The sequence below is a fragment of the Candidatus Accumulibacter sp. ACC005 genome (assembly GCF_907163215.1).
Classification (GTDB): Bacteria; Pseudomonadota; Gammaproteobacteria; order Burkholderiales; family Rhodocyclaceae; genus Accumulibacter; species Accumulibacter regalis.
The window spans coordinates 57,672-107,500 of sequence record NZ_CAJQUB010000002.1; the positions used below are offsets into that span (position 1 = coordinate 57,672).

At 62.4% G+C, this 49,829-nt stretch carries 36 protein-coding genes, 1 tRNA gene, 2 rRNA genes and 1 pseudogene; 17 read left to right on the top strand and 23 right to left on the bottom strand.

Annotation, left to right across the window (positions count from 1 at the left end; all coding sequences use genetic code 11):
- Window positions 1-356: 356 nt before the first annotated feature.
- Window positions 357-1,235: a restriction endonuclease gene (locus QZ613_RS02285; protein ID WP_291868640.1), complete on the bottom strand. Its 879-nt coding sequence runs from the start codon at window positions 1,233-1,235 to the stop codon at window positions 357-359.
- A 46-nt stretch (window positions 1,236-1,281) separates the two neighbouring features.
- A complete protein-coding gene (locus tag QZ613_RS02290; protein ID WP_291868637.1) occupies window positions 1,282-1,839 on the bottom strand; it encodes a hypothetical protein in 558 nt (185 codons plus the stop codon).
- Window positions 1,840-2,383: 544 nt separating this feature from the next.
- Here QZ613_RS02290 and QZ613_RS02295 point away from each other — a divergent pair.
- From QZ613_RS02295 to QZ613_RS02305, 3 genes are all read left to right on the top strand, one after another.
- Complete coding sequence (locus QZ613_RS02295) at window positions 2,384-2,743, top strand: DUF1840 domain-containing protein (protein WP_291868634.1); 360 nt, start codon at window positions 2,384-2,386, stop codon at window positions 2,741-2,743.
- 613 nt (window positions 2,744-3,356) lie between these two features.
- Window positions 3,357-4,019: a hypothetical protein gene (locus tag QZ613_RS02300; protein WP_291981394.1), complete on the top strand. Its 663-nt coding sequence runs from the start codon at window positions 3,357-3,359 to the stop codon at window positions 4,017-4,019.
- 904 nt (window positions 4,020-4,923) lie between these two features.
- The gene (locus QZ613_RS02305; RefSeq protein WP_291981396.1) at window positions 4,924-5,508 is read left to right on the top strand and encodes a hypothetical protein; all 585 of its coding nucleotides are present in this window, start codon (window positions 4,924-4,926) and stop codon (window positions 5,506-5,508) included.
- An 841-nt stretch (window positions 5,509-6,349) separates the two neighbouring features.
- Here the strand turns inward: QZ613_RS02305 and QZ613_RS02310 are convergent.
- The 10 genes from QZ613_RS02310 to QZ613_RS02355 form a co-directional block, all read right to left on the bottom strand.
- On the bottom strand, window positions 6,350-6,841 hold the full coding sequence (locus QZ613_RS02310; protein WP_291981398.1) for a hypothetical protein: 492 nt from the start codon (window positions 6,839-6,841) through the stop codon (window positions 6,350-6,352).
- 165 nt (window positions 6,842-7,006) lie between these two features.
- Window positions 7,007-10,282, bottom strand: a complete 3,276-nt coding sequence (locus QZ613_RS02315; protein ID WP_291981399.1) for a hypothetical protein — start codon at window positions 10,280-10,282, stop codon at window positions 7,007-7,009.
- The gene (locus QZ613_RS02320; protein ID WP_291981401.1) at window positions 10,275-10,520 is read right to left on the bottom strand and encodes a hypothetical protein; all 246 of its coding nucleotides are present in this window, start codon (window positions 10,518-10,520) and stop codon (window positions 10,275-10,277) included. Before QZ613_RS02320 ends, QZ613_RS02315 begins: the two co-directional genes overlap by 8 nt.
- 17 nt (window positions 10,521-10,537) lie before the next feature.
- Entirely contained in the window at window positions 10,538-11,734 is a 1,197-nt protein-coding gene (locus QZ613_RS02325; protein WP_291981403.1) for a sialidase family protein, read from the bottom strand.
- A gap of 342 nt (window positions 11,735-12,076) precedes the next feature.
- Window positions 12,077-12,817: a c-type cytochrome gene (locus tag QZ613_RS02330; RefSeq protein WP_043569095.1), complete on the bottom strand. Its 741-nt coding sequence runs from the start codon at window positions 12,815-12,817 to the stop codon at window positions 12,077-12,079.
- 306 nt (window positions 12,818-13,123) lie between these two features.
- Window positions 13,124-13,714 carry a malonic semialdehyde reductase gene (locus QZ613_RS02335; RefSeq protein ID WP_043569094.1) on the bottom strand — a complete coding sequence of 197 codons (591 nt, stop codon included), beginning with the start codon at window positions 13,712-13,714 and terminating at the stop codon, window positions 13,124-13,126.
- Between the two features lie 94 nt (window positions 13,715-13,808).
- Window positions 13,809-14,054 (bottom strand): CDGSH iron-sulfur domain-containing protein, encoded by a 246-nt coding sequence (locus tag QZ613_RS02340; protein ID WP_043569093.1) that lies wholly within the window; start codon window positions 14,052-14,054, stop codon window positions 13,809-13,811.
- 75 nt (window positions 14,055-14,129) lie between these two features.
- Window positions 14,130-14,708, bottom strand: a complete 579-nt coding sequence (locus QZ613_RS02345) for a YceI family protein (RefSeq protein ID WP_043569092.1) — start codon at window positions 14,706-14,708, stop codon at window positions 14,130-14,132.
- 70 nt (window positions 14,709-14,778) lie between these two features.
- Entirely contained in the window at window positions 14,779-15,348 is a 570-nt protein-coding gene (locus QZ613_RS02350) for a YceI family protein (RefSeq protein ID WP_043569091.1), read from the bottom strand.
- Window positions 15,349-15,413: 65 nt separating this feature from the next.
- The gene (locus tag QZ613_RS02355; protein ID WP_043569090.1) at window positions 15,414-15,959 is read right to left on the bottom strand and encodes a cytochrome b; all 546 of its coding nucleotides are present in this window, start codon (window positions 15,957-15,959) and stop codon (window positions 15,414-15,416) included.
- A 322-nt stretch (window positions 15,960-16,281) separates the two neighbouring features.
- Here QZ613_RS02355 and QZ613_RS02360 point away from each other — a divergent pair, with 322 nt between their 5' ends.
- Window positions 16,282-17,064, top strand: coding sequence for an SGNH/GDSL hydrolase family protein (locus QZ613_RS02360; protein ID WP_291865683.1), 783 nt, complete (start codon window positions 16,282-16,284; stop codon window positions 17,062-17,064).
- Between the two features lie 82 nt (window positions 17,065-17,146).
- On the opposite strand, the gene QZ613_RS02365 is transcribed toward QZ613_RS02360, so the two are convergent.
- On the bottom strand, window positions 17,147-18,376 hold the full coding sequence (locus QZ613_RS02365; RefSeq protein WP_291865680.1) for an MFS transporter: 1,230 nt from the start codon (window positions 18,374-18,376) through the stop codon (window positions 17,147-17,149).
- A gap of 348 nt (window positions 18,377-18,724) precedes the next feature.
- On the opposite strand from QZ613_RS02365, the gene QZ613_RS02370 reads away from it, so the two are divergent.
- Together QZ613_RS02370 and QZ613_RS02375 are read left to right on the top strand one after the other, a co-directional pair.
- Window positions 18,725-21,055 (top strand): mechanosensitive ion channel domain-containing protein, encoded by a 2,331-nt coding sequence (locus QZ613_RS02370; protein WP_291981405.1) that lies wholly within the window; start codon window positions 18,725-18,727, stop codon window positions 21,053-21,055.
- A gap of 27 nt (window positions 21,056-21,082) precedes the next feature.
- Window positions 21,083-22,261: a patatin-like phospholipase family protein gene (locus tag QZ613_RS02375; protein WP_043569085.1), complete on the top strand. Its 1,179-nt coding sequence runs from the start codon at window positions 21,083-21,085 to the stop codon at window positions 22,259-22,261.
- 38 nt (window positions 22,262-22,299) lie between these two features.
- On the opposite strand, the gene QZ613_RS02380 is transcribed toward QZ613_RS02375, so the two are convergent.
- Window positions 22,300-24,042: a L,D-transpeptidase family protein gene (locus tag QZ613_RS02380; RefSeq protein WP_291901324.1), complete on the bottom strand. Its 1,743-nt coding sequence runs from the start codon at window positions 24,040-24,042 to the stop codon at window positions 22,300-22,302.
- A 370-nt stretch (window positions 24,043-24,412) separates the two neighbouring features.
- Here QZ613_RS02380 and QZ613_RS02385 point away from each other — a divergent pair, with 370 nt between their 5' ends.
- Both QZ613_RS02385 and QZ613_RS21060 read left to right on the top strand, forming a co-directional pair.
- A complete protein-coding gene (locus tag QZ613_RS02385; protein ID WP_043569111.1) occupies window positions 24,413-24,982 on the top strand; it encodes a DUF882 domain-containing protein in 570 nt (189 codons plus the stop codon).
- Window positions 24,983-25,067: 85 nt separating this feature from the next.
- Window positions 25,068-25,508, top strand: a pseudogene (locus QZ613_RS21060) (NUDIX domain-containing protein); the annotation flags it as partial.
- A 123-nt stretch (window positions 25,509-25,631) separates the two neighbouring features.
- On the opposite strand, the gene QZ613_RS02395 reads toward QZ613_RS21060, so the two are convergent.
- The 4 genes from QZ613_RS02395 to QZ613_RS02410 all read right to left on the bottom strand — a co-directional run bounded on the left by QZ613_RS02395 (window position 25,632) and on the right by QZ613_RS02410 (window position 32,021).
- A complete protein-coding gene (locus QZ613_RS02395; RefSeq protein ID WP_291865667.1) occupies window positions 25,632-26,102 on the bottom strand; it encodes a YbaK/EbsC family protein in 471 nt (156 codons plus the stop codon).
- A gap of 61 nt (window positions 26,103-26,163) precedes the next feature.
- Window positions 26,164-29,091, bottom strand: a complete 2,928-nt coding sequence (locus QZ613_RS02400; protein ID WP_291901331.1) for an EAL domain-containing protein — start codon at window positions 29,089-29,091, stop codon at window positions 26,164-26,166.
- A 41-nt stretch (window positions 29,092-29,132) separates the two neighbouring features.
- Complete coding sequence (locus tag QZ613_RS02405; protein WP_291901333.1) at window positions 29,133-30,695, bottom strand: radical SAM protein; 1,563 nt, start codon at window positions 30,693-30,695, stop codon at window positions 29,133-29,135.
- A 21-nt stretch (window positions 30,696-30,716) separates the two neighbouring features.
- Window positions 30,717-32,021, bottom strand: coding sequence for a patatin-like phospholipase family protein (locus tag QZ613_RS02410; protein WP_043569081.1), 1,305 nt, complete (start codon window positions 32,019-32,021; stop codon window positions 30,717-30,719).
- 500 nt (window positions 32,022-32,521) lie between these two features.
- Between QZ613_RS02410 and glgB the strand changes: the two genes are divergently transcribed.
- Entirely contained in the window at window positions 32,522-34,711 is a 2,190-nt protein-coding gene (gene glgB / locus QZ613_RS02415; protein WP_291865659.1) for a 1,4-alpha-glucan branching protein GlgB, read from the top strand.
- 140 nt (window positions 34,712-34,851) lie between these two features.
- Here glgB and QZ613_RS02420 read toward each other — a convergent pair whose 3' ends face one another.
- Together QZ613_RS02420 and QZ613_RS02425 are read right to left on the bottom strand one after the other, a co-directional pair.
- Window positions 34,852-36,027, bottom strand: a complete 1,176-nt coding sequence (locus tag QZ613_RS02420) for a DUF3616 domain-containing protein (protein WP_291981408.1) — start codon at window positions 36,025-36,027, stop codon at window positions 34,852-34,854.
- 22 nt (window positions 36,028-36,049) lie between these two features.
- A complete protein-coding gene (locus QZ613_RS02425; protein ID WP_043569078.1) occupies window positions 36,050-36,895 on the bottom strand; it encodes a PA4780 family RIO1-like protein kinase in 846 nt (281 codons plus the stop codon).
- 318 nt (window positions 36,896-37,213) lie between these two features.
- Between QZ613_RS02425 and QZ613_RS02430 the strand changes: the two genes are divergently transcribed.
- The 8 genes from QZ613_RS02430 (at window position 37,214) to QZ613_RS02465 (ending at window position 46,205) form a co-directional block, all read left to right on the top strand.
- Complete coding sequence (locus tag QZ613_RS02430) at window positions 37,214-38,602, top strand: L-serine ammonia-lyase (RefSeq protein WP_043569077.1); 1,389 nt, start codon at window positions 37,214-37,216, stop codon at window positions 38,600-38,602.
- Between the two features lie 388 nt (window positions 38,603-38,990).
- Window positions 38,991-40,817 (top strand): glycosyltransferase family 39 protein, encoded by a 1,827-nt coding sequence (locus tag QZ613_RS02435; RefSeq protein ID WP_291868586.1) that lies wholly within the window; start codon window positions 38,991-38,993, stop codon window positions 40,815-40,817.
- Window position 40,818: 1 nt separating this feature from the next.
- Window positions 40,819-41,190: an SMR family transporter gene (locus QZ613_RS02440; RefSeq protein ID WP_043569074.1), complete on the top strand. Its 372-nt coding sequence runs from the start codon at window positions 40,819-40,821 to the stop codon at window positions 41,188-41,190.
- An 8-nt stretch (window positions 41,191-41,198) separates the two neighbouring features.
- Window positions 41,199-42,314, top strand: a complete 1,116-nt coding sequence (locus QZ613_RS02445) for a DegT/DnrJ/EryC1/StrS aminotransferase family protein (protein ID WP_291901347.1) — start codon at window positions 41,199-41,201, stop codon at window positions 42,312-42,314.
- An 18-nt stretch (window positions 42,315-42,332) separates the two neighbouring features.
- On the top strand, window positions 42,333-43,271 hold the full coding sequence (locus QZ613_RS02450; protein WP_291868593.1) for a glycosyltransferase: 939 nt from the start codon (window positions 42,333-42,335) through the stop codon (window positions 43,269-43,271).
- Window positions 43,268-44,209 carry a formyltransferase gene (locus QZ613_RS02455; RefSeq protein ID WP_291868597.1) on the top strand — a complete coding sequence of 314 codons (942 nt, stop codon included), beginning with the start codon at window positions 43,268-43,270 and terminating at the stop codon, window positions 44,207-44,209. The genes QZ613_RS02450 and QZ613_RS02455 overlap by 4 nt, the downstream gene beginning before the upstream one ends.
- Before the next feature lie 5 nt (window positions 44,210-44,214).
- Window positions 44,215-45,258: a bifunctional UDP-4-keto-pentose/UDP-xylose synthase gene (locus QZ613_RS02460; protein WP_291868600.1), complete on the top strand. Its 1,044-nt coding sequence runs from the start codon at window positions 44,215-44,217 to the stop codon at window positions 45,256-45,258.
- Between the two features lie 23 nt (window positions 45,259-45,281).
- A complete protein-coding gene (locus QZ613_RS02465; protein ID WP_291901356.1) occupies window positions 45,282-46,205 on the top strand; it encodes a 4-deoxy-4-formamido-L-arabinose-phosphoundecaprenol deformylase in 924 nt (307 codons plus the stop codon).
- Window positions 46,206-46,348: 143 nt separating this feature from the next.
- Here the strand turns inward: QZ613_RS02465 and rrf are convergent.
- From rrf to QZ613_RS02480, 3 genes are all read right to left on the bottom strand, one after another.
- Window positions 46,349-46,462, bottom strand: a 5S ribosomal RNA gene (gene rrf, locus QZ613_RS02470).
- A 105-nt stretch (window positions 46,463-46,567) separates the two neighbouring features.
- Window positions 46,568-49,454 (bottom strand): 23S ribosomal RNA (locus tag QZ613_RS02475).
- A gap of 242 nt (window positions 49,455-49,696) precedes the next feature.
- Window positions 49,697-49,772: transfer RNA gene (locus QZ613_RS02480), tRNA-Ala, on the bottom strand.
- Between the last annotated feature and the right edge of the window lie 57 nt (window positions 49,773-49,829).

A 49,829-nucleotide genomic window follows, 5' to 3' on the forward strand; every position in this document is an offset into this window, starting at 1 on the left:
TTGCCGCCTGCACCCCGCCGGTTCTGGTGTCCGGTAAGCGTTCGAGCGTCGGCAAAGGACGTCGCCCACGCTTCCCGACCAAACCGACGCGCCGTCTCAGTGCTTGCCGGCAACGCCTAATTCTTGGTCGGCGGAGAGTTTCGCTTGGCGGAGGCCGGTCGAGGGTAGATTTCCACAGCTTGTCCACCGCTTCCGCACAGCGCTACCCACAGGTTCTGGGGACAGAAGCCAAGAGTCCCGATTTTGCGCAAAAAACTGCAGCCGACGTCCGCTGCCTGGCTGAGTCCGCTTCGGACCGGGTCGACCCTGGCACTGAAGCATCTCGGAGATGTGCATCCGCGCCCTCCCGAAACACGCTACTCGATTGCCTTGATCCCGCGGCACTTCGGAAAAGCCGTGCATCCCCAGAACGCACCTCCCGCGTTCGGTCCCTGTCGCGCAATGCGCTTCAGCATCCTGCCGCCACACCGGGGACAGCTTGGCTCTGCTGCTGACGTGGCGGTCGCTGCGGATGTCTGCACGCTGGCCGGTACTCGTTCGGTCGACACCGTCATCTCAGGTCGGGCAGCTCGGACTCGTTCGATCATCGCTTTGAGCGCCGGCCCGTCGATGAGCTCGATGTTCTTCCCTGCCACGAACGAGCGTGCATCTGCACTGAAGGTGCCCGAAGTGACAACGAATCCTCCGGTCGCGCCCTGCGATGCCATCACACCGAACAATTCACGTACGACCGTGACCGAAACCTTGTAGGCACGCCACTGCTTGCACTGCACGAGAAAGCCCTCGCTGCCTTTCCTCAATTCCAGATCGATGCCGCCATCGGGACCACCGCCGCCGGCTTCGGTCACTGAGAAACCACGCATCCGGAAGGCCTCGCCTACGAGCAACTCGAAATCGCTCCAATTCAAGGCGCGCAGGTTCTCGCCGGACTTGTCGCCGGCGACATTGCGAACGAGGCCTTCACGTTTGCGCCGTCCCAAAAACGATGCGGCAGCTCCGGCCAACAACAACAGCGGCACGATGAACTGGCCGTAAAAGGCCAGCGTCCTGGTCATCTGCCCGACGACCATCTCACCAATCTGCCCAGGCGGCACATTGGTCGGCACGTCCGCAGACGCATACCTGTGCAGGATCACGTAGGCAATCAGGGCCAAGATGGTCCCGACCCACCACGGGAGCATCGCAGCAATTCCGAAGATGTCTTCAAAGGCGCTGCTATTCCTTCTTCTTGCCATCACTGATTCCTGTCAGGATTTCTACCCGGTCAACGCCACGTACGGGCTACCTTCGCATCGTTGCTCGGATGTCAAACGATGCCGCGATTTTTCCTACACCCATTGAAAAACCAGAGAGGCTGAGCTGGGCATACTTCTTGACAGAAGAAACCGCCAACCTCCCCGACATACGGCGATTGAAACCGTTGTAAGTACATCCAGAAAATGTCACGTCGAGGTTTGCAATGGCTGCCGTCACCCCCGGCGTAGCGAGTCCCTTCAACTGGCAGCCGTTTTCCGGGCTCGACCCCATCACCTTGCCCTGCGGATCAATTTCGATGGTCATCTGAACGACGGCATGTGCCTCCGGAGAAACGACGCCAGAGACAGTCGCCTGATACTGTGTTTGGCCTCGCCAACCGCCCGTGGTTGTCGTGTAGGCCGAATTGGCAGCGTCTCCAAAGGCGTTGCTCGGTTTGCCTTGGGGCTGCCTGTCGCTTTGGCCCTCTTCAGACTTGCAAGGGCGGTCAGTGAGTAGCGTCCGCCCGTCCTCCACACATCGATATTGGGCGTGCGCGGTTGTGGCAAACACCACGAGGGCGATAATTGCAGGCAGTTTGCTCATTTCATGCTCTGGGCAAGCCAGAAGTGTTGAATAACTCCCCGGTATTCTACCCAGCCGTGGCTAGAATTTTGGCCTGTCGAAGCAGATTCCGCCTCCTACCCCGGAAATTAATCGCCCCAGAGCTGCCGCAGCTCTGATTCCCATCGCTGAGTCCGGCTTGTTGGCCTCAAAGCTCTCCATCGAAAGGGCATCGCTGATGGATGGCGTCGTTCCGTGTTGATTCGCGCCGCTATAAGGCCATTTCGGTGGCGGCGCACTGAGGCCACCTAGAAAAGCAGCGCGCGGCAGTCGGCCGACTGCCAACGCCCTGAGAGCGCAGCAGACGTCCGAGTTCGATCATCGTCGCTGCCCAGTACAAGCCCACGCAGCGAGGAGCAGTGCCGGCTGGCCAGGAGAGCGCTTGTCGGTGAAGAATTGTCTGCGCGCCCGCCGTGTAGACGACCTGCACGACCGAGGATTCCAAGCAGCCGGCGCTGGCTATTGCTCTTGCCTGCGCCAGCGACGACAATGGATCGCACCCACCCAAGCGCAAGGAAAGCCGAGCATGCTGGTCAAGTTCAACTCGAGCACCTCCGGGCAGATCATGATGCTCTCGCCCGTCGCCCGCCAACTCCTCGAAATCCTTCAAAAGGACTGTACCGCGCGTGGCGTGATTACCACCGAGCAGTTGCCCGAAGCCATCGCATGCCTGCGACGGGCTGTTGCCGATGGCCGTGCGAGTCCCGCCGAAGCGGTCGCTGCCCAGACCACCAGTCCCGCCAGGAGTGACGACAGCAACGACGATCAAAAAGTCGATGGCCCGCCGATCGGATTGGCTCCGCGTGCCTTCCCGCTGATCGAGCTCCTGGAGTGGACGCGCAAGGAGGACGGATTCGTTCTCTGGGAAGCAGCCAAGGACTTCTAGCTGCGCACGGCTCGATCACGCCCTGGGCTGTCGCCGCCCAGCAACATCGACTGCCCCCGATCCCAATATCAAAGCACGATGGGCCCAACGGCCGCCGTCGGCCAATTGCTGTCGTTCGATGATTCCGGCAAGCAGCCATCTGAACGGCTGCTGTACTTCGCAAGCTGCCAGAGGGTGAATGCACAACTCGGCCAGAGCGGTTCTTGGCGCTACCCCGCGCGGAAGGCCGGCAGGGAGCCTCCAGCTGACGCCCCTCGCTGCGCTGCGTGCCAACTCCGTTACTACAACCGGTCATCACGGACGACGTAGCTGCTGAAACGGAAGCGACGCTCGCGATTCCTTGGTCTAACTCCGGTTTCCCTCATCTGCATCTCCACTCTGCACATGACATATATTTCATGACTTTAGTCCGGAACAGTTCTCTCAAGAACGCAACATTACACCAGCAATTTTTTTGGCTTACACTGTCGTCGTACCAACATGATCGTGCGGGGGTGGGATACACGCGCAGAGACCAGCGAAAACTGGGACGGGCCCACGAAGCCGCCAAAGAAGAGAAGTCAGCGCGGGTCCAGCATCGTTTCTAACAACTAACTATCGACCTAGGGGAACCATGGCCCGCCAGGTAAGGCTGAAGCTGGAAATGGACGGCCAGTGGGATATTGAGGATCTCACTGATCTGTCGCATGCCTTGCGACTGAGCTACTCGTACTTCTATTGGATCTCCGACGATAGTGGATTGGCACCGCCACGAGTGCAGTCCATGTTCGCTAGATACTTTTGGTCTGGTGAATATATCGGCGAGCGGTTCGCGCACAACCTCTATAACGAGATACCCGACGATTCTCGATTGCAACTTGTGTCGATTCGCTATTCGTCGCCAGGCTTTATAGAACTGGCCGGCTTGTTTGGAGTCATTCTGTTACTCGCAAGATGCTGCAAAGCATGGCTAGAGGTTGCAGAAAAGGCAGGCGATCTGTATGGCAAGGTTATGAAGTTTTTCGACGAACGAAAGCTAAAGCGCATCCCGAAAAAGGTGGATGTTGACATAGTTGAGCCGAGAGACATTGATGATGCTCGCGCTCTTTGCTTTGAGTATGGTTCCTTTCTCGGCTTCACCACGAATCATATAGAATACCTAATCGACCTAACAGGCAACCCTATTTCTGCGCTGCGCCTGTTGGTCGCTCTGAGTTCGGAGGCGCGACGGATGATCTCTCTCGAACAGCAAGGTAAATTGAAATTCCCATCGTCGATTAAGGAACCGCCGATGTGAACGCATACGGCACACAGGAAGCACGGAGTCACCCAAAAAACCATGGCTTCACTACTCAGAGGATATTGTTCCTGTCGTCATGCCCGGCAAGTGAAAACTTGTCAGTATTGTTAGGCTTATGAGAAGAAATTCTAGAATCCTCCAAATTAAGGCCAGCTTTCGTCGTTTTGGCGACCGAAATTAATTCGACGACAGGATCGGGTCTGATGTGCTGCTTGCGGGAAGTTAACGGCTCCCGTCAGAGTGGTTAACCGACGCTTTTTGTCACAACCAACCAGTGAGTAGAAGCCCAAAGTAGATACCTAGAGATTTTTTCGGCCGATCAAGACCGTGCGGGCCAACGTTGGCGATTTATAATTCTTGCATGGTAACCAATTTGACTGCCCGAGTCTGGATACCGAGCAACCCAGAAACTTACCGGATGGCGATTTTAAACACGTTTTAGCTTTGTCTAGAGTCAGCAAAGGTATGGAGCGAAGTTTGTTTCGCAAGATTTTTAGGTGCGTAGCTGGACGCGACGCCAGACTTCCCATCAATCTTTTGCCGCATTCAGGAGGCCAGCTATGAATTGGAAAACAATCCTAGTTTCTCAGGCTGTTCTAGTCGCATTCTCCGCCTGCTATATAACTTCCACAAGCGCTGCTGACGAAAAATCCACACGCATCTATCCAGTGCCAGGACGGGAAGGTGGTGTAAGCAGCAAAAGCGACACCAACGCTTCCCACAACCGCTATTCGGGCCGAGATCCTTTGGAAAACCCCAACGGCCACCCTCGGAGGCGTGATTCTAATGCTGTTGGACGTGAACCCTCCCAGAAACTCTATCCACCTGATAAACCACAGGTAGAAGCGATTTCCGTCTGCATGACAAAACCGCACCTTTGCAAGAAGGAGTAGTTAAAACGATGGAAGCGTGGCTTCGCGAGAATGAGCATGGGATTAAGGTGGCTGTCGGATTGGTGGCGGCTATATTTGCTTTGGTTCAGTACTTTGGAAATGTTAGGCAGCTCCGAGTGGAAAAATCGCTTGCCTTCTTTGAGCAGTTTTCAAAAGAACCCATTTTCTCTGCACGAACAAGAGTTTTGGAAGGGTGGGAACGTCTTGGCGCTAAGTTGGCTGATCTCCCTGAGGCATCTAGCAGCGAAGAGGCCATTGCCCAACGTAGGAGCTGGAAAGAAAGCGTTGTATCTTCGATTGCTGCCAGCTCTCGCTTTACTGTAGATACAGAGATCATGTTCGAGTTCTTTAATTCACTACAGATCTGCATCGAGAACGATATCTGCGACGAGAGATCGGCGCATGAACTGATGCATGAATCTGCGCGAACTTTTTTCGGCAACAACTGCCCCTACGTCGCTTACGTTCGCTTTGAGAAGAAGATCACCAACTTTGGTACCAAGGCCGAAGCGTTCGCCCAGTTCCCGTGCCACCTTGACATTTACAGTGAGTTGATGCCAAACGTGGCGCTTCGGCGGGACGTTGCACGATAAATCCGCGCAAACATCGAGTGCGAGGTTGCCGAATGGGACTGGTGTTGATTTAGGTCGGATCGGACCATTAAAAAAATGGAAACAGGCGTTCGACGTGATTGTTGTCGCACGTCAAGACAGCATCGATAACGGCCGTTCACGCGATGTGGCGCCAACGGTTGCTCTGGCCGATAAGTTGCCAGAGAGCAGTCGGCTGGTATGGCGGCTTTACTTTGGGACCTCCCATTCAGTAGGCCGCTAGCTGAAGGTCCGCATTGGGTCGAAAGTGTGAGTAGCGTTGTTCAACAAGCGGTCGCCCAGCGTCGCCGGCCCAGACTGCTTCCGCGAACCCGGTCGAACGGCGGAAACGCGGCGTACAGCCAACGCGCAAGGCACATTCGCCCAAGGACCGCAGCGGCCCCGACGACCAGACCGCCGCCGGGTGAGCCCATCCGAACGGCCTGCGGCGACTGCCGCCGTTCGCAAACGTCGGCGACCGTCTTCTGGCGCAAAGCGTTTGATGATCGGCTCTCATTGCTCTCGGAATATTTCAGCAACCGTGGTCCGTCCGGGGTTCTTGGTTTGCGGGAATGGCCCGCCAATTGATGGGCGCGATGCTCCGCCATGTCGGGTCATGCGCGTTGACGGCCGCTACAGATGCCATCGCCTTGTTCCACGCCATTCGCACCCGTAGCGATGCGCCAAGAATAGTTCGTTCGGATTGAGTGTCGGCATGCCGTTGGCTCCGGGCCGCCCGCCATTTGCGTCTTCTGCGACCTGCAGCCCGCCTTGCCTCACCCAACCCTTGCTTCATGGCGCCGCAGCCTACCTCACAGCCTTGGCAGCCAATCGCCAAGAGCGGCTAGCCTTTTGGCGTGTAAATGATTTTCCACGAGGTTTCCCCAGCGTTTCCGTAGCTCCCCAAGCTCACTTGGTAGCGCCAAGGCGTACTGTCCCCCGGATTCCCATTTAGGTAACCTTGACTCCGGAAATTAAAGCATCCTGGCGCGGAATTGTACGTTTCGGCCATCCAGTGGGCGTTCGCAACGTCGTCGCCCATCGCGATGTAAGGCTGGGGGTTCGGGTACCAATCGAAACTTTCCATACGCGTCACCAGGTAAACACCGCTGCCGGAAATGGAATCGCTTAGTTGCCCTTCTGGCGAGGGCTGCTCGAACATCCAAATACCTGTGGGGAATCCTTCATGGATCTGAGGTCGCACGAGCCAGAATGTCCCTCGCTTCTTACTATCGTTCGACATATAGGCTGATCCGTTGCTGGCACCCCCGTCCAGGAACTTGTAACTCCCCGCTCCCTGGGAAACCATTTGGCAAAGCCCGCTCTTTAGTTCCATTGTACTTGTCTCCCCGTTCTCACCTTAAGGATGGCCATTGCAAGCTGTGCCGCAGCCGCGCAGACAGGAGGTTAGCATGCCCTCTTTGCGGTGAGAGCGCGGCGGGATCAGCGGCGGTGTGTTGCACGCGGAATGGTACCTAACAATTCCAGCGATGACACGGTTTCAAGTGGCTCTCCAGCTTGCTGAAAGTCCCGGCGGGAATGCGGCGCCACACCGGCCCGACCGATGCGCACCAGCGGCAGTAGGCGGTGGTGACGAACGATCCTGGTGGCAAAGATCGTGCAGGCGAAATCCCAGGCAGGTTTGTCGTTTTGCCCCGGGCCCAGATGCTGCGTTTCCCACGCCGCAATCTGTTGCTCGATGGCGGATGCGGCCGTGGCGTCGTCGGCGAACATCTGCTCGCCGTTCTGCCCGTCCGTCGGCAGCGCCGTGGTATCGCCAATCGTGGTCTGCATCAGGAAGACGGGCACCGAGGTGCGCAGGCCGGCACCAGTCACGGGCCATCAGCTCGAAGCTGTAGTTCACCTGGATTTCCAGCTGCAGGTCCCTGGCCGGATGCGCGCTGGCGCTTTGGCGGAACTGGTCGAACATGCCGGCAATGGCCGCCTCGCGGTTGGGATCGGCGATGTAGGCAACCGCGTCGGCAGTGATCAGCGGGACCACGGGCGCGCTGAAGCGCACCAGTTCGGATCGGTAGACGAAGGCCGAGTTGGTATTCCAGTCGTCGTGGTTGGGCTTGGCGGCGCTGTAGGCGTCTTCGGGTGCCAGCCGTTCGTTGCGCAGGATGTAGCCGCCGGTATGCGCGCTCTGGTATTGCAGCACGTAGAGCTTTTCCCACACGAACCTGTACGATTGCGCGCCTTTCGGGGCGGTGGCCGCAGCGGTGGGCGAACCGGTGGCCGTAGCGGCGACCGCATCCGGAAGAGCATTGAGGGGCGTTCTCGACCGGTAGACGCGCTGCGCTTCGGCCTTGCCGGGCAGAGGGCCGTCATAGCCGTCGAGAAGCGGCCACTGCACAGCGCCCGCTGAAAGCTGCACCAGTGTCACCGTCTGCAGCCCGTCCGCGGGCGTGGCGACGATGATCTCGAACTCCCAGATCTCGAACCCTAGGATCTCGAACCCCAGGATCTCGAACCCCAGGATCTCATGCACCGCGTCCGGCACCGCCGCGCGCGCGGCCGGGGCGTCGCTGCGCTTGATGCGTTCGGCCTGCTGAGCGGCGGCGACCGGGCCCCAGGCCTCGGCGACGCTGGCGATCAGGCCGTTCAGCTTGACGACGGTGTCGCGGTCCGCAAGCGCTGTGTCGGCGTTCAACTGCGTCAGGGCAAAGCGATAGCGCGCGAACGCGTCGAAAAGCCTGCCGTGGACATCGTCGATGCGCGTACCTTGGGTGGCGTCGCTTGCGGTCTGCGGGACACCGACCTCTTCGTTGAAGACGACCTGCAGGACCAGCCGGTCCTGTGCCGCACGCGGCGGTTCGACCTCGACATGGTAGTCCCACTTCAGCACGTCCTCGATCCTTGGCGGGGAGCCTGTGTCGAGCGGGGTCTGGGTCGCCGTCTGGCGCATCAGCTTGGCATTGGGCGGGAACGAACGCAGCGGGACCGGAATGATCGTCTCCGCGACGCTGTCGGGGTGGTCCCTGTCTTCGCCCTTCAGGCCAAGCGCGGCGGTCAGGGTATTGGGCCTCGGGTCGCCCTTGTCGCGATCGTTCGGCAGAACAAAGCTCAGCCAGGATGAGGGCACGTAGCCGTTTCTGGCATCATCGGAGTGAATGTTGTGCTCGACCGCGTTCGCCGAGAACTCCAGATGCGCCTTAAAAAACGGCTGTACGCTGGGATTCCTGGCCTGCACGGTGAAGTTCAGCCATTCCGGCTGATCGCCGCGATTGCGGATCGGCAGTTTCGAATTGCTCAAGTTGTAGGGCAGTTTCTTGATATCCGAAGCGGCATCCACGCCGGTGGTGCCAATCGGACCAAAGAGACTGGGTGCAGGCCGATCCGGCCCGTCCCAGGGCTCGATCCGGCCGTGCAGCGAAACTTCCACCGGGATCTGGCCGACAACGGCCGTGTTGTAGTCGTTTTCGAGCTTACTCAGCATCGCTTGCAGCAGGCTTTCTTCCGCCGCACCGAGAACCTCGCCAAGCTTGCGGGTCTCTTCCGGCGTCTTGTGCTGGTAGTCCCCCTGATAGATCCAGTCGAGCGTGCTCTTGATGGTCTGCGCCAGAGCGGCCTTGCTTTGGGCAAGGGTGTCATACACCGGCTGCGGGACGGGTGTCGCGGGGACGGCGGGTTTGCCGGTGCCCGTTGCCGTGTCGGTGGCGACCGGCGGACGGGTGTCTTGATCTGCGAAACCTGCGATGCCGGGCGCGCTTGCCCGCAAAGGCGGCAGGCGCGGGCAGGGTGAACCAGGCCAGGCATCCTCATCGGCCTGCGTGTGGCCCGCGGCGGCCGACCAGCTGCGCTCAAGGATCACCTCGACGATCAGCTGGCGCAGATCGCCCGCATCTTCCAGCGCCTTAGTGGCCGGGTTCAGCCATTTCCAGGCGCCGGGGTAAGTCTTGTCGAGCGTATAGGAAATGCTGGCTTTCGGCGGCATGACGCGGTTCTCGCCGGCCACCCTGACCGTGTCGGTGTCAGTGGCGCGCAGCCACTCAAGCAGGGCAGCCACATAGTCGAGCAGCTGCGCTTTCCCGGCCTCGTCGGTGCCCTCGATCTCGACCACGTCTTTCAGGCTGGCCTTCTTGCCGTCCGTGCCGATCCTGTCGACGCGGTGCAAGCCAACCGGAATGACCAGCGCGGGGCGGGCATTCGCCCAGTCGCCGCTGCTGTGATCGTGGGTGGTCTGCGAGCGAGTGTCGTCCACCTCGGTATCCTTGACGATCAGCGCCAATGTGCCGTCCCTGCCGGTTGCCAGCGTCAGGCGCAGCTCGTCGCTGAAGGGAGCCAGCACGCGGGCCTTGTCGCTCCAGGCCAGAAGGTGGCTCAGCGGCAGGCGCTTTTGCCGGCGCATGATCGGCGGCAACTGCCGGAACACCCAGCCGGGCGCCTTGTCGGAGCCGCTCAGCCGGGTTTCCCAGTGCAGCGTGTCGTTGTCGACGCGGTCATACAGCATGCCCGGCGGGACCGCTAATTCCGCCGTCGGCGCGCCATCCCTCAGCCGCAGCGTCACCGCCACGGCCGTCTTCGAGCCCACCAGCGGGAATTGCTGCCCGGTCGCCTCGTACAGCGACAGGGACGTCGCCCGGATTGTGCGGATCGTGAGGATTGCCCGGGGTCTCGACCCGGGTCCCCGACAACAGCAGTCCGGCTCAGGTTGCCGGCGATCTGGCTGGTGCGCATCGGCATAGGCCTTTTGCTCGCGCAGCGCGATCACGGCGCCCCGCTGCTGCTCGCCATTCGGGTGCGCAGCCCAGTCGGCATTGGCCTGTTCAAGCATGCCCGCGAAACTCTCGGCATGGGTTTTGCGCGGCGGCCAGGGCGGCGTTGGCAGCCAGCGTGTCGACCGCCTGTTCGTGCGCGGCCTCCAGGGTCTGCTTCTGTTCGGCCAGCGCCCGAGTCTGCGCCGCCGCAGCGACGACGCGCTGCTGTTCGACGGCCTCTTTCTGCGCCAGGGCGGCGATATTGGCGGCAATCGCCAGCGCGCTCTTCTCGTGCTCGATGGCGTTCGTCCTCACGACCTCGATGCTGGCCTTCAGGGCCGTCTGATCGGTGTCGAAGCGTTTCTGTAGCGTGTCGAAAGCGGTCTGCGCTGCCGCTCATTTCCGTGGCATCCGCCAGCGCCGTCTCGGCGCTCAGAAGCTGGGTTTTCAGCCCTCGCCTGGCCTCGGCAAGGTCGGCCCGCGCCTGCCGTTCGGCGCCGATCATCCCGTAAAGCGCGCTTTGCAGGTCCTCCGTGGACCACGCAAGGAACGGCAGCGCTTTGTGGTCCGATCAAGCAGACGCTGTCCAATTGCCCGTCGGCGCCCAGATTGATCGTGCGGATCAACTCTCCGTGCCCTGCCAGCGCGGCGATCCTGTCGTCGAACGCAACCCATTGCTTGCCGGCATCTTCAGAGTGCCAGAGAACGTTGTCGGCGGTCGCCGCATAGAGGATCGCGCCGTCCGCCGTGGCCGCCATTGCGGTGATACCGCCCAGTTCGACGCCAACCGCTTGCAGCTGCCACTCGTGGCCATAAAAACGGTCGGCGCCACCGCGCGACGCGCTTGTGGCCCCGAACATGTGCTCGCCGCCGAAGGCCAAGGCCGTTGTCACCTGACTGGCCGAGGGCTCGCTCACTGTGTTCGTCGGTGGAAACATCTCGTTCCAGCCGCCCCGCCACTTGTCGACGTTCCAGGTCCGCCCCCAATCCGGCTTTGGGTCGCCAAAGAACATCCCGTACGAGCTGTAAAGCGAAAACGGCGCGTCCTTGATGCCGGCGTTCATCCCGATGACAAGTCCGCCGCTAGGCGTCACGGCCAGAATATGCGGGGTGCCGGCGCGGTACCCCGTCGCGGACCCGATGCCGGGTACTGATCTGAAAAGCGATGTCCAGTTCGCGCCCACGTCTTGCGTGACGAAAACGCCTTGTACCCCCTGGAACCGGTCGTCGACCAGGTGCTGGCTGGCCGCCACGAGGGCATTGATCCGCGGAACCGCAAGGATGGCCTTGACACCCCCCTTGAACTTGTCATCGGTGATTTCCGCCCAGGTCCGGCCGGAATCATCCGAGCGGTAAAGCGCCCCCCAGGGCGAGGCAACAAAGAACGAACGCTGGTCAAGCATCGCGACCGAGGCGCTGAACGGTGCCGCCTTGAAACCTTCGGGCGGTGTCCCGTTCCATTCCGCCAGGAGCGACCAGTGCGCCATGGCCGGCGCAGCGTCTGCCCGGCTTTCATCGTATGGGGTCACAGGAGCACCTCTGAATAATCTTCGGTGGTTCGAAGCGATCGCCAATCGGTCTCAGGGAATTCGCATGTTTGCGCGCAAATCAGGGACGATACAACGCACGCGACAGCACCCGAACTTGCAGCGCCATGAGTACTATCGACGCAATTTGCATAGCGCACGGGGAAGACCGGCTGTTCGCGCGACGACGGCGAAAGGGCCTGTTAGGCTAAACGGCAAGACGAGACAGTTGTCGCCCGATTTCGGGTGCGTCGAGGCGAGCGCAGGGGATTCTTCGCGCGGTCCACGTGGTAGCGGCGATGAGGGGACGCCAGGAGACTCCCGCACCGACGCCGCCTCATCGTGTCAGTCAGGTTGGCACAAGCGCGGATGAAGTGTCCAGCCGCGCACCCGCGTAGCCAGGCTTGCCTGATAGGCGGCGAGCGCAACCAGTTGCACGTCGTTGAGTTTGGCAACCACCTTGACCATCCCCGGGTGGGCGTTTCCGCGCCGGCCATCGCGAATGTCGACCAGTTGCCGTAGCAGATAGGCATAGTGCTGGCCGGCGAGAACGGGGTAGAACTTCTCCTTGACGCCGTCACCACTCGGCAGGTGACAGAGGGTGCACTTCTCTGCAAAAAGCGCCTTGCCGTAGGCGATCTGCTTGGCGGCGTCAGGGGCTTCGTACTGCCCCGCACCACGCGGAATGCATAGCGTCTCGATGTACGCCGCGAGATCCGCGATCGCCTGTGCGTCGGCGAGGCTCATGGCAACCGGGTACATCGTCGGGTTTTCGCGCAGCCCGGCGCGAATATCGGCAAGCTGCTTGATCAGGACGGTGGTGTACTGGCCCGCCAAGCGCGGGGTGCTGCCGTCCGGATTCCCGCCGCCGGTCGGCAGATGGCAGGCGGCGCATCGGGCCTCGTAGATTTCCGCGCCCGCCTCGGCATGACCCATCAGCGTCAGCGCCGCCTGCTTCTCGGCGTAGGGCAGGTTCCATGTGGAGCCTCGACCGGTGGCCGCGGCGCCCGCTTGCGGCGGCGGTGCGGCAACTGCGAAGACGGGAATCAGGATCAGAGAGACCGTAACAGCCAGCGCCTTGAACATTGATGTGTCCTCCGTGTCACCAGCATTGCGCTTGCACATGGAAAGCGTGAATCTTTGTACACGATTGTTTGCGGCGTGTAAATCAACTCTCCAGACGTCAGGGAATTGCCCGGTACGCTTTTCGACCTCATGCGTGCAGCGGAACGAATACCGGGAAAGCGCATGCCGGGCGGCGCCGACACCTGCGACCCTTCGCCGCGGTCGCAGCCCCCGCGCGAGAACGCGCGCTGCTTCATTGCGCAGCTGCCCGCGCAGATGGCGCACCATGAATCGGGCAGTGACTCAGCCCGACCACCCTCCTTCCCGTCAGGCGATCTCGCAGGCTTCCTCGAAAGTCAGGCGGGGGCCACGCGGGTGCAGGGCGGCGCGATCGCCGACACCGAGGTTGCAGAGAAAATTCGCCTGGTAACGCCCGTCCGGGAAGAACTCGGCGTTGAGCTTGCCGGCGTCGAAGCCGGACATCGGGCCACAATCGAGTCCCAGGGCGCGGGCGGCAAGGATCAGGTAGGCGCCTTGCAGCGTGCCATTGCGCGCTGCGGTGCTGGCGGCCAGCTCGGCGTTGCCGGCAAACGTCGGCTTGGCGTCGTAGGCCGGGAACATCGTCGGCAGGTGCTCGTAGAAGCGCGTATCGATGGCCACTATGACTGTCACCGGGGCAGCCAGCGTCTTGTCCAGGTTGGCAGGCGACAGCGCCGGTGCCAGCCGTGCCTTGCCCTTGGCACTGGTCACGAACACCAGCCGCGCCGGCTGGCAGTTCATCGACGTCGGGCCCCATTTCATCACGCTGTACAGGTGACGGAGTGTGGCCTCGGGAACCGGCTCCCGGGCGAAGGCGTTGTGGGTCCGCGCCTCGCAGAAAAGTTGGTCGAGCGCTGCACTGCTCAGGCTTGTGGTCATTGCCTCTCCTCCAGGGGTTCGCACCGGCGTCGACCAATCTGCTGCTGATGACCGGTGCAGTATTTCGCCGCTTTCATATTTCTTGTTGCTTTCTTTACAGCTTCTTGTGGCTACCGTCACACAGCGGCTTGTTGGCGCTGCGCTTGCAGCCGCAGAAGAAAAGTTTCGCGGCTGCGTCAGCGGTGTACTCCTGCGGCAGGAACGGGCCCCCTTTGTGGCTGCCGTCGCAGAAAGGCTGCTGCTTGCTGTTGCCGCAGGCGCACCACCAGTAGGTCTTACCCGCTTCGACCTCGACCGGGTAAGGCGCCGCTTGGGCTACGTTTGGATGGTTGTCGCTCATCGCAATCTCCAGGTGGTTCCCACCCGCCGATGTGGCGGACGGGGACGGGGCCCGCTGCCCCATGCTGAAGCCAGTCTACTGCTTCAGCGCTTCGACGGCGATAGTAAGCGTCACCTCGTCGCTGACGTGCGGCGCGTTCTTGCCGGCGTTGAACTCGGAACGCTTGATCTTGGCCACCGCGTTGGCACCGATGGCGTCCTTCTTGAGCATCGGGTGCGGCATCGAGTGGAATGAGGTCACTTTCAGGGTGACCGGCCTGGTGACCCCCTTGACGGTCAGCAGACCTTCCACCGCCACCGGCTTGTCGCCGTCGAACTTGACGGCGGTGGACTTGTAGGTAATGGTCGGATACTTCGCGGTGTCGAAGTAGTCTTCGCCCTGAATATGTTCATCGAACAGCGCATAGCCGGTATCAACCGACTTGGCGTCGATGCTGATGTGCACCGAGCCGGTCCTGGCCGCGCGGTCGACAACGATGGTGCCGGAGGTCTTGTTGAAGCGCTGGATCTGGTTCGAATATCCGAAATGACTGTACTCGAAGCGCGGATAGGTATGTGTCGGGTCGACCACGTAGGTTTCGGGGGCGGCAAAACCCGGGGCCGCGAAGAGAGCGGCGAGGACGAAAGTGAAAACGGCGGCGGCTTGCTTCTTCATGGGCTAACTCCCTGAGGTGGAATGGAATGCGATCGTGCAGAGCCTTGCTTGCGTCGTGCCTGCAAACGGCCTAATTGCCGGAGGCAGTCGGCGAGGCAACGATGTGAAACCTGATCTGGACTTCGTTGGCGACCGTAGTGACGTCGGACCAGACGCCGTCACCGACGCCGAAATCGAGGCGCTTGAGGACGAAAGCGCCGTCGAAGACGCCGTTGCCGTCGTCCTGACGGAAAGTGAAGGGCGCAATGACCTCCTGCGTCTTGCCCTTGATCGTCAGCTTGCCGATGAGTTCGAATCCGTCGCCGCCGAGCGGACGAATCGCCGTCGAAACGAAGCTGGCGGTGGGAAAGCGCTCGACGTTGAACCACGGCTTGCCGACCACCTCGTCATCGGCGTCCGGCGAGCCGGCATCGACACTGGCCAGATCGACTTCGAGCCGGGCAGTCGCCGCCGCTGGCCGGGCCGGATCGAAGGCCAGCGTCGCCGAGAACTTCGTGAAGCGACCATCGACCGCTACGCCCATTTGCCTGGAGACGAAATGCAGCGTGCTCTTGGCGGACTGGAACTCGCTGAACTCGCGCGCACTCGCAGGGCCACTGGCAACGACCAGGGCGGCCAGGACAAGGCGAAGGGGGTTCATGTTTTCTCCATAGGTGCAGCGAACAGGCCGTGAACCTGGCCCTGCCTGCGGGTTGGCGGCGACGCTCAGGCGCGATCGCGAAACGGCAGCATGCGCGAAAGAACGTCGTCGCGGTCGAAGAGATGATGTTTCAGCGCCGCACCGACGTGCGCCACGACCAGCGCAGCCAGAGTGAGGTTGAGGTACTCGTGCACGGTCTGCAACAGTTCGCCGACTTCCTTGTCCCTGGCGAGCAGATCAGGCAGCGGCAGGACACCGAAGTAGACCGTCTGGAAACCCTTGGCGGAACTCATCAGCCAGCCGGAGAGCGGGATGGCGAGCATCAACACGTAGAAGAGGTGGTGCATACCGTGCGACGCTGCCTTCTGCCAGCGTGGCATCGCCGCCGGCAAAGGCGGCGGCCGGTTGCCGAGCCGCCACGCCAGGCGCAATAGCGCCAGGATGAAGGCGGTCACACCTGCCCATTTGTGCCACGAGTAGAGCTTGAGCTTGTCCGGCGACAGGGGCAGATCGTGCATGTAGAGGCCCAGGGTGAACAGGCCGATCAAAAGTACGACCATCAGCCAGTGCAGAGCGATTGCTGGAAGCGAGTACCGGGCGCTGCTTATCATCCACATCCTTCCTTGTGTGTCCTGTGATTCGCTGGTCGTGCCGAGCGGACGAGCCGATTGCCGGAACCTGCCCGGCAAAGTCACTCTCCGACTTTAACACCTGCTTTAGAGTTCCTGCGCCGTAGTGGTCAAGGAAGGTGTCCGCACGGCGGCCACCAGCGCCCTGGCCTGATTCGCCTTGGCCGGCCGCGCCCCGTGCAAGCGCCGGCGCTGGCGCTGAATCAAGGTCGTTGCAGATCGTCCATACCTTATGCGACTATCTGCTCGCGATACGCGGCCGTATGCGCAAGACAAGCTAGAACAATCGACTGGAGGGGATGAAATGATCAATAAGCCGGTATGGGACGAATTGCTGTTGACCAAGGATGGGCTGTTTCCAACTGTCCTGGCCATTGGCGATTCATGGTTCTGGTACCCGAAAAACAATCTTCTCAACCAGCTGCACAAGCGACTGAACCGCAAGAAGCGGCACATCATCCTGGTACGTGGCCACAACGGCGCCGAAGCGGTCGAGTACCAGTCGGGCCCCATTCGTGCGCAGATCGAACGCGACCTCGACCGCAAGACAGGCTATGGCCGGACGATCAAAGCGGTTTTTCTGTCCGGCGGCGGCAACGATTTCGCGGGCCGCGACGATCTGGCGCAGTTGCTCCTCGAGGACTGTTCCGACGCCACCTCGGCCGTCTCCTGCCTGCGGAGCGGCCAGCCGGAGGCCCTTTTCAAAGCGGTCATCGACGCACTGCTCAGCGTTGTCGAGCTGGTCGAGAGGAAAATTCCCGGCACGCCGGTCTTCGTACACAGCTACGACTATCCGCCGGCAAACGGCAAAGGCTTCCTCGGACTTGGGCAGTGGCTGCAGTTTCCCATGGACGGCGCCAAGGTCGACCGCGACCTGCAACAGGAGGTGGTCAAACTGCTGATCGACCAGTTCTGGCTGTGCCTTGAAGCGGCGCAGGCGAAGGCGCCGACGCTGCAACTGGTCGACGGGCGCCATACCCTGAAGGCCGACGACGATTGGGCGAACGAGCTACACCCGACCGTGCGTGGTTTCAACCGCCTGGCGAAATGCTGGCGACCGGCGCTCGAGCGCACGGGGATTGCGTGAACCGTTGGCCCGCCTGCGGCGTGACCAATAGTGACAACGGCGAAGGCGCCTGGTCGAGCACTGACCCGGTGCCGGCCGGCCCTCAGGCAGCCGCCTGCCGGGTAACGCCACCGACGCGCAACGCGGTCAGGATCGACAGCGCCCACAGCGCGGCAATGCCAATCAGCACGGCAGCGAAACGCCCGCCGTCCATCAAGCTGCCGAAGACCAGCGGCGCCAGAGCCAGGCCGCTATCGAGCCCCGAGTAAACAAAGCCGTAGACGCGCCCGTACGCCGCCTGCCCGAAACGCGAAGTCGCCGCCCGGCGCACCAGCAGGTCGCGTGAAGGACCGGCGATTCCCGTGCAGTAGCCAATACCGACCATCATCGGCAGCACGGTCCATTGCGGCAGCGGCAGAATCGCCAGCGCGACAGCGAGCAGTGCCCCGGCGCCGAGCGCAGCGGCGATCAGTCTTTCCTGCTCGGCCTTCAGTGCCAGAAAACCGCCGGTCAGGATGCCGCCGGCGCCGCCGAGCAGATACGCCGAAAGCGCGCTCGCCCCGGCGGCCAGCGACAGACCGTGCAGGTTCTGCAGGATCGGCGTCGCGAAATTCTGGATGCCGCCAAACGCGGTGGTAATCAGCAGGAAGAAAAGGAAGCACATCCACACCGCCGGCGAGCGCAGAAAAGCGAAGGCCGCGACCGCCTGCCCGCCCGCCACGCCGCTGACCAGCGCGCCCGGCGGGTCGGCCAGCGTCCGCCGACGCCAGGCAACCAGCAGCAGCGCCAGCGCGGCGATCCCCGCAGCGGCCAGCGCGGCAACCCGCCAGCCGGCAGACGCCGCAATTCCGGTCATGAACACCGGCGCCAGCGCCCAGCCAAGATTGCCCGCCAGGCCATGCATCGAGAAAGCGTGGCCGAGCCGGTGCGGTGAAACATGGCGGTTGAGCACCGTGAAGTCCGCCGGGTGGAAAACACTGTTACCCAGACCCGCCAGCGCGGCGACCAGCGTCAGCCCGAGGTAGCCGTCGACCACCGACAGCAGCAGCGCCGCCACCAGGAAGCAGGTGATGCCGCCGGCAAGCACCCTGGCCGCGCCAAAGCGATCGACCAGAAAGCCCGCCAGCGCCTGGCCAAGCGCCGAGACGACGAAAAAAATGGTCATCGTCGCGCCGATGCCTGTAAAGCTCAGGCCGAAATCGTGCATCAGCCACGGGAACAGCGGCGGCAACAGCAAATGGAAGAAGTGCGAAACGCCATGCGCAAAACCGACCAGCGAAATCACTTCCAGGTCGTGGCTGCCTGCGGGCTGGGATTCGGCGGCGGGGGTCATGGGGATGCTCCGGGAGGCGTGCGCCGAGTCTAGCTCCTTCTGGCGCCATTGGCGCAAAAAGCCGCCGAATAAGGTCGGGATTGGCGTGGCGCAGGGAAGCCGGAAACCGCCTCGACGGCGGCACGACTGAATCCCCGATCGGACATCACCAGTGGACGTCGGCGGCGTCACGTTCGATACTACGCCCCTACCTGAAGGAGACTCTGTGGCAAGTGTTGTCGTTCATTCGGCATGTTCTGGCGGACATCCCGCCGCAAGCGGTCGGCGTCTGCCACTTGCTGCGACCCGGGCCAGGCAAGCGCGCTTCGCCTCCACGCGCACCGCACGCGCCAGACGAAGGGGGGTTTGATGATTTTTCGGCGCCTGCTCGTCGGCTTGCTCATGCTGCTACTCGCCCCGCTCGCCTACGCGCAGCTTGCCCTGCCCAAGCAGTTCTCAACAACGCCAAAGGCAACGCTTCCCGGTGAATCGGCCAGCACAGCGGCACTGGCTGACCCGCGCGCCCAGGCCGAGGCGCTGCTGGCCGAGGCACGCCGTGCGCAGGAGGCCGAGCGGCTCAAGGACGCGCAAGCGTCCGGCGAAGAACGGCCAACAACGGCCCGCCAGCGCCTGCTCGACCGCCTGGTCCTGCTCTACGGTGAGCGCCTGAAACTGCTCGACGAACTGGAAGCGATGAAGAAGTCCAGCCTCGAAACAGCGAGCCAGAAGGCGCTGCTGGCGGAGTTGGCGGGCCCGCCGCCCTACTCCGCCGTGCGCACCGATGCGCTCCGCGATGAATACGATGCCCTGCGCGAGCAGCTGAAAAGCCTGGCCTCGGCGGCGCGCGCGCTGGAAGCCCAACAGGCTAGCCTGATCGATGCCCGCCAACGCGCCGCCGAGGCTGTCCGGCTGGCCGAAGACCGGCTCGCGCGTGCCGACGGCCGGAACCAGGTCGACAAGGACCGCAACAACCGTGAGCTCGCCGCGTTACGTCGGCAGCAGGCCGAGGCCGAGCTGAGCACCATCGCCCTGGGCCTCGATCTCGTCCATCTGAAACAGCAGAAGCTACAGCCGATCAGCCAGGAAATGCAGCGTCTGCTGGCGCAGGCGCTGCCCAAGCAGCGTCTCGCCAAAGAGGATTTCGAACGACAGCAGGCGCAGTTGCGCGAAATGCTGGCGAAAGTGAGCACGGAAATAGATCGCATGGTCGCCGAAAACGGCAAACGCGCGGCCGAGCACACACGACTCGCAGCACTGCCGCAGGCCAGCGACCCGCGGGGTGCGACGGCGCGGCGTTTGCAACTGATTGACAAGCAGATGGAAACCGATCGCCTGAGCCTGATGACGCTCACCTGGCTGCAGGGAATGATTCAGCTCGCCAGCGACGCGTGGGGACAGCGCTACGTAGCCTTCAGCTCGGATGACGCAGCCACCCGCCAGGCGGTCATTGTGGCTTTGAGCCAGGCCAGCCGCGATCTCGCCAGCCGCGAAGACCTGTTCCGTGAGCTTCAGGAAAGCGCGCGCATCGAGGTCAGGCAACAGGAGCAACGCCTCGATGGCGCGGTCCTCGACGCCGCCAGTGCGGCCCAGGAGTCGGCCATCCTCGACACCCTGAAAAAGCGCGTGCAGGCTTACCAGCGCGTTGAAGTTGCAGGTGCCCGCCTGGACCGGCAATTGAAACGCTGGCTGGACGATTTCGGATTCCGCGCCGAAAGCGGCGGCCTGGACAACTGGAAACTCGGTGCACTGCAGGTCGTGCAGGTGCTCAAGGGGGTGTGGGACTTCGAAATGTTTGCGGTCGAGGATTCGACCCACGTTGACGGCAGGACGGTGACTGTCGCCTACGGGGTGACCGTCGGCAAGAGCATTGGTGCGCTCGCTCTGTTCGTCGTCGGCTACTGGCTGTTCTCGCTTCTCTCGGCGCGCCTGCAGGGACTGATGGTGAGCCGCTTCCGTGTAGACGAGCAGGTGGCCAGCGTCATTCGCCGCTGGGCAATGATCGTGCTGGCCGTCGTGCTGATCATCTTCATCCTCAATCTGGCGCGCATTCCGCTGACCGTCTTCGCGTTTATGGGTGGCGCACTGGCCATTGGCGTCGGTTTCGGCACCCAGACGATCATCAAGAACGTCATCAGCGGCATCATCGTCCTGTTTGAACGCAAAATCCGGGTTGGCGACATCATCGCCCTGGACGGCGTAACCGGCTACGTCACGCAGGTCGACCTGCGGGCATCGACGGTGCGCGGCTTTGACGGCGTCGAAGCGCTGGTGCCCAACTCGAGCTTCCTGGAAAACCAGGTCGTCAACTGGACCTATTCGAATGCCCGTATCCGCCGCGAGATCAGGATCGGCGTTGCCTATGGGTCGCCGGTACATGATGCGGCCGATATCGTCCGCGGTTGCGCCGACGATCACGGACAGGTCCTGAAGGACCCGAAGCCGGAAGTCTTCTTCGAGGACTTCGGCGACAATGCCCTGCTGCTGGTGCTGGTCTACTGGGTCGAGCTGGGGCCGAGCCTGATGGGGCGGCGGGTCGACAGCGACCTGCGCTACGCGATGGAGAAGCGTCTGGGCAGCGCGGGAATCCGCATTCCGTTCCCGCAGCGCGACCTCCACGTCGACGTTTCGCAACCGCTGCCGGTACGCGTCACCCACGAGCCCGACGGGAAACCGACCCCGGCGGACCCCCGCGCCCGCTGAACGACTCACCGACGAAAGGAAAGAACCATGAACCAGAAACTCCTTGACCGCATCGACCGCCCCGGTCAGAAGAAGATCCTCGCCTGTGACGGCGGCGGCATTCTGGGCCTGATCAGCGTCGAGATCCTGGCCAGGCTCGAAGCCGAGCTACGCGCCAAGCTCGACCAGGCCGACCTGGTTCTCGCCGACTACTTCGACTTCGTCTGTGGAACGAGCACCGGGGCGATGGTGGCGGCCTGCATTTCGGCGGGCATGTCCACGGACCGGATCCGCAAGTTCTACGTCGAGAGCGGCCAACAGATGTTTGACAAGGCGTCGCTGTTGAACCGTCTGAAGTACAGCTACAACGACGAGCCGCTGGCCGCGAAGCTGCGCCATGAACTCGACGCAGAGCTCAAGCACCAGCCCACGCCCGGCGAGCCGAATGCCACCCTCGGCGATGCCAATCTGCGCAGCATGCTGATGATGGTCATGCGCAACGCGACCACCGACTCCCCCTGGCCGGTGTCCAACAACCCGCGCGCCAAGTACAACCAGCTTGACCGCAAGGATTGCAACCTGCAGCTGCCGCTCTGGCAACTGCTGCGCGCGAGCACGGCAGCGCCGACTTTCTTTCCGCCCGAGGTAGTCACCTTTGCCCGTGGTACGGACAGGGAATATCAATTCGTCTTCGTCGATGGCGGCGTCACCACCTACAACAACCCGGCGTTCCTGGCTTTCCAGATGGTTACCGCGGCGCCGTATCAGGTTGGCTGGAAAACCGGCAGCGAAGACCTGCTCATCGTCTCGGTCGGAACCGGCAACGCCGCCAACGCCCGCCCGGATCTGAAGGCTGACGACCTGTGGCTGCTCGACAACGCCAGGAACCTGCCCGGTGCACTGATGAATGCCGCTTCGGCAGGCTGGGACATGGCCTGCCGGACGCTGGGCGAATGCCGCTTCGGTCCGAACATCGATCGCGAGTTCGGGGACATGGTGATGGCCCCGGGGGCAAGCGCCAATGCCAGTACCGGCAAGCAGTTCGCCTACCTGCGCTACGACCCCGACGTCAGCCAGGCCGGCATCGATGCGCTCGGCCTGGACGGCATCGAAGCCAGGAAAGTGCAGGTCATGGACTCGGTGAAAAACATCGGCGACATCCAGAAGGTCGGTCAGACCTACGCCGCCAGGAACGTCTCAATCGACCATTTGCGGGGCTTTGCCTGAGTGAGCGAGCACACCGGCTTTGCGGCGCCCGGCAGGCCTCAGGGCCGCAGCCGGGACGGACTATCGAGCAAGGCCAGCAGCGGACCGTCCTGGTTGTAGATATCGAAGCGAAAGAAAACCGACCCCGCTTTATCCCTGGCATCGGCGACCGCCGTGCGGTAAAGCAACATGACCGGTACCGGCCGCCCGACCGGCAGCGTCTGCGTGCGCGCACTGGCAATGGCCGCGGCCAGCGCCTCCTCGTTCCAGCGCTGCGGATCGTCGAGCAGCAGCAGCGCCAGCTCGCGCGGTTTTTCGAGCCGCACGCAACCCGAACTGAGCGCCCGTGCCGGCTTGCCGAAGAGCGACCGCGACGGCGTGTCGTGGAGATAGATCGCGTAGCCGTTGGACAGCGAGAACTTGACCTGGCCGAGCGCTCCGCGTGAACCGGATTGCTGCACGATCTGATACGGGAAACCGCTGCGGCCGGCACTGCTCCAGTCGATCTGCTCGGCGGCGACCGCCTGCCCGCCGCGGTCCACGACGCGCATGTCGTGCTTTTGCAGGTAAGCGGCATTGCGCACCATCCCCGGAATGACGTCTTCGCGCAGGACCGTCGGTGGCACCACCCACTTCGGATTGAGCACCAGATGCTGGACGTGGTCGAGCAACACGGGAGTTTCGCGGGCCGGACGCCCGACCACCACTTTCGACGACCAAACCCGTGCCCCATCGAGCTGGAGTTCGGCGGTGTAGCCGGCGATGTCCACCTGCAAACGATCCCTACTCATGTCACGAGCCACCCAGCGCATCCGTTCCAGGTTGACGCGGATCTGCGCCACGCGCTCGGCCGCACTGACGTTCAGCGCAGCGAGGGTATTGCTCCCCACCGCCCCGTCAGGCGTCAGGCCGTGCCCACTCTGGAAACGCTTCACGGCGTCGGCGAGCGCCTTGTCGTAACGCGTGGCGTCGCTGCGGGCGGTCGCAGCCTTGCCACCCGTGCCCGCGTCGGCAAGCCAACCTTCGGCCTGCAAGCGAGCGCGCAGTGCGCGCACGCGCGCGTCGCTCTCGCCAGGACGAAGAGTCGGACCGGCGGGAACCGTTGGCCAATCGCCCTTTGCCGCCAGGGCGGTGAAACGTGCGAGCGCTTTCTGCAAGCCTTGATAGGCCGCGTCCTGTGGCGCCAGTGCCGCCAACGCCGTCGGCAGCGAGGCGGCGGCGAGCACCTCGGCCAGCGTCTGCGCACGCTCGCGTACGCTGGGTAGCGGGGAGAAATTCCAGGTCGAATAAAGCGTGGCGGGATCGACCTTGCCGTAGCGCAGCTGCCGTACCAGGCGCGCCAGGGCGTCGGTAAACAGCAGTTCCCGGCGCACGCTCGCCTGCGCATCATCGTCGCCGCGGGCAGCCATGTCGCGTAGCGCGGCAACGGAAAAATCGTCCGGCGCCAGGCCATGCGCCCGGCTGGCCTCGACTGCGGCGATCAGTTCGCCTCTAGTCGCGCTGTCAGTCCAGGCCGGCCTATAGCCTCGACCGTAGTAGAAGAGCCGGACCACCGCGGCCTCGCCCGAGCCGCCGGACCAGCCCTCGCCGACTTGCTCATGCAGGGCCTGCTCAATGCGCAGAGGCAGTGGCATGGCCGTCGGCTGCGCAACAGAAACGGGCGCCCGCCGGCTCTCGAATGGCGCCGAATCGTCGCCCGCCGAGGCCCCTGCGGGCGAACTACCGACGCCCAGCAGCGCCGACAAGACCAGACTCCTGACGGCCGTCCCGTCAGCCAACAAGCCATTGTTCAAAAAGCGCATTTCTTTCCATCCCCGAAAGTTCAAACACCTCGAACAGCGCGCCGCGTCGCTGGTCGGCGAACGCCCTCTGTCCTGCCCCGCATTCGCTTGAGCGACGCCGCGAATGCCAAGATCCACGAAATCTACTACACAACCGCCCACTTCGCGTGCTGCCGCCTGAATTTCTCACCGCCCGAACGCCGGGCGGGCTACGAACCCGGACGGGCGTATCTACACCTTGCCTTCGAGACGCAAGGCGGCACGAAGTTCTCCACTTCCGTCGCCTAAATGCAGCCAGGCGCGCGCGATGCGTCAACAGCGGGGCAAGATCGGGTAGGATGCGGCCTTCACGTGTTTTCCCGGACTGAAAAGACCCATGCTCGAGAACTCCATGAACACCCGTCGCAGCACGCCGCACAAGTCCGCAGCACAGCGTCGTCTGCTCCTCAAGGGATTGGCCGCTCTGCCCCTGGCCTTTCCTTTCCGCCCAGCCAGCGCCAGCAGCGACCGGTACGAACTGAAATTCCGCCACACGCAAAGCGACGAAATGCTCGACGTCGTTTTTCGCGATGGCGGCGGCTACGTCGCACCGGCAATCGAACGTATGAACTGGCTTCTGCGCGACCTCCGCTCCGGCGAGATGACGCGCATGGATCCGCAGCTGTTCGACATTCTGCATGCGCTGAAGTCACGCTGCGGCGGCGACACCTTCGAAATCGTCTCCGCCTACCGCTCGCCGGTCACCAATGCCGGCCTGCGCAAGCGCAGCCGCGGCGTGGCCAGGCACAGCCTGCACATGGACGGGCGTGCCATCGACGTGCGCCTGGTCGGCTTCGACACCGCGCGTCTGCGCGACGCGGCAGTCGACCTCGGACTCGGTGGCGTCGGCTACTACCCGAAATCGGATTTCGTCCACGTAGACACCGGCGACGTTCGCATCTGGGGTGCAGTGCCGCGCTGAACGACGCCACGCCTACGCCGGCCCCCATCGACGACGAGCACAGTTGCTACGCGCTTGAATCGATCGGCGAATGCCGGGCAAGACCATGAAAGCGAAGATTCTGCAGTCCGAAGCCGCCTACACCGGATTCTTCCAGCTTCGTCGCCTCACCGTCGAACACGAGCTTTTCGACGGTGGCGACAGTGGACCGCAGCTGCGCGAAATCCTTCATCGCAGCGATGTCGCTGCAGCCCTGCTCTACGACGCTAGGGCCGACGAAGTGGTCCTCGTCGAGCAGTATCGTGCCGGCGCGCACCTGGCGGGAGAAAACCCCTGGCTGATCGACATTGTTGCTGGCCGCATAGAAACCGGGCAGACGCCGCTCGCTACGATCACGCGCGAAATCGCCGAGGAAGCCGGACTGACGCCGACGGCGATCGAACCCATAGGCGTCTATCTCACGGCGCCTCACTTGTCGAGCGAACGCCTGTATCTCTATTGCGCGACGGTGGAAGCCGGCAAGGTTGCCGGATTTCATGGACTGGCGCATGAAGGCGAGGATATCCGCCCGCTCGTGCTCGCTCGGAGCGCGGCACTGGACAGGCTGCAAAGGCAGCCGCTGTCCCTCTGGGCGGCACTCGCGCTCACCTGGCTTGGCAACGCGGTCGGATCAGGGAAGGCTCAGCTGACAGACATCGACCCACTCGCCGCGGGTCACGGCGGCCAACAGGGTGGGACTGATCCGTACGGCCGCGTGGATCGCACCGGCAGCGGGCAGAACCTCGTCGAAATCCCGCAGGGACAGATCAAGAAAGACCGGTAGCGGCTGTGCCAGACCGAAGGGACAGACACCGCCAACCGGATGCCCGGTCAACTCGGCAACCTCGTCCGGCGACGACATCTTCCCCTTGCCGAAGGCTGCCCTGAATTTCCGGTTGTCGATACGGGCGTCACCACGGGCCACGAGAATGATCACCCGGCCGTCAGCCAGGCGAAAGGAAAGGGTCTTGGCAATACGACCCGGCTCGACGCCGTGCGCTTGCGCAGCCAGTGCAACGGTGGCGGTACTGACCGCCGATTCGATGATCGGCAGGTCCAGTTGGCGGGCGGAAAAGAAGTCGCGTACCGACTGCAGACTCATAGCGCATCCTGTTCAGGTGCTGCCCTGAATGGGCCGGCGCGGGATGGCAGCGCCGTCTGGCTCATTCGCCCGCCCCTTCCCGGGGCAGGACGATGCGGCCGCGACGCAGGAGGGCTTCCATCTCGTCCGGCGGCACCGGCCGACTGAACAGGTATCCCTGCAGCTTCGGGCATTGCGCGCGCTGCAGAAAGTCGAGTTGCTCTCTGCTTTCCACGCCTTCGGCAATGACACCCAGATCGAGGCTGCGGGCCATGGCGATAATCGCGGTGGTGATCCCGGCATCGTCGGCATTCTGCGGCAGTCCACGGACGAAACTGTGGTCGATTTTCAGCGTCCCGATCGGAAAGCGCTTGATGTAGGAAAGCGACGAGTAACCGGTACCGAAATCGTCGATCGAGAAGTGCACCCCCATGGCGCGCAGGCGAAACAATCCCTTGATGCGCTTGGCCTCGGGATCCATCAGAATGCTTTCCGTCAGCTCGAGTTCGACGAGGTCGGCCGCGACGCCGGTGGCGGCGATGATCGCCGCCACGGTGTCGAGGAAGTCCGGTGTGCCGAGCTGACGCGCCGAGACGTTGACCGCCACCCGCGGGACCATTACGCCACTCCGCTGCCATTCCCGCACCTGGCTGCAGGCGGCATTGAGCACCCACTCGCCCATCGGGACGATCAGGCCGCTTTCCTCGGCAACCGGGATGAACTGTCCGGGGAATACCAGTCCGCGCTGCGGATGCTGCCAGCGGATCAGTGCCTCGATACCGATCACCGCGCCATCGTTGGCCCGCACCTGCGGCTGGTAGAACAGGCGGAATTCGCCGCGTTCGAGAGCCTTGCGAATGTCGCCTTCGAGAACCAGGCGTGCGGTCGTCCGGGTGGTCAGCGTTCGTTCATACAACTGCCAGTTATTGCGCCCCTGCTCCTTGGCGTAATACATCGCGGTATCCGCGTGCTTGAGCAGCGTCCCGGCATCGTCGCCGTCGTCTGGAAAGAGCGCGATGCCGATGCTCGAGGTGATCGTGATCTCCTGTTCGCCGATCAGGGCAGGCCTTCCAAGGACCGCCTGTATCCGTTGCGCGACCATGCACGCGGTATCGGCGGTGTCGACATCGGGCAGAACGACGGTGAACTCGTCGCCGCCAAGGCGTGCGAAGTGCAGGCCCGATTCATCGAGGGCCGGCCGGGCGATGAAAGCACCTGCGCGCAGTTGTCCCTGCAGGCGGTCAGCGACCGTCTGCAGCAGGGAGTCGCCGGCACTGTGCCCAAGCGTGTCGTTGATGCGCTTGAAACCGTCGAGATCGAGAAACAACAGGGCCATCCCGCGATTCGTCCGGCGGGCACGCAGTAGTTCACGGTCGAGGCGTTCGAGAAAGCTCTGCCGGTTGGGCAAGCCGGTCAGCGTGTCGAAGTAGGCCAGTCGACGGATCTTCTCTTCGTTGTGCTTCTGGAGGGTGATGTCACGGACGACGATTACCGCCTTGTCCGGCCCGTTTGGCGCGATTCTCGCCTCGTAGTGGTGAATGCTTCCCTCGACGGGCAGTTCGATGAACACCGATTGCAGGTCGTCATTCTCCAGCGCCAGCTCGATACCGTGGCGAAGGATGCTCGCCGTCTCGCTTGGCAGAACCGCTGACACCTGCTTGCCGAGCAGTTCGTCACCGGCAACGAAGAAGCGCGTCGCGTAAGGCTGCTTGTAGTCGAGGCAGAGCCCGTGCCGGTCGACGACCAGAATCAAGTCCGGCATGGCCCACATGATCGCCGCCTGGCGGCCTTCGAGTTCGCGCAATTCGCGTTGCTCGTCACGTAGTCGGACGATCAGCGCGGCGAGCCAGAAGGCTGCCTGAAACAGGCTTCCGATCGGAAAAGCAAAGGCCGCCAGACGGCTGACCTCGACGCCGCTACCCATCACCGAAAATGCCTGCACCCCCCCGCCGACGATGGTCGCGCCCAGCCCGACGGTGAATAGGCGCAGCGAGGAGTCGCCACGGACGACGCCCCTGACCAGCAGCACCATGGTCACCGCGGCAAGGACGAAGAGAACGGCTGCCCCGGCACGATAACCGCCGGCGTGCCAAGCCGAAGTGAGGAAGAGCAGCGCACTGAGCAGGACCGAGCCGCCAATCGCTGTACGCATTCGCCCGCGCAGTTGCAGGAACTCGAGCACCGCGAAACCAATTCCGAGGACCACCGCGGCCACCGAGATCGCTTGCAGGAGGGGAAAGTATTGCGGGCCAGGCCAGAAGGGCACGAACGCGGAGCCGATGCCGAAATTCTGCACCAGCCAGACCTGCAGCCCGACGCAGTACGCGGCATAGGCCAATGCCACACGACTTCCGGCGTAAGCGTCGAAGCCGAGAGCGACGACGATCATCATCAACAGAACGCCGCTGTAGGCCCCCAGGCCCACCCACAGTATGGTGTTGTCGCGCACGAAGCTGGTCTCGTCGGCGACCATGATCCAGGGACGAATGGCCTTGTAGTCCTGCACGATCGCCGTGATCGTCGCATTTTCGGACAAGGCAGGCAGGCGAGCATAGGGGAACGGGCTGACGATGTCACGGTGCGCAAACGGCAAGCCCCGACCCGAAATCGACAGCCAGGGGCAACCATTCACGTCGGTGGCAACGACAATGAAGAATTCGGCAATCGGCTCCTGCAGGTAAACGATCGGCGCTCCCGCAGCGACCTGCTTACCGTCGACCATTACCTGGAAAGCGCGGGCTGGCTTGGTCAGTGACAGCTCGGGCAGCTGCCGCTTCTGACAACCCGGGGGCGGCGTTGACACCGAATCGCGCAACGATGCCAGCCAACGGCTGGCATCGTCCGAGCGACCAGGACCTTGCGGGGCATCCCACAAGGGGGTCAGCCCTGCGGAAGCGCTACGGGCCGCCAGCGAGGCCAGCGGAAGCCCGAAGGCAATCAGCGCCAGGAGCAGCAGACAATTAAAGAGTCGCTTGCTCAGCACGCGTTTCATCCCGCAGTTTGCAGGCATCCACTCCTCCTGTCTCCCAAGACGCCAGGAACCGGCGCGTGTCAGGGAGTCGCGATCGCATTATAGGTGGCAATCCTCGCCACTTCGGCCCTGCTCGGGCGGAGCAAGCTGGCGGCATCGTCAATCAGATCCTCGTGCAGTTCGCCAGCGTGGTCAGTGACATAGAGCGGCTCGAAATGACCGCGGTAAGGTTCGGGAATCGTCATCCGGGGCCGGTACAGCGACCCGAGGGGTTCGCAACCGGCAAGGTAGCTGCGGCAGCCGTCCTGACCGGGCCGAAGGCCGTCGCGGCCATTGCTGCCGAAACGTGGGTAGCTCATGCTCCAGGCGTTGCCCAAGCCGCTCACCAGTCCCCAAGTGGACAGAGTAGCGCGATAACGGCGAAAGAAGCACCAGGCATGCATCGCCAAGCGGCGTTTCGACATCAGGCCCGTGTCCATCCGTGCAGCAAAGGCGACCGCCTGGTCGATGGCGTCGCGAGGCTGACAGACCAGCGATCGCCCATCCATGTCGCGCAGTCGGACGTTCGGCAGAAACGCGCCCTCGCGCAGGCGGCTGCCGAAGAGCGGCGTTCCGAGCATCGGGATGGCAAAACTGAGGAAGCTCGGCAGGGTAATGCGCGGGTTGCCGACGATGAATTCGGTTTCAGCCAGCAAATCGTCGATCCTTTGCTCGGTCAGGTCGAATATCAGGCCGTAGTGAAAGATCAGACCGGCCTCCAGACAGGAGCCTATCGTTTCCTCCTGCGGCAGGATCAGATTCTGTTTCTTGTTGAAGGCGGAAACCTGTGCGCGGCTGAACGATTCGATGCCGCTAAAAAAACCGATACAGCCCGATTCGCGGGCCAGCGAGAGGTTGCCGGCATCGGCGAAGAAATCGGCGGTCACCAGCGCCGCCCAGCCGCCGAACTTGCGCTGCTCGAACAACTCCCTGAGGAGGGTCATGCGCGCCTTGAAATAGGCACGCGGTCCGCCAAAAAAGTTCTGGTCGAGGAACATCACACACTGACGGTAGCCAAGCGCCTCGATCTGGCGGCGCACGTCGTCCAGGTCGTAGGCCATGAATTTGCGGTCTTCGGCGGTCATGGAGCAGAAGTTGCAGCGGAAGTTGCAATTGCGGGAGGCTTCCACGTAGCCGATGATGCGACTCCCGGGCAACAGATCATGACGCGGCGTGGGCACCTCGGCAGCGTGGCCGGGGCCAAAGACCGCGTCGACCACGCCGACCATCTGCTCGACATCGCCGCTACAGACGTAATCGAAATAGCGCCGGCCGAGAGTCGGCAGCATCCGCGCCAACGGGCCACCGATGGCCACGACAATACCTGGATTGAGCGCTCTGGCATACGCCGTAACCTGCTTCATGCGGTCGAACGCCGGGTTCAGGCCAGTCAGCACCAGCAGATCTGCCCATTGCAGCGCGCCAAAATCGTCGAAAGGACCGCTGCGAAACTCGCAGGCGAGGCGAAGATCGACGCGGCTGGGCTCGAGCGTGCCGGCCAGTACGGCGGGGGCAATGGATTGCGGCACGATCCACGGGCTCCCCCGCGCGCTGCGGTGGTTGTCGGAATAGCAGTTGAGGATCAGAATTCGTGGATTGCGCATGCCGGGCTCGGTCCGCCGTCATCAAGCGGACAGCGCGGTCCAGGCAGATTTGGCATCGCTGTACCAGCGATGGCCGACTTCACACAGGCGATCCGTGTTTGGCAGGCCGGGCGAGTCCGACGACGGCTCGGCCCAGATGCCGCAACCCCGGACAGGCTGATTGTGCCAGTCATCGCGCAACCACCCGTCACACAGCCGCTTGATCAAGTCCACGTCCTCCTGCCGACGCGCGGAGATATCCATATCGGCAATGCGGCGAAAATCGTCTACGCTCCAGCCCGCCGGGGCACTCCACAGCCCCGTCGTCCGATCGATGATCGGCTGAATCACCGGATTCATGCGCACTATCGCCGTGTCGGTGTAGGGACAACACGACACGTCAGCCGGCAAGCCGCCGTCAAGCATGAGGTGGGCAATGAAGGTGTGGGCATCCGGAGGATCGGCGATGATCGTCTTGCCGACCTTGACCAGTTCCGGGAGAAAGCCGGTGCTGGCGCGCGGCCGGCACAAGGCATCCGGGATTCCTTCGCTGCCGCATTCGGGCAGAAAAACCGTGCTCGTGCCCAGCGACAGAACGCCGATGTCGTGACGCGGCACGCCCATGGCGATGGCTTCGACAACGCCTGCCAGCACCGGATTATTGTAGCCGGTCATGGCGCCGTCCCAGAAACGACTACCGTCAAATTCGGCGGGCTTGTCGAACCAGTTGATCGGTGCAGTACTCGACGCATGCGCCGCCTGGGCCAGCGTCGCGCGCTGCTGCCGATGCGGGAAACTGGCCGCAGGGCTCGTCACATCGCTACGCATCATGCGCGCCCGGTCGCGGTCGAAGTCGTAGGTCACAAAAAGAAAAGACGTTGGCCTGCCCGGTTCCTCGCGCTGTTTGCGCAGGGCAGCGATACTGTCGTTGAGAACGCCGTGCAGGTTGTGCAGTGATGTGGTACCCATTTGGGGAAGTATGCGGTGCAAGAAGGCAAGCTTTCCGTCGGTAGAAAAACGATGACCAACCGCGCTCGTTGGTGAAAAAACGCCGGTAAGCAACTGCAAGAGACTCCGATACCAGGGCAATCGCCCAAAAAGCGCGTGGCGATTTGCGGGGTTGTCGAACAGGGCAAAGATTTCGCGCGGCGAATAACCCTCGATCAGTGCCGCAGCGACGATCGACCCACCCGAGCAGGCCGACACCAGGTCAAAATGACTGAGAACCTGATGTCCATTCTCACCCGGAAAAAGGTCGTCAAGCGCCCTCGCCTGAATCAAGGCGAACGTACCGCCACCGTCCAGTGAAAGTATGCGGAAGGGCTTGGTGCCGGACTTGGCTTCCATCGGCGAGGCTTCCAAGAAATGCCGAGCTTCGTTTTTATTGCCGTTTCAAGCAGGTGATATTATGCGGCAAATTGCCCCGCGTGAGCGACTTCACTGCAGGACATCGCCATTCCCTGCCGCCTCCAGCGACCTTCCCGAGCCAGCAAGTGAGGCTTCGGGAGCGACCATTCCCGGCGCGCAGAGCCCGCGAGCCGCTGCCGCGATGAACATCGCTACTTCGCCCGCGCCACGCCATTCGCGACGCCGCTGCACCTTGGTGAAAACGATCCTGCCGGGCCGGCACGCTGCCCACTCGATGCTGGCGCTTATCCACGCTGCTATTGTGGTAGCAAATGCCAAGTAATAAACTTGAGGCCGAGCGTTGTGGAACGAACAAGGACGCGCGCATGACACGGCGCCGCACTTCGCCGACTCTTGGCGCGCCCAGCAGACCGCTCCCACAATTCCCCAGCCGTGGCCCGTATGCGAACCGCGACGTCAACGCAAAATCGAGAAAGCACATGAAACAGGCAGAGAAGATGACCCGACCCTCCCTCAATGACAACCACATCAAGATCATCGAGGCCAGACATCACGACCCATTCGAGGTGCTGGGCAAGCATCCGGATGAAAGCGGCGTAAACGTATGCGTCTATATTCCGCATGCCGTGGAAGTATCCATACTGGAAGGAAACCGTCGCCTGGAACGTATCGGCGAGAGCGATTTCTTCACCTGGCGCGGGGCGGCCAACGACGTTCCCGAGCACTATCGGCTGATCTGGCTTGACGATGCTCATCGTCAGCACATTGCCCATGACCCCTATTCCTACGCGCCGCAGATCGGCGATCTCGACCTGCACCTGCTCAGCGCGGGCAACCACCGCCACGCCTACAACATCCTCGGCGCAAATTGCCGCGAAGTCGATGGCGTCGCCGGCGTCTTGTTCGCCGTCTGGGCCCCCAATGCCGAGCGGGTGAGCGTGGTCGGCGACTTCAACCGCTGGGACGGTCGTCGCCACCAGATGCGCGTGCGTCCGGGCAGTGGCGTGTGGGAAATTTTCATCCCCGATCTTGCGCCGGGGGCGTTCTACCGCTTCGAGATCAGGAATCGCCATAGCGGTGAGGTGCTGCTTAAGTCCGACCCCTACGGACAGCAGTTCGAGGCGCGGCCGAAAACCGCGTCGATCGTCGTCGGCGATTCGGAGCATGTCTGGCAGGACGGCGAGTGGATGGCCAAGCGTGCCCTGTGGGACTGGCAGCACGCGCCGATGTCGGTCTACGAGGTGCACCTCGGTTCATGGCAGCGCGGACCGGAGGGGGAGTTTCTCAACTACCGCGAGCTGGCGGTCCGTCTCGTCGATTACGTCACGCGCATGGGCTTCACGCACGTCGAACTGCTGCCGGTCACCGAGCATCCCTTCGACCTCTCGTGGGGCTATCAGGCAACCGGCTATTTCGCCCCGACCAGCCGTTTCGGTACGCCGGACGACTTTCGCTTCTTCGTCGACCACCTGCATGCCCACCATATCGGCGTGATTCTCGACTGGGTGCCGGCGCACTTTCCGAAAGACGCTTATGCCCTCGCCCGCTTCGACGGCACGGCGCTCTACGAGCACGAGGACCCGCGCAAGGGCGAGCACCTCGACTGGTCCACGCTGATCTTCAACTTCGGTCGCAACGAAGTCAGAAACTTCCTGGTTGCCAGTGCGCTGTACTGGTTGCGCGAAATGCACCTCGACGGCCTGCGCGTCGACGCCGTGGCGTCGATGCTCTACCTCGACTATTCGCGTGAGGACTGGATTCCCAACATGTACGGCGGCCGCGAGAACCTGGAGGCGATCGACTTCCTGCGCGAGCTGAACAGCGTGGCGCACGTCGAATGTCCGGGCGCCCTGGTCATTGCCGAGGAATCCACGTCGTGGCCGCAGGTGACGCGGCCGGTCTATCTGGGCGGCCTCGGCTTCGACATCAAGTGGAACATGGGCTGGATGAACGACACCCTGCGCTACATCGCCCAGGAGCCGATCTATCGCCAGTATCACCACAATCTGCTGACCTTCAGCATGCTCTATTCGTTCACCGAGAACTTCATGCTGCCCTTCTCGCACGATGAAGTGGTGCATGGCAAAGGCTCGATGCTGAACAAGATGCCCGGTGACGAATGGCAACGCTTCGCCAACCTGCGCACGCTGTACAGCTACATGTTTACCCATCCGGGCAAGAAGCTGCTGTTCATGGGAACCGAATTCGGCCAGGGTCTGGAATGGAACAGCGCCGGCGTGCTCGACTGGTATGTGCTCGAATACCCGCTGCACAGCGGCATGCAACGCATGGTGGCCGACCTCAACCACCTCTATCGCGACACTCCGGCGCTTTACGGTCACGAGTTCGAGTGGACCGGCTTCGAGTGGATCGACTGCAACGATTCCGCGCAGTCGATACTGAGCTTCGTGCGCCGCGCCGGATCCGAGTTCGTGATCGTGGTCGTGAACCTGACCCCGGTCCCGCGTACGAACTACCGCATCGGCGTGCCTGACGAAGGCGCTTACGCCGAGATCTTCAACTCCGATTCACATTTCTACGGTGGCAGCAACCTCGGCAATGGGCAGGATTCTCTGATTGCCCACTCGCTACCGTGGATGAATCGTTCGCACTCACTGGAAGTCACCGTGCCGCCGCTGGCGACCATCGTGCTGAAGCCGGTTCGCTAGCCGGGTCGTTGCCATTCGCGACAAGCGCGAACGCTGCTCCATGCCGGGCGTGCCGCCGAAGATCGAGCGCGGCGGCGCGCCACGGCTGCAAATCGGCACGCGCTTTCTTGCCGGCGATGGCTTCTGCGGGCACTGCCCGCTCAGCGCGGTACGGAAAACGTCAGCGCTCCGCCGTCGCACATGCCGTCCGACAGGATCAGCAGCCTGTAGGCTTGTGGCGTCTCGTCCAGCACGGTCATGGCCTCGGGTTTCAGCTCCTTGTCTTCGCAGACGTTCGCTTTTCCTGCCTTGATCTCGCGCAGTTCCACGCCACCGAGATCGAGGGTGGCCAGCGTTTTGGGGGTGACCACCCCGCTGCTACTTTTTCCGTCCCACCAGGATATCACCCACTTCACTCCCGGCTGCGTGGCCGGGTCGTCGTCCGGCCCGGTCAACAGCAGGATACCGCCTTGAACGGCCACCATGTCGCGTATGCCACGCCCTGCGCCGACCTTGATTCGGGTGATGCTGGCCCGGACATCGCCACCCTGGAACAGCGCTTCGCTATCGACGGCAAGGATGACGGCCTGGCGCTTCCTGGCCGGGCCACGAAAGCCGAAATAGAGGCGTCCGTCGCTGACCGCCAGGCCTTCGATGTTGACCCCGTGCTGCCCGAGCAACTTCGGCGCCTCGGGGGGAGCAGTCGTGCCCAGGCATTTGCCTTCGCCGACATGCGCCTGGAGTTCGGGCTGCGCTTGCATGATCGACCACAGGCGTCCGCTGTCGGCGTAATCCACCAGCACCCCGCTGGGGTCACCGCCCGGAGAGCGCAGCGCACGGCCGGTCGCCGGATCGCGGCGAAAGCGGATCACATGGCGGCTGTGCGGGTTGTTCCGGCAGTCGGAACGCTTCGCCGAGTGCGAGCCGGTGACGTAGAAGTAGTTGCCGTCGGTGGCCGCGCCTTCGGCGTCCAGTTCACCCTCGTCCGCGCGCAGCGCAACCCGCTCCGGCCCGACCACCAGGGTCCCGTCGCGCAGGGTGGCGTAACGCGCCTCGACCCCCTCGTCGAAGACCAACAGGCAGATGCGCTGTTGCACGGCACTGCGGCTGCAAGCGATGCCGCTCACCGAGCGACGGATCTTTGCGTCTTTCTTTTTGCCCAGCTTGAAGGAGAAGCCATCGCCGCTATCCCATGGCCCGCTGGTCGGCTGCACGCTGGGGATGGTGAGCGGTGTTTGCGCATACGTGCTGCCTGGCGCCCAAAGAAGGCTGGCACTGACGAGCGCCAGCGCGCTGCGGCGCCAGGACGGTAGAAAGCGGGTTCCGGAATGCTTCATGGTCTCGGAGTGCTCCGGGAGGTCATTGATCTTCCTTGCACATACGGCGGATTTCATTTTCCTTGATGGCCAGATCGACCTGTTGCAGGACGGCGTCGACATCGGCCAGTCGTTCGTCGGCAACGACGTACCCGGTCAAGGCAAGGTCCGGAGTCAGCGAGCCACTTTCGTAGTGCGCCCAGATCTCCTTGCCGAACTGGGTGTCCGCCAGCGACGGCGCAAAAGCGCTGAAGTAGGTTCGCAGATTGATCACGTCGCGGGCGAACATTTCGGCGGCGTTGCTGTTGCCCGCCGCATCGATGGCCTGGGGCACATCGATGATCACCGGTCCGTCCTCGCCGACAAGGATGTTGTATTCGGAAAGATCGCCGTGGATGATTCCGGCGCACAGCATCCGTACCACCTGATTGATGAGCAGGGCGTGAAATTCCAGCGCCAGTTCGTCGCTGAGCTCGACATCGTTGAGGCGCGGAGCGGCATCACCGTTGGCGTCTACGATCAAATCCATCAGCAAGACACCCTCGTAGCACAGATGCGGCTGCGGGACCCGCACACCCGCCGCAGCCAGCCGATACAGGGCGTCGACCTCGGCACTCTGCCAGACCTCTTCCTGCATCTTGCGCCCAAAACGGCTGCCCTTCTCCATGGCGCGCGCCTGCCGGCTGTTTCTTACCTTGCGACCCTCCTGATACGAGGCGTTGTGGCGGAAGCTACGTTGACTGGCTTCCTTGTAGACTTTGGCGCAGCGAATGTCTTCGCCGCAGCGAACGACATAGACGGTGGCCTCCTTGCCGCTCATGAGCTGGCCGAGCACCTCGTCAACGAGGCCTTCTTCAACGAGCGTGGCGAGCCTTGCCGGGGTCTTCATGGGGTGTTCATTTCCTGGTTTTCCTACTGAGGGCGATGGGCAAACTGCGCGACCGAGGCACCGGACAAGACGATCATGGTCAGCGAGCCAGTCGAGCGCAGACCTCGAAAAGCCTGCGGCAACCACGCAGTGTAGCGTCTTCTGCCGCACACGAGAGCGCCGCGTCGTCGCGACGCAGCGTCGCCGGCCTATACTGAGCCGCGGACAAGAAATCATCGATTGCCATGCGCGGCCATCGCCAACAGAATGCGAATCGACACGCGCCTGGCTTTTCCGGATTAGCCCTAGCAAAACCAGCACTACCGCAACAGGATCTCCATGTCGATCAGTGTCCTCGATCTGTTCAAAATTGGCGTTGGCCCGTCGAGCTCCCACACCATCGGCCCGATGCAGGCAGCGCACGACTTCGTCCTTGATCTGGCAGCCAGAAAGCTGCTCGGCGCGGTGCGCCGTGTCGACGTCAGGCTCTACGGCTCGCTGGCAGCGACCGGGATCGGGCACGGCACCGATCGTGCGGTGATCGTCGGCCTGATGGGCCAGCGCGCCGACACCATCGATCCTGACTTCATCGCTCCCGCGGTCGCCGAGGTGCAACGCAGCGCCAGTCTGCTGCTCGCCGCAAGGGTCGCCGTGCCTTTCGACTGGGGCCGCGACATGCGCTTGTTGCCGGTGAGCCTGCCCTACCACCCCAACGCCTTGCGGCTCGGCGCCCACGGCGACGATGGCGTGCTCTTCGAGAATACCTTCTACTCGGTCGGCGGCGGCTTCGTGATCGACGAAGCGCAGGCCAGGGCCGGCGCCAGCGCCCGCGCGATCGCGGAAAAGCCATTGCGCCACGAGTTCAATAGCGCCGCCGACCTGCTGGCCATCTGTCGCCGGCATTCGCTGCGCGTCAGCGAGGTGATGCTCGAGAACGAACGTGCCTGGCGCGGCGACGACGAGACGCGGGCGGCGCTGCACCGTATCTGGAAAGCCATGCGTGCCTGTGTCGCCCGCGGCATCGCCCACCAGGGCGGCGTGCTGCCGGGCGGCCTCGAAGTGCGCCGCCGCGCGCCGGCGCTGCACGCCAAGCTGCAGCAGCGCGAAGTCGGACGCAATCTGATCAGCGACACCATGGCCGCGCTCGACTGGGTCAATCTCTATGCGCTGGCGGTCAACGAGGAGAACGCCGGCGGCGGCCGCGTAGTCACCGCGCCGACCAACGGCGCAGCCGGAATCATCCCCGCCGTGCTGCACTACTACATGGACTTCCAGCCCGGCAGCAGCGCCAGCGACGTCAGCGACTTCCTGCTGACTGCAGCGGCCATCGGCACCCTGTGCAAGAAGAACGCGTCGATCTCGGGTGCCGAAGTCGGTTGTCAGGGCGAGGTCGGCTCGGCCTGCGCGATGGCCGCAGCCGGGCTCACTGAAATCATGGGCGGCAGCCCTGAACAGGTCGAGAACGCCGCCGAAATCGGCCTCGAACACAACCTCGGCCTGACCTGCGACCCGGTCGCCGGTCTCGTGCAGGTGCCGTGCATCGAGCGCAACGCGATGGCTTCGATCAAGGCCATCAATGCCGCCCAACTGGCGCTGCGCGGCGACGGCGCGCATACCGTTTCGCTCGATCACGCGATCCGCACCATGCGCGACACCGGCCGCGACATGCTCGACAAATACAAGGAAACCTCACGCGGCGGCCTGGCGGTCAGCTTCACCGAATGCTGAGCGCGCGTGCACCGACCAGCTACTCGAGGCCCGGGCATACGAGAAGCTGGGTGCCTGCGCGACGCTCCTGACAACATCTTGTAGTAGGGCAAGAGCATTTGTGCGCGGCGGGCTCAACCCCTACCGACGCCAGCAGTCGCCCGCACATCTGTGACGATCCTTGCGCCCCGTTACCGGCGAGCGAGGATCGTCAGTCACTCGCAGCCGGGACCGATAACGACGTGCGTGTATAATCCCGCTCGATGGCAGCAGACGTCGCGCTGATACCCCGCTCCTCGCGCAGGACACAGGCCCACCCTTATGAAACCTTGCCCCGACAATGACTTCGGTCGTCACCTGCCGGCCGCTTGCGGCGCCGGCGAGGCGCGCTGCGCGCCCTGAACGAGGCATGAGCAGACGTCTGATCTGGGTCCTCTGGATCGCCCTGGCGGCGGTCTGGTTCGGCACGCTCGACCAGCGCGCGCTGGTCCGCCCGGACGAAGGGCGCTATGCGGAAATCCCGCGCGAAATGGCGGCCAGTGGCGATTGGGTGACGCCCCGCCTGAACGAGTTCAAGTACTTCGAGAAACCGGCGCTGCAATACTGGGCGACGGCCGCCGGCTACAAGGTATTTGGTCAAAGCGAATGGACGGCGCGCCTGTGGCCGGCGCTGACCGGGTTTCTGAGCGTCCTGCTCGCCTGGTGGACCGGCCGCCGCCTGTGGGGGCCGGTGGCCGGCCACCTGGCGGCGGCGATCCTGGCCAGCTCGCTGCTCTTCGTCGTTCTCGGCCACCTGATCACGCTCGACATGGGCCTGTCGTTCTTTCTGCAGGTCGCGTGGACCGCTTTCCTTTTCGCGCAGAATGACGAGCGGAGTTCCAGCCGGCGCTGGATGCTGCTCGCCTGGGGGGCGCTGGCACTGGCGGTGCTCTCGAAGGGACTGGTCGCCCTGGTGCTGGTCGGCGCCGCGCTGGTCGGCTACACGCTGCTCAACCGCGACCTTTCGCCGTGGAGGCGACTGGCGCCACTGCGCGGGCTGGCGCTGTTCCTGCTCGTCGCCGCGCCATGGTTCGTCGCCGTGTCGCTGGCCAATCCCGAATTTCCGCAGTTCTTCTTCATCCACGAGCACTTCGAGCGCTTTCTGTCGACGGTGCACCGGCGTAACGAGCCGGGCTGGTATTTCCTTGCGGTGTATGCGCTCGGCGCGCTGCCATGGTCGCTATTGCTGGTACACACGCTGCTCAAGTCGTGGAGCCAGGGGGTTGGAGGTCGCTTCAGCGCCGACCGTTTCCTGCTCGTGTGGATCATCGCGACCTTCGCCTTCTTCAGCGTCTCCGGCTCGAAAATGGCGCCCTATATCCTGCCCATCTTCCCGGCCCTGGCACTGCTCGGCGGACACAATATTGCCAGCCTGTCGCGCCGTGCCTGGCTGATTCATCTGGCGCTGCTCGCAGCGCTGGCCGTGGCCGCACTGGCGACGGCGCCGCGGGTGCTGCGCCTGGCGGGCGACTCGTACTCGCTGGAAATGCTGCAGGGGGTCCTGAACTGGCTGACCGGTGCGGCGGCGATATCGCTGGCCAGCATCGTCGCGGCGATGCTTCTGGCCTGGGCGCAGCACAAGGTCGCGGCGGCGGCGATCCTGGCCGTCGGCGGTCTCCTGAGCACCAGTGCCGGCTTGCTCGGGCACGACCATCTGTCGCCATACAGTTCCACCCGCGGCCTCGCCGTGCAGGCGCAGCCTCGGCTCAAACCGGGTGTGCCCTTCTACAGCGTGGACTATTACGAGCAGACGCTGCCCTTCTACCTCAAGCGCACGCTGACCATGGTCGCCACCGAGAATGAACTGTCGTTCGGCATCGAGCAGGAGCCGCACAAGTGGATTCCGACGATCGACGAGTTCACGCTCCGCTGGCACCATGACCGCGACGCGTTCGCGGTCATGACCCTCGATGTTTTCGAGCGCCTGGCGACCGCGGGTCTGCCGATGACCGAGATCGCCCGCAACCGGCGCTACGTGATCGTCGAGAAGCCGGCCGCTCCTGTTGCGCTTCCTGTCACCGCGACCGTCACTGTGTCCACTACCGCGCCGGCCGCCGCTCGTGCCACCGTTCCGGCCAGTGCTCCGGCGGCGCATGGCCCGGGAATGAGCGGCAACAGTCGCGTCGCAACGGGCGAAACACCGCCGGCAGAAAAGGCCGCGTCCCTCAACCACGCCAGCGATGGAGCCCCGCACTGAGATGACCCCTATCGCTTTTTCCCTGGTGCTCACCGGTGTGCTGCTCAACGCCGCAGCCCAACTGCTGCTCAAGGCCGGTACCAACGCTATTGGCCATTTTGATTTCTCACTGAGCAACCTCATCCCGATCGGCTTCAAGGTCGCCGGCCAGCCGGCGATCATCGCCGGCCTGGCCTGCTACGCGGTCAGTGTGGTGGTTTGGATAATGGCCCTGTCACGGGTACCGGTAAGCATTGCCTACCCGATGCTGTCGATCGGCTACGTGATCAACGCGCTGATCGCGCACTACTGGTTCGGCGAGATTCTGGTCATGCAAAAAGCGCTGGGCATCGGCCTCATTCTCATCGGTGTGATTCTGGTCGCCAACTCGTGAGTACCCCCATGTCACCGCCCCTGCCCATGCTGCCCATCACCCGCCCGTCGATTGACGAGGAGACGATCGCCGCGGTCGGCGAGGTACTGCGCTCGGGCTGGATCACCAGCGGGCCGAAGGTGCAGGCTTTCGAAGCTGCACTATCGAACATCTGCGGCGGCCGACCGGTGCGCGCGTTCAACTCCGGTACGGCGACTCTGGAGGTGGCGTTGCGCCTGGCCGATGTTGGCCCCGGCGACGAGGTGATCACGACACCGCTGACCTGGGTGGCGACGGCCAACGTGATCCTCGAAGTCGGCGCCACGCCGGTGCTGGTGGACGTCGACCCGGTCACGCGCAACATCGATCTCGAACAGGCAGAGGCGGCGGTCACGCCACGCACCAGGGCGCTGCTTCCGGTCGACCTGGCCGGCCTGCCGGTAGACCGCGATCGGCTCTACGCGATTGCCGCCCGACATCGCCTGCGCGTCGTCGAGGACGCTGCCCAGTCGTTCGGCGCGGCGTGGAACGGGCAGCCAATCGGCAGCATGGGCGACTTCGTCTCATTCAGCTTTCATGCCAACAAGAACCTGACCACCTGCGAGGGTGGCGCGCTGGTGCTGCCGCACGACATCGACCCCGGACTCTGTGAGCGTCGACGGCTGCAGGGCGTCAAGCGCGCTGCCGACGGCACGATGGACGTGGACGTCCTCGGCGGCAAGTTCAACCTGACCGACGTCGCCGCCGCACTGGGCCTCGGCCAGCTCAGACGGCTGCACGAATTCACCGAACGGCGTCGCGCGCTCGCCCGACGCTATTTCGCGACGATCGAGCCGACGCTCGGCCTGACGCTGCCCGTGGCCGACTTCCACCACTGCAACTGGCACATGTTTCAGCCGCTGCTGCCGGCCGGAAGCGATCGCGGCGCTTTCATCGCAGCCATGAAGGAAGAGGGTATCGGCATCGGCGTACATTACCCGCCGCTGCACCTGTTCAGCCTCTACCGGGGACTCGGTTTTCACGCCGGACAGTTCCCGCAGGCTGAAGATGTCGGTGCCCGAACCGTTACACTGCCGCTTTTCCCGGCGATGAGCGATGGCGACGTGGACCGCGTCTGCGCCGCCCTGCGCCGTACATTGACCTAGTGGAGTGCCGAGCCAGCCATGATCCCCCCCGAAATCTCCGTCATCATTCCCGTCTACAACGAAGAGGACGGCCTGCCGACGCTGTTCGCCCGCCTCTATCCGGCGCTCGACCAGCTCGACACGCCGTACGAGGTCGTATTCATCAACGACGGCAGCAGTGACCGTTCGGCAGCGCTGCTCCGCGAGCAGTACGAGCGCCGGCCGGACGTCACCCGCGCCATTCTCCTGGCCGCTAACGCCGGCCAGCACATGGCGATCATGGCCGGCTTCGAACACGCGCGCGGGCAGATCATCGTCACCCTCGACGCCGATCTGCAGAACCCGCCCGAGGAGATCGGCAAGGTCATCGACAAGATGCGCGAAGGCCACGACTACGTGGGCAGCATTCGCCGCATACGTCACGACAACCTGTTCCGCAGCAGCGCGTCGAAAGCGATGAACTACCTGCGCGAGAAAATTACCCGCATCCGCATCACTGACCAGGGCAACATGCTGCGCGCTTATTCGCGCACGGTGGTGAACGCCATCAACTCGTGCAAGGAAGTCAGCACCTTCATCCCGGCACTGGCCTACACCTTCGCCCGCAACCCGGCGGAGATCGTCGTCGAACATGAAGAGCGTGCGGCCGGTGCGTCGAAGTATTCGCTCTATAGCCTGATCCGCCTCAACTTCGACCTGATGACCGGATTCTCGCTGGTTCCGCTGCAGTGGTTCTCGATGCTCGGGATCGTCGTCTCGCTTGGCTCGGCGGCGCTGTTTGTGCTGCTGATCGTTCGTCGCCTGGTCGTTGGCCCGGAGGCCGAGGGCTTGTTCACCCTCTTCGCGCTGATGTTCTTCCTGATCGGCCTGGCGCTCTTCGGTATCGGCCTGCTCGGCGAATACGTCGGCCGCGTCTACCAGCAGGTACGTCACCGCCCACGCTACCTGATCGAAGCCATCCTCGAAGGCGACCAGTGAGCCAAGCCCCGCAGGCGGTACGAGCGGTGGTCTTCGCCTACCACAATGTCGGTGCTCGCTGTCTGCGCGTGCTGCTGGCGCACGGCGTGGACGTCGCGCTGGTGGTGACCCATGCGGACAACCCTGCCGAGAACATCTGGTTCGAATCTGTGGCCGAAGTGGCGCGCGATTACGACCTGCCCGTTGCCACTCCCGACGACGCCAACACGCGCGGGTTTGCTGCCCAGCTGCGCGCGCTGCAGCCTGATTTCTTCTTCTCGTTCTACTATCGGCAGATGCTCAAGCCTGCGCTGCTGGCGATCCCGACGCGCGGCGGCTACAACATGCACGGCTCACTCCTTCCCAGATACCGCGGCCGGGTACCCGTGAATTGGGCGCTGATCAATGGCGAACGCGAAACCGGCGCTACCCTGCACCGTATGGTCGAGAGGCCCGATGCGGGCGAAATCGTCGCTCAACAGGCGGTACCCATCCTCCCCGACGATACCGCTGGCGAAGTCTTCGCCAAGGTGACCCTGGCCGCCGAACTGGCGCTCGACCGGGTACTGCCAGCGCTTCTCGGCGGCACTGCGACACACCTGCAACCCGACCTCAGCGTCGGTAGCTATTTCGGCGGCCGCAAGCCCGACGATGGCCGCATCGACTGGAAGCAGCCGGCGGCAGTGGTGCACAACCTGATCCGCGCCGTCGCGCCGCCCTACCCCGGAGCCTTTTTTTTCATCGGCGAACGGCGTATCGTCGTCACCCGCAGCCTGACGAGCCGTGCTTCGCGCGGCCCGAGCGGGCGACCCGAGCTGCATACCGACGGCGATCACCTGCTGGCCCGTTGCGCGGACGGTGGCGTGCTCAGGATTCTGTCACTTGAAGTGGACGGCGAGCCCCTAGCGCCCGCCGCCCTGCCCGCCCGCCTGGGCCAAAACCCTATCCCCCTAGTCTGACTACCATGAAAAAAATCCTCATCCTCGGCGTCAACGGCTTCATCGGCCACCACCTCTCGCAACGCATCCTGGCCAGTACCGACTGGGAGGTTTACGGGATGGATATCAACAGCGAGCGGGTCGCCGACCTGCTGCACGATGCACGCTTCCATTTCTTCGAAGGCGACATCCTGATCAGCAAGGAATGGATCGAGTATCACGTGCGCAAGTGCGACGTCGTCCTGCCGCTGGTCGCCATCGCCACCCCGGCGACCTACGTCACCGAGCCACTGCGCGTCTTCGAGCTCGACTTCGAGGCCAATCTGCCGATCATCCGGCACGCCGTCAAATACAAAAAACGGGTCGTTTTCCCATCGACCTCCGAGGTCTACGGAATGAGCCAGGATCCGGAGTTCGACCCCGAGAGCTCGCCGCTGATCTACGGCCCGATCAACAAGCCGCGCTGGATCTATGCCTGCGCCAAACAGATGATGGACCGTGTGATCCACGCCTACGGCCAGCAGGAAGGCTTGCAATTCACCTTGTTTCGCCCCTTCAACTGGATCGGCCCAGGCCTTGACTCGATCCACACGCCCAAGGAAGGTTCGTCGCGTGTGATCACGCAGTTCCTCGGCCACATCGTGCGTGGCGAACCGATCAAACTGGTTGACGGCGGCGCGCAAAAGCGTTCGTTCACCTATATCAGCGACGGCATCGATGCCTTGATGAAGATCATCGACAACAAGGACGGCGTTGCCGACAGCAAGATTTACAACATCGGCAATCCGAAAAACAACTACTCGATCCGCGAGCTGGCCACCTTGATGCTCGACCTCGCCAAACGATACCCCGAATACGCCGACTCCGCCGCCAAGGTGAAGGTCCTCGAAACGACCTCGGCCGAGTATTACGGCAAGGGCTACCAGGACACCCAGCACCGTGTGCCAAAGATCACCAACACCATGGCCGACCTGGACTGGGCGCCGAAAGTGACCTTCGAGGACGCCCTGCGCGGCATCTTCGAGGCCTATCGCAGCGACGTCGCCGGCGCGCGCCGGCTGATGGACTGAAGGGGCACTCAGGCCAATCATCCATGCGCACACTCGTCCTCAAGATCGACGTCGACACCTACCGCGGTACGCTGATCGGTGTGCCGCGCCTGGTCGAACTCCTGCTCCGCCATCGCGCCGATGCCAGCTTCCTGTTCTCGCTCGGTCCCGACCACACTGGCCGGGCAATCAAGCGCGTCTTCCGCCGTGGCTTCATGCAAAAGGTGTCGCGAACCTCGGTGCTCGCTCACTACGGCTTCAAGACCCTGATGTACGGAACGCTGCTACCGGGCCCGGATATCGGCCGCTGCTGCGCCGGCATCCTGCGCAGCGTCGGCGAAGCCGGCTTCGAGACGGGCATCCACTGCTGGGACCATATCCGCTGGCAGGATGGCGTCCGCCACGCCGACGCGCGCTGGACCGAGCGCGAGCTGCAGCTCGCCACCAAGCGTTACTCGGAGATCTTTGGCGAAGCCGCCCGGATACACGGCGCTGCCGGCTGGCAGATGAATCCACACGCCCTGCGCCTGATGCAGCGCCTGGGCTTCAGCCACAGCTCCGACTGCCGCGGCACGCACCCCTTCATGCCCCTGTGGAATGCCGAAATCGTCAATTGCCCCCAACTGCCGACGACTCTGCCGACGCTCGACGAACTGATCGGCGTCGACGGCGTTGACGATGGCAACGTCCACGAGCACCTGCTCGCGCTCACGCGCGATGCCCCCGTAAATGGCCACGTCTTTACCCTGCACGCCGAACTGGAAGGAATGAAACTCCTTCCAGTCTTCGAGAAACTGCTCCTTGGCTGGCACGAACAGGGCTACACGCTCACTACCCTAAGCAAGCTCGGCGCCGGCCTCGACCCGTATTACCTGCCTCGCCACGAAATCCACTGGGGCCGCGTGCCCGGTCGTTCCGGCGAACTTCTTGTCCAGGGCGCCGAGTTCCTGAACGAGCGCCTGGCCTGACGAACGATCGTCTCGTCATTAGTTCGTAAGGTCATGAATTCGCCGTCGACCGGCCGCCGTCTCCATTGCAATCCTGACATCTTTCCGATCGTTAACGGCCAAAGCCCCCGACGAGGATTTGTCGGGGGCTTTGTGGAGGGGGAGCCTGGCGGTGACCTACTTTCACACATGAAGTATGCACTATCATCGGCGTACCTTCGTTTCACGGTCCTGTTCGGGATGGGAAGGGGTGGGTCCAAAGGGCTATTGCCGCCAAGCATAACGGTTTCGCACGCCGCGGTAGGCGGGGTGCGCAAAAGGGGAAGAAGGTAATGTGGGGCGTTGTGATTGCGCTTTGTTTCTGAGTTGCTGCTTAAGGTTATAGGATCAAGCCTCACGGGCAATTAGTACTGGTTAGCTTAACGCATTGCTGCGCTTCCACACCCAGCCTATCAACGTGGTGGTCTACCACGACCCTTCAGGGGGATCAAGTCCCCAGGGAAATCTTATCTTAAGGCGAGTTTCACGCTTAGATGCTTTCAGCGTTTATCTCTTCCGAACTTAGCTACCCGGCAATACGACTGGCGTCATAACCGGTACACCAGAGGTTCGTCCACTCCGGTCCTCTCGTACTAGGAGCAGCCCCCTTCAAATTTCCAGCGCCCACGGCAGATAGGGACCAAACTGTCTCACGACGTTTTAAACCCAGCTCACGTACCACTTTAAATGGCGAACAGCCATACCCTTGGGACCGACTACAGCCCCAGGATGTGATGAGCCGACATCGAGGTGCCAAACACCGCCGTCGATATGAACTCTTGGGCGGTATTAGCCTGTTATCCCCAGAGTACCTTTTATCCGTTGAGCGATGGCCCTTCCATACAGAACCACCGGATCACTATGACCTACTTTCGTACCTGCTCGACGTGTGAGTCTCGCAGTCAAGCACGCTTATGCCATTGCACTATCAGCACGATGTCCGACCGTACCTAGCGTACCTTCGTACTCCTCCGTTACACTTTAGGAGGAGACCGCCCCAGTCAAACTGCCTACCATGCACGGTCCCAGACCCGGATTCACGGGCCATGGTTAGAACCTCAAACAAACCAGGGTGGTATTTCAAGGTTGGCTCCACCAGAACTAGCGTCCCAGTTTCACAGCCTCCCACCTATCCTACACAGATTGGTTCAAAGTCCAATGCAAAGCTACAGTAAAGGTTCATGGGGTCTTTCCGTCTAACCGCGGGGAGATTGCATCTTCACAATCATTTCAACTTCGCTGAGTCTCAGGAGGAGACAGTGTGGCCATCGTTACGCCATTCGTGCAGGTCGGAACTTACCCGACAAGGAATTTCGCTACCTTAGGACCGTTATAGTTACGGCCGCCGTTTACCGGGGCTTCGATCAAGAGCTTGCACCCCATCACTTAACCTTCCGGCACCGGGCAGGCGTCACACCCTATACGTCCACTTTCGTGTTTGCAGAGTGCTGTGTTTTTATTAAACAGTCGCAGCCACCATTTCACTGCAACCCTTTCAGCCTACACCCGCGAGGGGCTTCAACCTATCAGGGCGCACCTTATCCCGAAGTTACGGTGCAAATTTGCCGAGTTCCTTCTCCTGAGTTCTCTCAAGCGCCTTAGAATTCTCATCCTGCCCACCTGTGTCGGTTTGCGGTACGGTCTCTCTGTAACTGAAGCTTAGAGGCTTTTCTTGGAAGCATGGTATCAATCACTTCGCGGTCAAAGACCACTCGTTATCACGCCTCAGAATTGATCTCCCGGATTTGCCTAAGAGACCTTCCTACACGCTTGAACCGGGACGTCCAACACCCGGCTGACCTAACCTTCTCCGTCCCCCCATCGCATTACAAAGAGGTACAGGAATATTGACCTGTTTCCCATCGACTACGCTTTTCAGCCTCGCCTTAGGGGCCGACTCACCCTGCGCCGATGAACGTTGCGCAGGAAACCTTGGGCTTTCGGCGAGGGAGCTTTTCACTCCCTTTATCGCTACTCATGTCAGCATTCGCACTTCTGATACCTCCAGCATCCTTCTCAAGACACCTTCAACGGCTTACAGAACGCTCTCCTACCATATCCTTACGGATATCCGCGACTTCGGTGCATAGTTTGAGCCCCGTTATATCTTCCGCGCAGGACGACTCGACCAGTGAGCTATTACGCTTTCTTTAAAGGATGGCTGCTTCTAAGCCAACCTCCTGGCTGTCTAAGCCTTCCCACCTCGTTTCCCACTTAACTATGTCTTTGGGACCTTAATCGGCGGTCTGGGTTGTTTCCCTCTTGACACCGGACGTTAGCACCCGATGTCTGTCTCCCAAGCTCGCACTCAACGGTATTCTGAGTTTGCAATGGTTTGGTAAGTCGCGATGACCCCCTAGCCATAACAGTGCTTTACCCCCGTCGGTGATACTTGAGGCACTACCTAAATAGTTTTCGGAGAGAACCAGCTATTTCCAAGTTTGTTTAGCCTTTCACCCCTATCCACAGCTCATCCCCTAATTTTTCAACATTAGTGGGTTCGGACCTCCAGTGCGTGTTACCGCACCTTCATCCTGGCCATGGATAGATCACTTGGTTTCGGGTCTACGCCCAGCAACTAATCGCCCTTATCAGACTCGGTTTCCCTACGCCTCCCCTATTCGGTTAAGCTCGCTACTGAACGTAAGTCGCTGACCCATTATACAAAAGGTACGCAGTCACCCCACGAAGGGGCTCCCACTGTTTGTATGCATGCGGTTTCAGGATCTATTTCACTCCCCTCCCGGGGTTCTTTTCGCCTTTCCCTCACGGTACTGGTACGCTATCGGTCGATTACGAGTATTTAGCCTTGGAGGATGGTCCCCCCATGTTCAGACAGGATTTCTCGTGCCCCGCCCTACTTGTCGCAAGCTTAGTACCACAACCAAGTTTTCGCGTACGGGGCTTTCACCCACTATGGCGCCACTTTCCAGAGGCTTCCGCTAACTCAATTGCTATCACTTGCAGGCTGTTCCCAGTTCGCTCGCCACTACTTTGGGAATCTCGGTTGATTTCTTTTCCTCCGGCTACTTAGATGTTTCAGTTCGCCGGGTTCGCTTCCTCACGCCTATATATTCAGCGTGGGATACTCCTTGCGGAGTGGGTTTCCCCATTCGGATATCTCTGGATCAAAGCTTCATTGCCAGCTCCCCAGAGCTTTTCGCAGGCTTGTACGTCCTTCATCGCCTGTAATCGCCAAGGCATCCACCACATGCACTTATTCGCTTGATCCTATAACCTTAAGCTCTCTTGCGAGACCTCGAAGCTACAGGCAACTCCTTTGTGCTCTCCCTGAATCAACAGGGAAATCGATGCAATCACAACCGTATCACCAGCCTCTCCACGCATCAAAACGACTGCGTTTAACCGGTGATACTACCTTCTTCCATTTTGTTAAAGAGCACGAGCCCCGTAAGGGGTCAGGCCTGAAAAGTCTACAAACTCTTCAGGCCTGACATCTCACAAGTTGCGGGTGGTGGAGGATGACGGGATCGAACCGACGACCCCCTGCTTGCAAAGCAGGTGCTCTCCCAGCTGAGCTAATCCCCCGGGTTCCGGGTGACAACACCTCCCAGAATGCCGCCAGGCGCCTCAATCACTCTCCGC

Bases quoted from the DNA above. Each gene is read 5' to 3' on its own strand.
- QZ613_RS02285 (WP_291868640.1), bottom strand. From the start codon at position 1,235: ATGGCAAGAAGAAGGAATAGCAGCGCCTTTGAAGACATCTTCGGAATT.
- QZ613_RS02290 (WP_291868637.1), bottom strand. From the start codon at position 1,839: ATGAGCAAACTGCCTGCAATTATCGCCCTCGTGGTGTTTGCCACAACC.
- QZ613_RS02295 (WP_291868634.1), top strand. From the start codon at position 2,384: ATGCTGGTCAAGTTCAACTCGAGCACCTCCGGGCAGATCATGATGCTC.
- QZ613_RS02300 (WP_291981394.1), top strand. From the start codon at position 3,357: ATGGCCCGCCAGGTAAGGCTGAAGCTGGAAATGGACGGCCAGTGGGAT.
- QZ613_RS02305 (WP_291981396.1), top strand. From the start codon at position 4,924: ATGGAAGCGTGGCTTCGCGAGAATGAGCATGGGATTAAGGTGGCTGTC.
- QZ613_RS02310 (WP_291981398.1), bottom strand. From the start codon at position 6,841: ATGGAACTAAAGAGCGGGCTTTGCCAAATGGTTTCCCAGGGAGCGGGG.
- QZ613_RS02315 (WP_291981399.1), bottom strand. From the start codon at position 10,282: ATGCTTGAACAGGCCAATGCCGACTGGGCTGCGCACCCGAATGGCGAG.
- QZ613_RS02330 (WP_043569095.1), bottom strand. From the start codon at position 12,817: ATGTTCAAGGCGCTGGCTGTTACGGTCTCTCTGATCCTGATTCCCGTC.
- QZ613_RS02335 (WP_043569094.1), bottom strand. From the start codon at position 13,714: ATGACCACAAGCCTGAGCAGTGCAGCGCTCGACCAACTTTTCTGCGAG.
- QZ613_RS02340 (WP_043569093.1), bottom strand. From the start codon at position 14,054: ATGAGCGACAACCATCCAAACGTAGCCCAAGCGGCGCCTTACCCGGTC.
- QZ613_RS02345 (WP_043569092.1), bottom strand. From the start codon at position 14,708: ATGAAGAAGCAAGCCGCCGCCGTTTTCACTTTCGTCCTCGCCGCTCTC.
- QZ613_RS02350 (WP_043569091.1), bottom strand. From the start codon at position 15,348: ATGAACCCCCTTCGCCTTGTCCTGGCCGCCCTGGTCGTTGCCAGTGGC.
- QZ613_RS02355 (WP_043569090.1), bottom strand. From the start codon at position 15,959: ATGATAAGCAGCGCCCGGTACTCGCTTCCAGCAATCGCTCTGCACTGG.
- QZ613_RS02360 (WP_291865683.1), top strand. From the start codon at position 16,282: ATGATCAATAAGCCGGTATGGGACGAATTGCTGTTGACCAAGGATGGG.
- QZ613_RS02365 (WP_291865680.1), bottom strand. From the start codon at position 18,376: ATGACCCCCGCCGCCGAATCCCAGCCCGCAGGCAGCCACGACCTGGAA.
- QZ613_RS02370 (WP_291981405.1), top strand. From the start codon at position 18,725: ATGATTTTTCGGCGCCTGCTCGTCGGCTTGCTCATGCTGCTACTCGCC.
- QZ613_RS02375 (WP_043569085.1), top strand. From the start codon at position 21,083: ATGAACCAGAAACTCCTTGACCGCATCGACCGCCCCGGTCAGAAGAAG.
- QZ613_RS02380 (WP_291901324.1), bottom strand. From the start codon at position 24,042: ATGCGCTTTTTGAACAATGGCTTGTTGGCTGACGGGACGGCCGTCAGG.
- QZ613_RS02385 (WP_043569111.1), top strand. From the start codon at position 24,413: ATGAACACCCGTCGCAGCACGCCGCACAAGTCCGCAGCACAGCGTCGT.
- QZ613_RS02395 (WP_291865667.1), bottom strand. From the start codon at position 26,102: ATGAGTCTGCAGTCGGTACGCGACTTCTTTTCCGCCCGCCAACTGGAC.
- QZ613_RS02400 (WP_291901331.1), bottom strand. From the start codon at position 29,091: ATGCCTGCAAACTGCGGGATGAAACGCGTGCTGAGCAAGCGACTCTTT.
- QZ613_RS02405 (WP_291901333.1), bottom strand. From the start codon at position 30,695: ATGCGCAATCCACGAATTCTGATCCTCAACTGCTATTCCGACAACCAC.
- QZ613_RS02410 (WP_043569081.1), bottom strand. From the start codon at position 32,021: ATGGAAGCCAAGTCCGGCACCAAGCCCTTCCGCATACTTTCACTGGAC.
- glgB (WP_291865659.1), top strand. From the start codon at position 32,522: ATGAAACAGGCAGAGAAGATGACCCGACCCTCCCTCAATGACAACCAC.
- QZ613_RS02420 (WP_291981408.1), bottom strand. From the start codon at position 36,027: ATGAAGCATTCCGGAACCCGCTTTCTACCGTCCTGGCGCCGCAGCGCG.
- QZ613_RS02425 (WP_043569078.1), bottom strand. From the start codon at position 36,895: ATGAAGACCCCGGCAAGGCTCGCCACGCTCGTTGAAGAAGGCCTCGTT.
- QZ613_RS02430 (WP_043569077.1), top strand. From the start codon at position 37,214: ATGTCGATCAGTGTCCTCGATCTGTTCAAAATTGGCGTTGGCCCGTCG.
- QZ613_RS02435 (WP_291868586.1), top strand. From the start codon at position 38,991: ATGAGCAGACGTCTGATCTGGGTCCTCTGGATCGCCCTGGCGGCGGTC.
- QZ613_RS02440 (WP_043569074.1), top strand. From the start codon at position 40,819: ATGACCCCTATCGCTTTTTCCCTGGTGCTCACCGGTGTGCTGCTCAAC.
- QZ613_RS02445 (WP_291901347.1), top strand. From the start codon at position 41,199: ATGTCACCGCCCCTGCCCATGCTGCCCATCACCCGCCCGTCGATTGAC.
- QZ613_RS02450 (WP_291868593.1), top strand. From the start codon at position 42,333: ATGATCCCCCCCGAAATCTCCGTCATCATTCCCGTCTACAACGAAGAG.
- QZ613_RS02460 (WP_291868600.1), top strand. From the start codon at position 44,215: ATGAAAAAAATCCTCATCCTCGGCGTCAACGGCTTCATCGGCCACCAC.
- QZ613_RS02465 (WP_291901356.1), top strand. From the start codon at position 45,282: ATGCGCACACTCGTCCTCAAGATCGACGTCGACACCTACCGCGGTACG.